Source organism: Binatus soli (SeqCode) (assembly GCF_050015535.1).
Lineage (GTDB): Bacteria > Desulfobacterota > Binatia > Binatales > Binataceae > Binatus > Binatus soli.
Genome location: NZ_JBEKBF010000010.1, coordinates 1 through 56368 on the forward strand (window position 1 = coordinate 1; position 56368 = coordinate 56368).

The 56368-nt window shown below is 62.8% G+C and carries 55 protein-coding genes (1 of these 55 cut by a window edge); 36 read left to right on the forward strand and 19 right to left on the reverse strand.

All coding sequences use genetic code 11. The features are described 5' to 3' along the window. Positions 1 to 183: 183 nt before the first annotated feature. The 3 genes from ABR989_RS09050 to ABR989_RS09060 are packed head-to-tail and all read right to left on the reverse strand — an operon-like array spanning position 184 to position 1862. Positions 184 to 606, reverse strand: coding sequence for a secondary thiamine-phosphate synthase enzyme YjbQ (locus ABR989_RS09050; protein WP_428127956.1), 423 nt, complete (start codon positions 604 to 606; stop codon positions 184 to 186). 57 nt (positions 607 to 663) lie between these two features. Beyond that, the gene (locus tag ABR989_RS09055; protein WP_428127727.1) at positions 664 to 1281 is read right to left on the reverse strand and encodes a hypothetical protein; all 618 of its coding nucleotides are present in this window, start codon (positions 1279 to 1281) and stop codon (positions 664 to 666) included. Beyond that, positions 1278 to 1862 (reverse strand): hypothetical protein, encoded by a 585-nt coding sequence (locus ABR989_RS09060; RefSeq protein WP_428127728.1) that lies wholly within the window; start codon positions 1860 to 1862, stop codon positions 1278 to 1280. Before ABR989_RS09060 ends, ABR989_RS09055 begins: the two co-directional genes overlap by 4 nt. A 57-nt stretch (positions 1863 to 1919) precedes the next feature. Between ABR989_RS09060 and ABR989_RS09065 the strand changes: the two genes are divergently transcribed. From ABR989_RS09065 to gloB, 3 genes are read left to right on the forward strand one after another with little or no spacing between them, the layout of a single operon-like run. Continuing rightward, positions 1920 to 2693 (forward strand): MBL fold metallo-hydrolase, encoded by a 774-nt coding sequence (locus tag ABR989_RS09065; RefSeq protein ID WP_428127729.1) that lies wholly within the window; start codon positions 1920 to 1922, stop codon positions 2691 to 2693. Positions 2694 to 2732: 39 nt separating this feature from the next. Then, positions 2733 to 3506 (forward strand): enoyl-ACP reductase FabI, encoded by a 774-nt coding sequence (locus tag ABR989_RS09070; RefSeq protein WP_428127731.1) that lies wholly within the window; start codon positions 2733 to 2735, stop codon positions 3504 to 3506. A gap of 17 nt (positions 3507 to 3523) precedes the next feature. Continuing rightward, on the forward strand, positions 3524 to 4300 hold the full coding sequence (gene gloB, locus ABR989_RS09075; protein WP_428127732.1) for a hydroxyacylglutathione hydrolase: 777 nt from the start codon (positions 3524 to 3526) through the stop codon (positions 4298 to 4300). A gap of 70 nt (positions 4301 to 4370) precedes the next feature. On the opposite strand, the gene ABR989_RS09080 is transcribed toward gloB, so the two are convergent. Together ABR989_RS09080 and ABR989_RS09085 are read right to left on the reverse strand one after the other, a co-directional pair. Beyond that, positions 4371 to 4799, reverse strand: a complete 429-nt coding sequence (locus ABR989_RS09080; protein ID WP_428127734.1) for a HemJ family protein — start codon at positions 4797 to 4799, stop codon at positions 4371 to 4373. Between the two features lie 17 nt (positions 4800 to 4816). Further along, positions 4817 to 6031, reverse strand: coding sequence for an MFS transporter (locus ABR989_RS09085; RefSeq protein WP_428127736.1), 1215 nt, complete (start codon positions 6029 to 6031; stop codon positions 4817 to 4819). Between the two features lie 84 nt (positions 6032 to 6115). Between ABR989_RS09085 and ABR989_RS09090 the strand changes: the two genes are divergently transcribed. Beyond that, on the forward strand, positions 6116 to 7450 hold the full coding sequence (locus ABR989_RS09090; protein ID WP_428127738.1) for an acetyl-CoA hydrolase/transferase family protein: 1335 nt from the start codon (positions 6116 to 6118) through the stop codon (positions 7448 to 7450). A 14-nt stretch (positions 7451 to 7464) separates the two neighbouring features. Here the strand turns inward: ABR989_RS09090 and ABR989_RS09095 are convergent, their stop codons facing one another. Next, positions 7465 to 7788 (reverse strand): FtsB family cell division protein, encoded by a 324-nt coding sequence (locus ABR989_RS09095; RefSeq protein ID WP_428127740.1) that lies wholly within the window; start codon positions 7786 to 7788, stop codon positions 7465 to 7467. Positions 7789 to 8465: 677 nt separating this feature from the next. Here ABR989_RS09095 and ABR989_RS09100 point away from each other — a divergent pair. The 8 genes from ABR989_RS09100 to ABR989_RS09135 all read left to right on the forward strand — a co-directional run bounded on the left by ABR989_RS09100 (position 8466) and on the right by ABR989_RS09135 (position 17157). After that, entirely contained in the window at positions 8466 to 9296 is an 831-nt protein-coding gene (locus ABR989_RS09100) for an alpha/beta fold hydrolase (RefSeq protein ID WP_428127742.1), read from the forward strand. A gap of 44 nt (positions 9297 to 9340) precedes the next feature. Then, positions 9341 to 10129, forward strand: a complete 789-nt coding sequence (locus ABR989_RS09105; protein WP_428127744.1) for an enoyl-CoA hydratase — start codon at positions 9341 to 9343, stop codon at positions 10127 to 10129. Positions 10130 to 10167: 38 nt separating this feature from the next. Continuing rightward, positions 10168 to 10632: a hypothetical protein gene (locus ABR989_RS09110; RefSeq protein ID WP_428127746.1), complete on the forward strand. Its 465-nt coding sequence runs from the start codon at positions 10168 to 10170 to the stop codon at positions 10630 to 10632. Between the two features lie 158 nt (positions 10633 to 10790). Next, on the forward strand, positions 10791 to 12245 hold the full coding sequence (gene guaB / locus ABR989_RS09115; RefSeq protein ID WP_428127748.1) for an IMP dehydrogenase: 1455 nt from the start codon (positions 10791 to 10793) through the stop codon (positions 12243 to 12245). 359 nt (positions 12246 to 12604) lie between these two features. Next, positions 12605 to 13795: a D-alanine--D-alanine ligase family protein gene (locus ABR989_RS09120; protein WP_428127749.1), complete on the forward strand. Its 1191-nt coding sequence runs from the start codon at positions 12605 to 12607 to the stop codon at positions 13793 to 13795. Between the two features lie 6 nt (positions 13796 to 13801). After that, on the forward strand, positions 13802 to 14440 hold the full coding sequence (locus ABR989_RS09125) for a non-canonical purine NTP pyrophosphatase (protein ID WP_428127751.1): 639 nt from the start codon (positions 13802 to 13804) through the stop codon (positions 14438 to 14440). Continuing rightward, positions 14437 to 15648 carry a glycosyltransferase gene (locus ABR989_RS09130; RefSeq protein ID WP_428127753.1) on the forward strand — a complete coding sequence of 404 codons (1212 nt, stop codon included), beginning with the start codon at positions 14437 to 14439 and terminating at the stop codon, positions 15646 to 15648. Before ABR989_RS09125 ends, ABR989_RS09130 begins: the two co-directional genes overlap by 4 nt. Before the next feature lie 3 nt (positions 15649 to 15651). Next, positions 15652 to 17157, forward strand: coding sequence for a cyclic nucleotide-binding domain-containing protein (locus tag ABR989_RS09135; protein ID WP_428127754.1), 1506 nt, complete (start codon positions 15652 to 15654; stop codon positions 17155 to 17157). Positions 17158 to 17169: 12 nt separating this feature from the next. Here ABR989_RS09135 and ABR989_RS09140 read toward each other — a convergent pair whose 3' ends face one another. From ABR989_RS09140 to thyX, 4 genes are all read right to left on the reverse strand, one after another. Then, positions 17170 to 18435, reverse strand: a complete 1266-nt coding sequence (locus ABR989_RS09140; protein ID WP_428127756.1) for a VWA domain-containing protein — start codon at positions 18433 to 18435, stop codon at positions 17170 to 17172. Positions 18436 to 18452: 17 nt separating this feature from the next. After that, positions 18453 to 19325 carry an AAA family ATPase gene (locus tag ABR989_RS09145; protein ID WP_428127757.1) on the reverse strand — a complete coding sequence of 291 codons (873 nt, stop codon included), beginning with the start codon at positions 19323 to 19325 and terminating at the stop codon, positions 18453 to 18455. A 90-nt stretch (positions 19326 to 19415) separates the two neighbouring features. Continuing rightward, a complete protein-coding gene (locus ABR989_RS09150) occupies positions 19416 to 19823 on the reverse strand; it encodes a DUF309 domain-containing protein (protein ID WP_428127759.1) in 408 nt (135 codons plus the stop codon). Between the two features lie 14 nt (positions 19824 to 19837). After that, complete coding sequence (gene thyX / locus ABR989_RS09155; protein WP_428127761.1) at positions 19838 to 20647, reverse strand: FAD-dependent thymidylate synthase; 810 nt, start codon at positions 20645 to 20647, stop codon at positions 19838 to 19840. A 182-nt stretch (positions 20648 to 20829) separates the two neighbouring features. Between thyX and ABR989_RS09160 the strand changes: the two genes are divergently transcribed. The 4 genes from ABR989_RS09160 (at position 20830) to ABR989_RS09175 (ending at position 24414) form a co-directional block, all read left to right on the forward strand. Then, positions 20830 to 21906 (forward strand): quinone-dependent dihydroorotate dehydrogenase, encoded by a 1077-nt coding sequence (locus tag ABR989_RS09160; RefSeq protein WP_428127762.1) that lies wholly within the window; start codon positions 20830 to 20832, stop codon positions 21904 to 21906. Between the two features lie 22 nt (positions 21907 to 21928). Then, positions 21929 to 22768: a sulfurtransferase gene (locus tag ABR989_RS09165; RefSeq protein WP_428127763.1), complete on the forward strand. Its 840-nt coding sequence runs from the start codon at positions 21929 to 21931 to the stop codon at positions 22766 to 22768. Continuing rightward, positions 22752 to 22928 carry a pyroglutamyl-peptidase I family protein gene (locus ABR989_RS09170; protein ID WP_428127958.1) on the forward strand — a complete coding sequence of 59 codons (177 nt, stop codon included), beginning with the start codon at positions 22752 to 22754 and terminating at the stop codon, positions 22926 to 22928. Before ABR989_RS09165 ends, ABR989_RS09170 begins: the two co-directional genes overlap by 17 nt. A gap of 256 nt (positions 22929 to 23184) precedes the next feature. Continuing rightward, positions 23185 to 24414, forward strand: coding sequence for a lactonase family protein (locus ABR989_RS09175; RefSeq protein WP_428127765.1), 1230 nt, complete (start codon positions 23185 to 23187; stop codon positions 24412 to 24414). A gap of 31 nt (positions 24415 to 24445) precedes the next feature. On the opposite strand, the gene ABR989_RS09180 is transcribed toward ABR989_RS09175, so the two are convergent. The 3 genes from ABR989_RS09180 to ABR989_RS09190 form a co-directional block, all read right to left on the reverse strand. Beyond that, complete coding sequence (locus ABR989_RS09180) at positions 24446 to 25627, reverse strand: ATP-binding response regulator (RefSeq protein ID WP_428127766.1); 1182 nt, start codon at positions 25625 to 25627, stop codon at positions 24446 to 24448. Positions 25628 to 25669: 42 nt separating this feature from the next. After that, the gene (locus ABR989_RS09185; protein ID WP_428127768.1) at positions 25670 to 26086 is read right to left on the reverse strand and encodes a Zn-ribbon domain-containing OB-fold protein; all 417 of its coding nucleotides are present in this window, start codon (positions 26084 to 26086) and stop codon (positions 25670 to 25672) included. 98 nt (positions 26087 to 26184) lie between these two features. Then, complete coding sequence (locus ABR989_RS09190; RefSeq protein WP_428127770.1) at positions 26185 to 27354, reverse strand: thiolase family protein; 1170 nt, start codon at positions 27352 to 27354, stop codon at positions 26185 to 26187. Between the two features lie 217 nt (positions 27355 to 27571). Here ABR989_RS09190 and ABR989_RS09195 point away from each other — a divergent pair, with 217 nt between their 5' ends. The 16 genes from ABR989_RS09195 to ABR989_RS09270 all read left to right on the forward strand — a co-directional run bounded on the left by ABR989_RS09195 (position 27572) and on the right by ABR989_RS09270 (position 45445). After that, complete coding sequence (locus tag ABR989_RS09195; RefSeq protein ID WP_428127772.1) at positions 27572 to 28867, forward strand: vWA domain-containing protein; 1296 nt, start codon at positions 27572 to 27574, stop codon at positions 28865 to 28867. Positions 28868 to 28961: 94 nt separating this feature from the next. Next, entirely contained in the window at positions 28962 to 29612 is a 651-nt protein-coding gene (locus tag ABR989_RS09200) for an FHA domain-containing protein (protein WP_428127773.1), read from the forward strand. Between the two features lie 73 nt (positions 29613 to 29685). Next, a complete protein-coding gene (locus ABR989_RS09205; protein ID WP_428127775.1) occupies positions 29686 to 31416 on the forward strand; it encodes a protein kinase domain-containing protein in 1731 nt (576 codons plus the stop codon). A gap of 6 nt (positions 31417 to 31422) precedes the next feature. Continuing rightward, positions 31423 to 33483: a Stp1/IreP family PP2C-type Ser/Thr phosphatase gene (locus tag ABR989_RS09210; RefSeq protein WP_428127776.1), complete on the forward strand. Its 2061-nt coding sequence runs from the start codon at positions 31423 to 31425 to the stop codon at positions 33481 to 33483. A gap of 27 nt (positions 33484 to 33510) precedes the next feature. Continuing rightward, positions 33511 to 35889, forward strand: coding sequence for a serine/threonine-protein kinase (locus ABR989_RS09215; protein WP_428127778.1), 2379 nt, complete (start codon positions 33511 to 33513; stop codon positions 35887 to 35889). Positions 35890 to 36057: 168 nt separating this feature from the next. Next, positions 36058 to 36927 carry an FHA domain-containing protein gene (locus ABR989_RS09220; protein ID WP_428127780.1) on the forward strand — a complete coding sequence of 290 codons (870 nt, stop codon included), beginning with the start codon at positions 36058 to 36060 and terminating at the stop codon, positions 36925 to 36927. A 16-nt stretch (positions 36928 to 36943) separates the two neighbouring features. Next, positions 36944 to 37699, forward strand: coding sequence for a hypothetical protein (locus tag ABR989_RS09225; RefSeq protein WP_428127782.1), 756 nt, complete (start codon positions 36944 to 36946; stop codon positions 37697 to 37699). 165 nt (positions 37700 to 37864) lie between these two features. Continuing rightward, on the forward strand, positions 37865 to 38770 hold the full coding sequence (gene gnd / locus ABR989_RS09230) for a phosphogluconate dehydrogenase (NAD(+)-dependent, decarboxylating) (protein ID WP_428127783.1): 906 nt from the start codon (positions 37865 to 37867) through the stop codon (positions 38768 to 38770). 24 nt (positions 38771 to 38794) lie between these two features. Beyond that, a complete protein-coding gene (gene zwf / locus ABR989_RS09235) occupies positions 38795 to 40327 on the forward strand; it encodes a glucose-6-phosphate dehydrogenase (RefSeq protein WP_428127785.1) in 1533 nt (510 codons plus the stop codon). A gap of 47 nt (positions 40328 to 40374) precedes the next feature. Then, complete coding sequence (locus tag ABR989_RS09240; protein ID WP_428127787.1) at positions 40375 to 41370, forward strand: class 1 fructose-bisphosphatase; 996 nt, start codon at positions 40375 to 40377, stop codon at positions 41368 to 41370. Between the two features lie 19 nt (positions 41371 to 41389). Beyond that, the gene (glk, locus tag ABR989_RS09245; protein ID WP_428127788.1) at positions 41390 to 42376 is read left to right on the forward strand and encodes a glucokinase; all 987 of its coding nucleotides are present in this window, start codon (positions 41390 to 41392) and stop codon (positions 42374 to 42376) included. A 48-nt stretch (positions 42377 to 42424) separates the two neighbouring features. Next, a complete protein-coding gene (locus tag ABR989_RS09250) occupies positions 42425 to 43339 on the forward strand; it encodes a class I fructose-bisphosphate aldolase (protein WP_428127790.1) in 915 nt (304 codons plus the stop codon). A gap of 38 nt (positions 43340 to 43377) precedes the next feature. Further along, positions 43378 to 44187 carry an enoyl-CoA hydratase/isomerase family protein gene (locus ABR989_RS09255; protein ID WP_428127792.1) on the forward strand — a complete coding sequence of 270 codons (810 nt, stop codon included), beginning with the start codon at positions 43378 to 43380 and terminating at the stop codon, positions 44185 to 44187. A gap of 156 nt (positions 44188 to 44343) precedes the next feature. Further along, positions 44344 to 44670: a hypothetical protein gene (locus ABR989_RS09260; RefSeq protein WP_428127794.1), complete on the forward strand. Its 327-nt coding sequence runs from the start codon at positions 44344 to 44346 to the stop codon at positions 44668 to 44670. 86 nt (positions 44671 to 44756) lie between these two features. Beyond that, complete coding sequence (locus ABR989_RS09265; RefSeq protein ID WP_428127795.1) at positions 44757 to 45050, forward strand: hypothetical protein; 294 nt, start codon at positions 44757 to 44759, stop codon at positions 45048 to 45050. Between the two features lie 194 nt (positions 45051 to 45244). Beyond that, positions 45245 to 45445 carry a cold-shock protein gene (locus tag ABR989_RS09270; RefSeq protein WP_423946992.1) on the forward strand — a complete coding sequence of 67 codons (201 nt, stop codon included), beginning with the start codon at positions 45245 to 45247 and terminating at the stop codon, positions 45443 to 45445. A gap of 130 nt (positions 45446 to 45575) precedes the next feature. On the opposite strand, the gene selD is transcribed toward ABR989_RS09270, so the two are convergent. The 6 genes from selD to ABR989_RS09300 are packed head-to-tail and all read right to left on the reverse strand — an operon-like array spanning position 45576 to position 52072. Further along, positions 45576 to 46649, reverse strand: a complete 1074-nt coding sequence (gene selD / locus ABR989_RS09275) for a selenide, water dikinase SelD (RefSeq protein ID WP_428127797.1) — start codon at positions 46647 to 46649, stop codon at positions 45576 to 45578. 50 nt (positions 46650 to 46699) lie between these two features. Further along, positions 46700 to 48637, reverse strand: a complete 1938-nt coding sequence (gene selB / locus ABR989_RS09280) for a selenocysteine-specific translation elongation factor (RefSeq protein WP_428127798.1) — start codon at positions 48635 to 48637, stop codon at positions 46700 to 46702. A 20-nt stretch (positions 48638 to 48657) separates the two neighbouring features. Next, entirely contained in the window at positions 48658 to 49032 is a 375-nt protein-coding gene (locus ABR989_RS09285) for a limonene-1,2-epoxide hydrolase family protein (RefSeq protein WP_428127799.1), read from the reverse strand. Between the two features lie 26 nt (positions 49033 to 49058). Then, a complete protein-coding gene (locus ABR989_RS09290; protein ID WP_428127800.1) occupies positions 49059 to 49547 on the reverse strand; it encodes an AAA-associated domain-containing protein in 489 nt (162 codons plus the stop codon). Continuing rightward, complete coding sequence (locus ABR989_RS09295; protein ID WP_428127802.1) at positions 49547 to 50305, reverse strand: ABC transporter ATP-binding protein; 759 nt, start codon at positions 50303 to 50305, stop codon at positions 49547 to 49549. The genes ABR989_RS09290 and ABR989_RS09295 overlap by 1 nt, the downstream gene beginning before the upstream one ends. A gap of 39 nt (positions 50306 to 50344) precedes the next feature. Next, positions 50345 to 52072 carry an ABC transporter permease subunit gene (locus ABR989_RS09300; RefSeq protein WP_428127803.1) on the reverse strand — a complete coding sequence of 576 codons (1728 nt, stop codon included), beginning with the start codon at positions 52070 to 52072 and terminating at the stop codon, positions 50345 to 50347. Between the two features lie 147 nt (positions 52073 to 52219). Here ABR989_RS09300 and ABR989_RS09305 point away from each other — a divergent pair, with 147 nt between their 5' ends. From ABR989_RS09305 to ABR989_RS09320, 4 genes are all read left to right on the forward strand, one after another. Then, positions 52220 to 53932, forward strand: a complete 1713-nt coding sequence (locus ABR989_RS09305) for a hypothetical protein (protein ID WP_428127804.1) — start codon at positions 52220 to 52222, stop codon at positions 53930 to 53932. 198 nt (positions 53933 to 54130) lie between these two features. Further along, the gene (locus tag ABR989_RS09310; protein ID WP_428127806.1) at positions 54131 to 54823 is read left to right on the forward strand and encodes a DUF2231 domain-containing protein; all 693 of its coding nucleotides are present in this window, start codon (positions 54131 to 54133) and stop codon (positions 54821 to 54823) included. 28 nt (positions 54824 to 54851) lie between these two features. Next, positions 54852 to 55697 (forward strand): MOSC domain-containing protein, encoded by an 846-nt coding sequence (locus tag ABR989_RS09315; RefSeq protein ID WP_428127808.1) that lies wholly within the window; start codon positions 54852 to 54854, stop codon positions 55695 to 55697. A 114-nt stretch (positions 55698 to 55811) separates the two neighbouring features. Then, on the forward strand, positions 55812 to 56368 hold the 5' portion of the coding sequence (locus tag ABR989_RS09320) for a PD-(D/E)XK nuclease family protein (protein ID WP_428127810.1). Its footprint extends 2719 nt past the window's final position; 557 of the gene's 3276 nt are visible here — the first part of the coding sequence; the start codon lies at positions 55812 to 55814; the stop codon falls past the right edge of the window.

Below are 56368 nucleotides of genomic sequence, written 5' to 3' on the forward strand. Positions count from 1 at the left end.
CCCGGCCTCGTGCTCGCGCAGCACCCCGATGATCTGCTCCTCGCTGAAGCGACTCCCTTTCATCGTCCGTCTCCTTTTCAGGCGACGGACTCTACCTCATTTCGGCTGAGTTTTCGGGGTGCAGGCCGGCAGAGCTGCTGCAGACCGCGACGTTGCAGGAGTCAGAATGAGTCTTAACGGAAACTACTCGCCGAGCACTTTGATCAGGATGCGCTTGGGGCGGCGGCCGTCGAACTCGCCGTAGAAGATCTGTTCCCACGGGCCGAAGTCGAGCTTGCCGGCAGTTATCGCGACTACCACCTCGCGGCCCATCACCTGGCGCTTATGATGCGCGTCGCCGTTGTCCTCGCCGGTGCGATTGTGATGATAGCGCTCGGGACTTGGGTCGTACGGCGCCAGCCATTCAAGCCATCGCTTGTAATCTTCGTGAAGGCCGGGCTCGTCGTCATTGATGAAGACCGAGGCGGTTATGTGCATCGCATTAACGAGGCAGAGACCCTCGCGCACGCGGCTTTCATTCACCGCCTCTTCAACTTCGCCCGTGATGTTCACGAAACCCATCCGATTGGGCACCTTCATGGTGAGATATTTCGTATGCGACAGCATGCGATAGTCCTCCGATGATTCGATCGATGCCACTGGCATCGTAGCAATTTTGCCGCGTCATTTGGCGGCGACGAACTTGGCGTAGCCGGTCAGGTCCTGGTCCGCGGTCGTATGCATCGGCATCGAGACTTCGCGGAGCACCGGGACCTTCTCGGTGATCGTTCCGGTCGCGGGCGCGTCCTTTGGCACCGTGATGACGCGCGTGCCGACGAAGCGGATCACCGTCGGCAGCATCCCGCCGGTATCGAGGTAGCGCGTCCGCGTCGCCTCGAAGACAGTATCGCTCTTGAACAGTTTCGAGCCCGCGCGAATCAGGTACTCGTTACCGGAGAGCGCGCGGACCAGCGTCGGTTGGCTCATCACATATAGATGTCCGACAGTCGGGCGCAGAAATCCGGGGTAGAGCGGATTGACGCCGAGCCAGTATGGCACGATGATGCGCCGGCCGGGCTTCCAATCGGTGAGACTGATGTGCGCCTCGTGATCGTTGTTGGCGAGAATGAAGTCCCGTCCGGCGAAATCGCGCATGATGTCGCGGCTCAACCGATCCTCGGGCGGCGTGGTTATCTCGCCGGTCGGTCCGAAGTCGAGCGCCTTATCGGGCGTGCATCCCGCGACGACCGCCGTGAGCGCAAACGCGAGCGCTACGACGATCGCCCTGCGCCAGAGAATCATGTCCGGTATCTCGCGTAGCTTGCCGGTATTGCGCCGCCGAGCGTCCATTTCATAGGCAATGAGACCTCGCGCAGCACGGGAATATTCACGGTCTTGCCGTCGGGGCGTTTGAATTCGCGCTTGCCGATATACTGAACGATGGTGGGCAAAATTTTTCCGGGCGCCAGATATCGCGTGCGCGTCGTGACGAACACGGTCTCCTGCTTTACCAGCGAGCTGCCCGCTTCGATCATCCATTCGCCGGGCGTGTCCAAAGGCTTTTCCAGCGCGGCCTCGCTGATGACGTAGAAATCGCCTTCTTTGGGCGCCATGACTCCGGGCACCAGGACGTTGACGCCGAACCAGAACGGCAGCTTGAGGAACTTATCCCTGGGCCAATCCGGCGGGCGCACTTCGGCGATTTGATTGTTGCCGCCGAGCACAAACGTACGGCCGCGAAAGTTGAGCTCGACTTCCTCGGCGCTGGCGAAGATGCGCGGCGGCGCCTTTAAGGGGGGCGCGGATTTTCCGCATCCTGCAATGGTGGCGACAATGACAGCGGCAGCGAACGCGAGAGCGCCTGCGGTCTTCACTTGTTTCATCGGCGGCGCTCCCTGGTTTGCGCGCATCCGCCGATGATATTAGCATAGGGCGCCGCAATGAATCCGAATCGCACGGCATCGAACGGTGCGCCGGTGACCGTGACTCTGTTGGGCACCGGAGATGCGTTCGCGAGTTTCGGCCGTTGCCAAGCAGGCTACCTGATCGATGCGCCTGGCGGGCGGATCCTGATGGAAGCGGGGCCCGGCCTGATGCCGGCGCTCAAGAGCCATGGCGTCGCGCCCGACAGCTTCGACCTGCTGCTCATCAGCCATCTGCACGGCGATCATTTCGGCGGCCTGCCGTTTCTGATCCTCGACTACATATGGGAGACGCCGCGCAAGAAGGTGCTGACCATTGCGGGTCCGGCCAGGCTCGAGCAGCGGACGTGGCTGCTGATGCGCACGATGTTCCCGCATTTCGAACTCGACAAAGTCAAGCACAAGCTGAAGTTCGTGGTGCTCGAGCCGGGCAGCTCGACGCGGCTGGGCAAGTTCAAGGTGAGCGCGATCCGCAGTCCGCACACCAAGCCCGAAATCTCGCTGTCGCTACGAATCGACGGCGGCGGGAAGTCGATAGTTTTTTCGGGCGACAGCGGCTGGAACGATGAGCTGGTGGAGCTGAGCGCCGGCGCCGATCTGTTCCTGTGCGAATGCACGTACTACGAGAGCGCTCATCTGAAGTTTCATCTCAACTACCCGCTGCTGGCGGCCAATCGCGACAAGTTCAAGGTGCGCCGAATGGTGCTGACGCATCTCGGGCGCGAAGTGCTGAGCCGCGAGGATGAGATCGATCTTGAAATGGGCTATGACGGGATGAAGATCGAAATCTGAGCCCGTGCGCGCGAATCGTCGCAGAGAAGGATACTCGCGATGGGTATAGTACAGGGCAAGCGGGCGTTGATCGTCGGCGTCGCAAACGACAAAAGCCTGGCATGGTCGATAGCGCAGACGCTGGCTGCGGAGGGCGCCGAGATCGCGCTGACCTACCAGGGCGAGATCCTGGAAAAGCGGGTCCGTCCGCTGGCGGCGCAAATCCAGGCGGACGTGATCGGCGAACTCGATGTGAACGACGACGCGCAAATCGCGTCCGTGTTCGCGGCGCTCAAGGAAAAATGGAACGGGCTGGACCTGCTGGTGCATGCGGTCGCGTTCGCCGAGCGCGAAGACCTGCGCGATCGATTTCTGACGGTCAGCCGCGCCAATTTTGCGAAGTCGATGGAAATCAGCGCCTACTCGCTGGTCGCGCTTGCCCGCGCCGCGGAACCGCTGATGGAAGCGCGCGGAGGCGGATCGATCCTGACGCTCAGCTACCTCGGCGCGGTCCGTGCGATCCCCAATTACAACGTGATGGGTGTGGCGAAGGCGGCTCTGGAAGCCTGCGTGCGCTATCTGTCGGTCGATCTGGGGGGCAAGAATATCCGCGTCAACGCGCTCAGCGCCGGGCCCGCGCGCACGCTCTCGTCGTCGGCGATTCGCGACTACCATTCGATGGCGCATGAGGTCGAGGCGCGCTCGCCGCTGCGGCGCGGGATGAAGATCGAGGAAGTCGGCAAGATGGCGGCGGCGGTGCTGAGCGATTTTTCGAGCGGCGTCACGGGCCAGACGCTTTACGTGGACGTGGGCTACAATATCGTCGGCGTCTAACCGCAAGGAGTATCGCGATGCCAATCGTCACCGTTGCGCAGCTATCGGACAACTACGCGTACCTGGTGATCGACGACGGCAGCAAGGAATGCGCGGTGGTCGATTGCGCCGAGGCCGACAAGGTGATCGCGGCGGCGAAATCGCACGGCGCGAAAATCGTCGCGGTGCTCACCACGCACTGGCACGGCGATCATTCCGGCGGCAACAACGACATGGCGTCCAGGCTGCCGGGAATCAAAGTGTACGGCGCGAGCGCGGAAGGCGGAAAGATTCCTGCGTTGAGCAATCCGGTGGCGGACGGCGACCAAGTCCGAATCGGCGCGCTCGAAGGCCGCGTGATCGGAATCCCGGCGCATACCAACGGACACGTCGCCTACTATTTTCCAACGCTCAGCGCGGTGTTTACGGGAGACACGATGTTTGTGGGCGGATGCGGGCGCGTGTTCGAGGGGAAAGCATCGACGATGGTCGCGTCGCTGAAAAAACTCGCGTCGCTGCCCGACTCGACCCAGGTCTATTGCGGGCACGAGTACACCGAAAAAAATCTACGCTTCGCGCTCACCCTGGAGCCCGGGAACGAGGCTCTGAAAAAGAAGCACCAGTGGTGCCTGAAGACGCGCGCGGAGAACAAGTTCACGATGCCGTCCACCATCGGCGACGAGAAGAAGACCAATCCATTTCTGCGCACCGAGAGCTCCGAGCTGCGCGCGAATCTGAAAAAGCGCGATCCGTCGGTGGGCGACGATCCGATCGCGATTTTTGCCAAGGTCCGTGAACTCAAGGACCATTTTTAGCAGGGGCCAGCCCCGGCACCCTTGCCCGGAACAAAAGAGCGACGACGAGAGCTGAAACTTCGGTTTGCGGCTAGAAGGGTTTGAGCACGACGAGCAGCAGGATCGCGATCAACAGCAGGCTCACCATCCCGTGGATGACGCGATACTCGCGACGCGATGACTGGCTCGGGTGATCCTCGAGGAACATGATCCGGCGATAAAACCGCACGTGATAAAAGAGCAGCACCGCGACCAGCAGCAGCTTCGCGTGGAACCATCCCTGCCGCAGCACCGCCGGCTCCATCAGGATCAGCAGAAGTCCAAGAACGATCGTGATTGCGGCTCCGAGGTTGGTCGCGGTCTCGAACAATCCGCGCGCCGCGCCGAGGAAGCGTTCCTTGGGCAGTCCGACTTCTTCGGGCACGCGTGCGAGCAGGCTGGCGACCATCAGCAGCCCGCCCATCCAGTAGATGACGCCGAAGATATGAAATGCGAGAATGAAGCCGCGAAGCGCGTGCATCGTGTTTCCCCGTTGCGTCAGGTCGCGCGGACATCGATTGCGCTGGTGGTCGCGAGCGCGAGCATAACGACTGCGCCGCCACCGATATAGGGCGCCGCGGGTCCCAGCAGTTGATACGCGAGTCCGCCCGCGATCGGGCCGCAGATGCGCGCGAGCGACATGGCAGACTGATTCACGCCCATCACTTCACCCTGCAAATCGCGGTCGGTGTTGCGCGAGATGAGGCTGGCGATCGACGGGCTTGCGAAACCGTAACCCAGGGAGACCGCCGCCAGCATCGCGAGCAACGCGCCGTGCGATGAAATCGAGCCCATCGGCGCCAACCCGACGATCATCGCGAGCAGTCCGATTTTCAGCAGCCGCACCTCGCCGATTCGGCCCACGATTTTGCCCAGCAGATAGCCCTGCGCCAGCGCCTGCATCAGGCCGGCGAAGGCGAGCAATACGCCGATGCCGAACGCGCCGTAACCGTAAACCGCGGGCACCATCAGCGCAAACGTCGCTTCGAGCGCGGACAACGAGAACGTCAGCAGAAATGCAATCGCGAACATCCGCGCCAGCCGATGGCGGATCAACTCGCGCGGGATTGCCAGCAGCGGCGCGATGAACTGGGCGAGGTCAAGCGGCGTGGAGCGATCGGCATGATGCGACTCGGGCAGTCTGGCCGCGGCGAAGATGAAATTGGCGAACGTCAGCGCACTGGCAAAGAACACCGGCACCCGCAAACTCGAATGGCCCATGATTCCGCCGAGCGCCGGTCCCAGCACGAAGCCGAGTCCGAACGCAGCACCGATGAGTCCCATTCCCTTGGCGCGATGCTCGTCATCGGTGGTGTCGGCGATGTAGGCCTGCGCGGTCGAAATCGTTGCGGCGCATGCGCCGTGCATCGCGCGCGACGCGAGCAGCCAGAAAAACGTTCCGGCAAATCCGTAAATCAAGTAGCCGATCGACGAGCCGAGCAATCCCAGCAGAAGGATCGGCCGTCGTCCGACGCGATCGGAAATCCGGCCGAGGATCGGCGCAAACACGAACTGCGTCAGCGAATATATCGAGAGCAGCAACCCCACTCCGACCGCGCCGACGCCCATTTTATGCGCGAACATCGGCAGGAACGGGATGACGATGCCGAAGCCGAGCAGGTCGATGAAGACGGTCAGAAAAAGTATCAGCCGCGAGGCCGCGGCAGGCTCGGCGCCGGTGGGCGCTTGCTTGACTGGTTCGATGCTTGGCATTGATTGAAGTACGCCGGTTGAAGAGAATCCTACGCCAGCCGCGCAGTCAAGCAAATCGACCGGAATCAATACGAGGGCTTACCGATGGCGACTTCCTACAAAGGAGAACTCAAGCGCAAAAAAATCAGCGCCGATGAGGCGGCGGCGCGGGTCAAATCCGGCGATTGGGTCGAGTACGGATTCGGACTCGGGCAGCCGGACTTGTTCGATCACGCGCTGGCCCGGCGAGTGCGAAAGCTCGAGCGCGTAAAGATCCGCGGATGCCTCGCGATGCGCCCGCGCGCGGCGGCCGAGGCGGATCCCGAACAACGTCATCTCGTTTACCTGTCGTGGTATTTTTCGGGGCTGGAAAGAAAGATGTACGATCGCGGCCTGGCGCATCATACGCCGATGAACTTCGGCGAGGCGCCCGACACCTATCGCCGCTTGATCGACGTGGACGTCGCGGTGTTGAAGACGGCGCCGATGGACGAGCACGGATTTTTCAACTTCGGCCCGTCGGTCACGTATCACAAGGCGATCAGCGAAAAAGCCAGGACCATGATTGTCGAGACTGACGCGAGCGTGCCGTACGTTTTCGGAATCGAAAACGCGGTGCATATAGATGATGTCGAGTTCGTGCTGGACGCGGGCGCATCCGAGATGCCGGAGCTGAAGTATCCCGCCGCGAGCGCGGTCGATCGGAAAGTCGCGGAACTAATCGCGCCGGAAATTGCCAGCGGCGCCTGCATCCAGATTGGGATCGGCGCGATGCCCAACGCGGTCTGCGAGCTGCTCGCGGTGGCTCCGATCAAGGATCTCGGCGTTCACACCGAAATGTTCGTCGATTCGCTGGTCTCGCTTTACCAGGCCGGCAAGGTGACCGGCGCGCACAAAGCGACCAACCGCTACCAGATGGCGTACACGTTCGCGGCGGGTTCGAAACGGATGTACGACTTTCTCGATCGCAACGCCGCATGCTTTGCGGGATCGGTCGATTACACCAACTTGCCGCATCGCATAATGCTCAACGACCGCGTGATCTCGATCTGCAACGCGGCGCAAATCGATCTCACCGGACAGGCGTGCTCCGAGTCGGCGGGAATCCGGCAGATAAGCGGCGCCGGAGGACAACTGCAATTCGTGCGCGGCGCGTACGACTCGCGCGAGGGCAAGTCATTTCTATGCCTCGCCTCGACCTACGAGCGCGACGGGCGGCGCGCCAGCCGAATCGTCGCGCGAATCGACGACTGCAACATCGTGACGACGCCGCGCACCGACGTGATGTACGTGGTGACGGAGTATGGGATGGTCAATCTGAAAGGCAAATCGGTTCCGGAGCGCGCACGCGCGCTGATCTCGATCGCGCATCCTGATTTCCGCGAAGAGCTGGAACGCCGGGCTCGCGAGTACCGGCTGGTCGCGCGCGCGGTTTTCTGATGTTCGCGAACAGTTCAGCGCGACGGCGTTTCGTGCTCGTCCTGGTCGGCGAACTTGTACACCAGTTCATCGGGGCGCGCGTAGCCAAGCTCGCGGCGAATGATGCGTTCGATATAGCGGTCGTCGGAACGAAGTTTCGCAATGCGAGTTCTGAACGCGGCGTTGTCCGTTGCCAGTTGATTGCGGCGCTTCTCCAATGCGGCGCGATGGCTCTGGAGGGCGACCAGGTCGCGGGGCCCCTGCTTGCCGAGCAGGGCGCTTAATAGCAGCATCACGAGAACCGCGCCGAAGATTAGGCTGAGCCACTCGCGTCGCAGTAGAAAGCTTAACCGCGTCATCCGGCCAATCGTAATTCAAGCGCCAGCCTGAGTTCAAGAGGTCTAATTTTTGAACGACATTCTAAACACCCGAAACAGACCGGTTCGGTTGCACTCTTTCGACTTTAAAATTTGTTTATAAATCGCCTCGCGGCTCTTGATTTCAGAATAACATGTTTCTATAATCGGCCCGAATCGATGAGGGATGAGCCCTCATCTATAAGAAAGGGTGCTTATCCAGCAGCAGCCTAGGAAGAGGAGGTACCTATGCCAGAGAGGAAGAAACGGGCCAAAAAGGCCACCAAGTCCAAACCGATGCGGAAGAGAAATATGGCTAAGAAGAAACCGGCCAAAAAGACCAAAAAGAAGTAACCATTTAACGAGTTTACCTTCGGGCCAATACCCCGAAGGCTGGCTAAGGCTGCCAGGATTGCTGCTGGATTAAGCCGAGGCTGAAAGGCCTCGCAACACGGGAGAGCCCCCTTGAAAGAGGGGGCTCTTTCCTTGTCTGGCGCTTGCTTGCGGGCGCGCACGTTCAACATGATAGGGTTCGATCGCCCCGAAGTTTCGCGAGCCTCATGTCCGAGCCGGCAAAAGATTTTGACGCGATAATTGTTGGCGCGCGCGCCGCCTTTCCGTCGTTCGGATTCACGCGCCTGATGGCGGCAGCGGCGCGGGCCGCATAATTCGGCAGACCAGTGGACGACGTCGAACTGGGCCGCTTCCCCGCGCAATGCGAGCGCCCCGAGCCGGTCAAGTTTGCATGGCCCATCGTGCTGCTGCCCGAACTTTTCACCACGCCGCGGCATCTTGCGCTGGTGTTCGGTTATCTCGCGTCGATCGGATGGGAAGTGTTCGTTCCGGATCTGCGCGCTGCGGTTGGCAAAGGCTCGACGCCTCCGCTCGAGAAACTTCGCTTCAATGACTTGGCCGCGTTGGCCGGCGAAGCGATCGACGGGATTGGCCGCGATGCAGTCGTGGTCGGTCACGGCGTCGGGGGATTGGTCGCGCTCAAACTCAGCGAGCATCGTCGAGTGAAGGCCGCGGTCGCATACGCGCCGCTGGCGCCGGGCTTTCGCACGCCGCTGGTGGGCGGAATCGCGAATCGGCTCGCGATGCGGTGGCGGCTGCCGATCAAGCCGCCGCGCGGCAGAATATTGTTCGAGTTGATCGCCGATTCCGATCCTTTCACTCGCGACGGTTTAATAAATGGGATGGCGCCCGATTCGGGCGCGATCGCCGCCGACGTAATGGCCGGCGCGATCGAGTTTGCGCCGCCGGACAAAGCCGCCCCGCGCCTGGTTGTAGCGGGCGACTCGGACATCTTCGCGCCGCTTGCGCGGACCTCAAAATTTGCAGAGTCGATCGGCGCGAAGTTGGCGACGATCGCCGGCCGCGGGCATTGGCTGATTGGCGGACGCGCGCTCGAACGCGCGATCAACGAGACGCAGCGATTCCTGGTGCGCGCGCTCGGCCAGGATTTGCTGCTGCTCTATCCCGAAGAATGGAAAAACGATCCGGGCGATTAGCAGGCGGTTTGAAAAGTAAGAGAATGGAAAGCAGGTGAAACGCGATGGCAAATGAAACTGCGCAGAAGAATCTGATCGTCGAGGAAGAAGCCGGGCTGGTCACGCTTACGATGAATCGTCCCGAGAAGCGCAACGCGCTCTCGACTGCGATGATGACGGAACTGACAGCCGAGCTTCGCGCGATCGGCAAACGGGTCGATGCGCGCGCCGTGATAATCGCGGGCAACGGCCCCGCATTCTCGGCCGGTCACGACCTGGGCGAACTGAAGGGGCGCGACCTTGCATTCTACCGATATGAATTCGATCTGTGCGCGCAACTGATGCAAACGATTCAGGCAATTCCGCAGCCGGTGATCGCGCGCGTGCATGCGATCGCCATCGCCGCGGGATGCCAGCTTGCGGCGACGTGCGATCTCGTCGTCGCCGGCGAGAGCGCGAGTTTCGCGACGCCGGGCGTGAGGATTGGACTGTTCTGCTCGACGCCGATGGTTGCGCTGACGCGCGCAGTCGGACGAAAGCATGCGATGGAAATGCTGCTGACGGGGCAATCCGTCAATGCGCGCACGGCGGCCGATTGGGGACTCGTGAACAGGGTGGCGGCCGACGCGGAGTTGGTCGCCGAGACGCGCAAGCTCGCGATGCAGATCGTCGAGGCAAGCCCGCTCATCATTGGGATCGGCAAGCAGGCGTTCTACGCGCAGATCGATCTCGATACGGCCAACGCGTACGATTACACGAAGGAAGTGATGAGCCAGAATGCGATGGCGGCGGACGCGCAGGAAGGCATCGCCGCATTCCTCGAAAAGCGCAAACCCGTGTGGTGCGGAAGGTGAATACGAACAAGCTTAACTTACGGGAGGGTCACAAAAGTATGGAGTTGCGACGAATCCTTGGGATAATTGCGGGAGCAATTGGGATACTTCTGGTCTGCTGCTTGCCGGCGTCGGCAAACGACCTTTGCTTTACCCTTGGCTCGAATGTGTACTTTACCAGCGTGTCGATCCCGTCGAAGAATCAGTGTGAAACGTTCTCCTTGGCTGCCAAGGCCCCCTCTTTCCCTGGTTATCTTGCAACCGGCTCGATGTGCTTGAGTTCCAACGGGACGACGGTGCTTCTTAACCTGTCCGACGGCTACTTCAATGGGACGGAATCGATACAGGGAACGTTCAACAAGAACACCGGCGCCGGGACCGTTAGTGATTGCACTGCGCCGGAAGGTAATCCCAACAAATGCTCGACGGCCGATGTCACTGTCAAGACATGCGCTACCCAGTCGATACCGGCCGCCGAGTTTGACCCGGCCCCGAAACTGGTGAATTCGTCTGTGGGCGACTGACGCAGCCACCCCCGTATTGATCGGGGGCGCGACGCTTGTTAATGTCGCATATGGCGCATCTGAATAAACGGACTGCGTATAAAAACTGAAGGCAGAAATGAGCCCGCGGGAAATCCGCGGGCTCTTTCTTTTTTTACCGCCCAAGGAGGGTCAATCAAATGGCGCATCAGGAGCTCCGCGAAGCACTTACCTACGACGACGTTCTATTGCTGCCGCAGTCGTCCGACCTGCTGCCGGCGAATTGCGACGTCTCGACCGCGCTGACGCCCAAAATCCGCCTGCGCATCCCGCTCGTATCGAGCCCGATGGACACCGTCACCGAATCGCGCACCGCGATCGCAATCGCGCAAATGGGCGGGATCGGCTTTGTGCATCGCAATCTTTCGATCGAAGAGCAGGCCGTCGAGATCGAGACCGTCAAGAAATATGAAAGCGGAATGATCGTCGATCCGATCACCGTCAGTCCAGAGCAGAAAATCGGCGAGGCGGTGGCCGTGATGGAACGCTACCGGATTTCCGGGCTGCCGGTCGTCTCGGACGGCCGCCTGGTCGGAATTCTGACCAATCGCGATCTGCGCTTCGAACGGCGCCTGGACAAGCAGGTGCGCGACGTGATGACGAGCAAAGTGATCACGGCGCGTCCCGGTATCGACCTCGAACACGCCAAGGAACTCCTGCAAGCGCATCGGATCGAGAAGCTGCCGCTGGTTGACGACCAGAATCGGCTGCGCGGGCTGATCACCGTCAAGGACATGGACAAGGCGATTCGGCATCCCCACGCGAGCAAGGATCAGATGGGGCGGCTGCGGGTCGGCGCTGCGGTCGGAGTCGGTCCGGAGCGCGAGGCGCGGGTGGCCGCGCTGCGCCGTGCGGGCGTCGATGTCATCTGTATCGATACGGCGCATGGGCATACCCGCAACGTGATCGACGCGATCAAGGCGACCAAGCTCGAATGGCCCGAGGTCGAAGTCGTGGCCGGAAACGTCGCGACCAGCGAGGGCGCCAAGGCGCTGTGCGACGCCGGCGCCGACGCGCTCCGGGTCGGGATGGGTCCCGGATCGATTTGCACGACGCGGGTGGTGTCGGGAGTCGGCGTGCCGCAGATCACGGCTATCATGGACACGATCGCGATTGCCGAGCCGCGCAACATTCCGGTGATTGCGGACGGCGGAATCCGGTTCTCGGGCGATATCACCAAGGCCCTGGCGGCCGGCGCAAACAGCGTGATGATCGGCTCGCTGTTCGCGGGCACCGAGGAGAGCCCCGGCGAGACGATTCTCTACCAGGGGCGCACTTACAAACTTTATCGCGGGATGGGATCGATTGCCGCGATGAATGAGCGCACCGGAGATCGTTACGGGCAGCTCGCCGTGACCGACGGCAAGCACGTGCCGGAAGGAATCGAGGGCCGCGTACCGCATCGCGGCTCGCTGGCCTCGAATATCGAGCAGCTGGTGGGCGGGTTGCAATCCGGGATGGGCTACGTGGGCGCGGCGAACCTGGCAGAGCTGCGCAAGCGGGCGCGCTTCGTCAAGGTCAGCGACGCCGGAGTGCGCGAGAGCCACGTGCACGACGTCTTTATCACCAAGGAAGCGCCGAACTACCGGCAATAGCAGGGGTGAGCAGGGCTGAGCCCTGCACCCAGTATTAAGGCCGCCCGCCGTTGTCCCGAGGTGGCCGGCTTGCGCCGGCATGAAGGAAGAATCACCTGCGCGGTGGGCGGCAGGGGCTGCGGCCCCTGCACCCGCAGTGAGAAGACGCGAAAATCTGCGCAGCGCATCTTTTCGCGACTATGCGATGTAAGAGCCCGCGGGCGCGCGGCCAGGGGTCAGCCCTGCACCCGACGGTAAGATAAAGATGCCGGCCTCGCCCTGTTGGAAGTTTTTTGGGTGTCCTGAGCGGCCTTGATACTCGAACCTGCGGTCGCGCCATGTCAGAATCTTCGCCATCAAGCGGGCGGCGATCCGGCACGATGGCAAAAAAAAAGCGACTCAGGGTGGGCGTCCTGTTTGGAGGACGCTCGAGCGAGCATGAAATTTCGCTGCGCTCCGCGCTGACCGTGATGTCGGCGATGGATCCGGCGCGGTACGAGATTGTTCCGATTGGGATTGGCCGCGACGGGCGCTGGTATCTCGAGCACAATGCGCTCAAGCTGCTCGCCGAAAAGACGCCGCATCTTGCGGCGCTCGGCGCCGGCGGCACGCAGGTGACGCTGCTGCCGCATCCGGAAGGACAATCGCTGGTCGCGACGCCGGCAGACGGCGCGCGCGGCGAAATGACACGCACACCAGATGCGATTTCAGGCGCGCTCGACGTGGTGTTCCCGGTGTTGCACGGCACTTACGGCGAGGACGGCACCGTGCAGGGGCTGCTCGAGTTGGCGGGAATCGCATACGTGGGAGCGGGCGTGCTTGGCTCGGCGATCGGGATGGACAAGGACGCGCAGAAGCGCCTCCTGCGCGACGCCGGCGTCGCAGTGGTCCGATATTTCGCGATCGATCGGGCCGACTACCGCGACACTCCGGAGCTGGGGGCGCGGCTGGCGCGCAAACTTGGCTATCCCGTGTTTGTCAAACCCAACGCGCTGGGATCATCGATCGGAATCAGCAAGGTGAAGCGCGCCGCCGATCTCAACGCCGCTCTCGACGACGCTTTCCAATACGATCGCAAGGCGCTTATCGAGGCCTCGTGCGAAGGCCGCGAGTTCGAGTGCTCGGTGCTTGGCAACGATCGTCCCGAAGCGTCGGTTCCCGGCGAAGTCCTGGTCAAGGGTGCGCATGAGTTTTACGACTACGAGTCGAAGTACGTCGATCCCGACGGCTCCGCGACAAAAATTCCTGCCGAGGTGCCGCCCGCCAAGGCGAAGAAGTTGCGCGCGATGGCGGTGTCGGCGTTCAAGGCGTTGTCGATCCGCGGGATGGCGCGTGTCGATTTTCTCGCGAGCCGCGATTTGCGCGAGATCTACGTGAACGAGGTGAATACCATCCCCGGCTTCACAGCCATCAGCATGTATCCGAAGCTGTGGGAGGCGTCGGGCTTGCCATTGCCCGAGCTTATCGATCGGTTGATTGAGCTGGCGCTCGACGAGCATCGCGAGCGCGCCTCGCTCAAGATTACGTACCATCCAAAGTCGCCTGCAAAGCCCGACGACTCGGCCGATTAGATGGCGATGCGGCGGCTACTGATTGCAACTGCGAACCGGGCGAAACTTGCTGAGTACCGGTTGATCCTGCGCGGCATCGATCTCGAACTGGTGTCGCTCGCCGAGCTCGGAATTTCAGAGAGTCCCGAGGAGACGGGAGCGACTTTCACCGAGAACGCGTTGATCAAGGCGCGTTTCTACTTCCAGCGCGCGCGGATTGCGACGCTGGCTGACGATGGCGGACTCGAGATCGACGCGCTCGGCGGGGAGCCTGGCGTCCGGTCGCATCGATGGCTCGGTTCGGGTGGCGATGATTCGGATCAGGCGCTGGTCAACGAAGTTATCCGCCGGATGAAGGGCGTCGAGGCCGGGCGGCGGGCAGCGCGAATTCGCGCCACGATCGCGTTGATATACGAGGAGGGCGGCGCGATCCGCGAGAAGACGGCCGAGGGCGCCATCGAAGGTGCGATCGCCGAGCGCGCGTACCGGGAAATTCGCGCGGGATTTCCGTATCGCGCGGTACTGGTCATTCCCGGGCGCAACTGTTATCTGGGCGAACTCGGCGATGAGCAAGAGGCCCAAATCAGCCAGCGGCGGATTGCGGTGTCCAAGTTGCGGGACGAGCTCGAGCGGATAGCCGCAGGCCGCGGAGCCCAACTATCATGATCGAGGAGCGCGGGGTTAAGATCGCCACGCAAAAGGTGCAGCGCAAGCGCAAGGGCAAAGTCGTGGTGCTGCATCTGGCAGCGCGGTACCCGTTCGCGGGGGTGATTTGGCAATTGGTTCATCACTTGCTGGGACTGAGCCAGCTTGGTCTCGACGTTTACTACATCGAGGATCATCGCGCTTACGTGTACGATCCGACGATCGAAACCACCACCACGGATCCGTCGCGCAACCTGAAGGTCCTGGGTCGCGTGCTCGAGCGCTTCGGCTTCGGCGAGCGGTGGGCTTTCCTGGACTCGGTGAAAGAGCAATACGTCGGGATGTCGCGCGAACGATGCATGGATCTGTTTCGCGACGCCGACGCGATAATCAATCTGTGCGGTGCTACCGAGCCGCGTCAGGAGCACGAGCGCAGCCGCTGCCTGGTGTACCTCGAGACCGACCCGGGGGTGATGCAGCTCGAGCTCATGCGCAAGATTCCGACCACCACGGCGTTTGCCAAATCGCACAAATTGTTTTTCACGTATTGCTACAATATCGGCGCGCCCGATTGCCTGCTGCCCACGGCCGGCCTCGATTGGCATCCGACCCGTCCGCCGGTGAATCTCGAACAGTGGCATCCGGGCGTCGGAGCGGCCGAGCCGCCTGCGTTCACGACCGTCGGCACGTGGCAGAATAGCGGCAGCGACATGGAAATCGCGGGCGAGACCTACCACTGGTCCAAACATCTGAATTTTCGCAAGGCGCTCGAGGTCGCGGCGCGCGCGAATCAGCCCATCGAGATCGCCACCAACCTGACCGGCGGCGCCGACTACGAACGCGCGATCGCCGGGGGATTCAGCATCACGCCGGCGGTGCCGATGTCGCTCGATGTCGATGCTTATCGCGAGTACATCAGCCGGTCGCGCGGTGAGTTCACGGTCGCGAAGGACATCTACGTGAGGACGCGCACCGGATGGTTCAGCGATCGCACAGTTTGCTATCTGGCGGCCGGGCGTCCGGTGGTCACGCAGCGCACCGGGTTTGAAAAGTTCATTCCCACCGGCGCGGGACTGCTCGGGTTCGACACGCCGGACGAAGCGGTCGATGCGATCGGGGAAATCAACGCCGACTATGCGCGCCATGCGCGGGCCGCGCGCGAGATAGCAATCGAGTATTTCGACGCGGTGAAACTGCTCGACGAAGTCGCGGTGGCCGCGGGGATCTGAACGATGGCTCCGACACCCCTCCAGACGATGCTGGGATTGACCGTGCTGCACCGCGATTTGCGCGGCTTTGTCGAAAGCGTGCTGGTCCTGATCGGCCTGCTGGGCGCCTTCGCCGTGCGCCGGCGCAAGCGCGCCTTGACGCAGACGACGTTCCTGCTGCTGTCGGGCAGCGTTCTGATCGACGCAGGTTCGCGCTTCATCCCGAACGACACCGTCGCCGAGAAGGTCGCCGCCGCGGCCTTCGTACTGTTCCTGTTCGGCGCGATCCGGCTGGTGCTCGAAGCCGTCGACGCGATGACGCGCCGCCGCAGGGTCCACTTCTCGACCATCGGCAAGGACGTGCTGATGCTCGTGCTGTGGTTCGTGGTTCTGATGGCGGTGCTGTACACCGACTTTGGCGTGCAGCCGCTCTCGATTCTGACCACCACGACTGTGTTCGCGGCCGTGCTCGGTTTCGCGCTGCAGGAGACCCTGGGCAACATCTTCAGCGGCCTGTCGCTCTCGATGGGGCACCCTTTCGAGCCGGGCGACTGGATCCGCAGCGGCCAGTATGTCGGGCGCGTCAAGGGAATCGCATGGCGTGCGACGACGATCGTAACGCGCGCCAACGAGCGGCTCGAGGTTCCCAACTCCGTGATTGCCAAGGACGTGCTGTTCAACTATGCCACCGGCGCCGTGCGTGACGAAATTACAGTCGGAATCAGCTACGACGTAGCGCCCAATCATGTGCGCGAAGTCGTGGTCACTCTGCTGCGCGACGTGCCGCAAGTGATGCGCGAGCCGCCGCCCGAAGTTCTGGCGTGGGACTATGGCGATTTCTCGGTTCAATACCGGATCAGATACTGGATCGAGGACTACGGCGTGCAGGAACACGTGCGCGATCGCGTCGCCTCGAGCCTCTGGTACGCGCTCAGACGCCATTCGATCGAGATTCCGTTCCCGACCCGCACCGTCCATGTGCGCGACGCGCGCCAGGACGAAGAAGACAGAGCCGACGCAGACTTCGAGCGGGAACTGATGGCCGACCTGCGCCATGTCGATTTCCTGCGCGGGCTGAACGACGACGAGCTTCGATTGCTGGCGGCGACCGTAGCGGTGCGCCAGTTCGGCGCGGGCGAGATGCTGATGCGCGCCGGCGAACAAGGTGACTCGATGTTCATCGTGCGCAGCGGAACGGCCGAAGTTTTCGCCAACAGCGCCGACGGTCAAACGCGCCACATTGCCAATTATGCCCGCGGCGATTTCACCGGCGAGATGGCGCTGATGACGGGCGAACCGCGCAGCGCAAGCGTGCGCGCGATCACCGACCTGGAAGTAATCGAGATGGGCCGCGAGGGATTGACGCGCCTGTTCAAGGAGCATCCCGACGCGGCGGCCGGCATCGGCGATATTGTTGCTGCACGAAACCGGGTCCGGCTGGAAAAGCTCTCATCCGGCGCGACGCTGGACGGCAAGGGCGGCACGCATCGATGGTTGCTCGCCAAAATGCGCGAGCTGTTCGACTTCTGATCATCCCAGGCGCTAGGCGATTGCGGCCAGCGCGACTTGAAGCTCGCGGAGATTTCGCGACGGCACTATCGCGTTCACTTCGCGCGCGTATTGTTTAATCGCACTGTCTCCCGTGCCCCAGCGCGCAGGATCTTCCGGATTCAGCCACACCACGGCGCGGCAAGCCCGCACGATCTCGCGGACCAGGTCGGCGCGCGCGGGCAGCCGGTTGTTGCGGCCGTCGCCCATTATCACGACGATCGTGCCGCGAGTCAGCAATCCGGTTCGGCGCTCCCAAAGCTCGCCGAGCACGCGGCCGAAATCCGAGCGCGCGTAAAGGTCCAGCGCGGGCGTCATTACCAGGTGTCCATCCTCGAAGTCCGCCTCGGCCAGATGGTCCACGTACACGAAACTGCTGACGCGGCGGAAGCATCCGCGCGCGCCCGCCATCAATTCGAGCATCAACTGCGCCGCGTAGCGGACGGAACCCGAGATGTCGGCCAGGATTACGAGATCGACATGGCGTGGACGCCGCGCGCGGAAGTTGAGATCGATTAGCGCGCCGCCGCGCTGTAGCGCCGCGCGAATCGTGCGCCGGAAGTCGATTCTGCCGGTCCGCGCGAGTCGCAGCCGCCGTCCCAGCCGAATCCGGAAGCGGCGAATCAGCGGCGCGAGCGCGTCGCGCGCCTCGTCGTAGTCGAGGTCGGAGAATTTGTCGAACGGCATCCGCTCGATCGCGCGGATTCGCGCAACGCGCGTCGCGTCGATGCCGGGCGTCGGCGATTCCTCGGGCGTATCCGCCGCGCGATGCTCCTGGCGGCCGCGCATCCGATCGGAATGGCGCTGGCCGTCTTTGCTTTCTTCGGCGTCTTTTCCCTTTTCAGTGTCTTGGCGCCGCGCCGCCGCTGCTTTCTTTGCAGGCTTCGCTTCTGACGCCAGCGAAAGCGATTTCTCATCGCGAGGGTTCGCGAGCGCATCGTCGCGCGGCAACGCAAACGGCTCCTCGCCGGGACGGTCGCGGCCCGCGCCAGCCGAGACCTGCTCGCCGCGTTGCTCGGGATGCTCGCCGCGATTTGCCCGTGGCGCTGCGAAAAAACGGTTGAACGATTCGTCGAAGGTCGCGCGGTCGGCTTCGTCCTTGATCAATGCCGCCGCCAGCGCCTCGTGCATCCGCGCGCGCTCGAGCCCGACGGCCGCGACCGCGTTCATCGCATCGATCGATTCCGCAACCGAGATTCTGACGCCGGCGGCTCGCAGCGCGGCGATGAAGCGGACGAGCTGATCGCGAAGCCGGGCCATCTAGCAACGTCGCGGATTCATCGCGTACGCGGCGCGAGCGCCGAGGCTTTCGACTCGACCTTGGCGCGATCGTCCTCGTGCTTGAGCAGCACGCCCAGCGCCGTGCGCACCGCGTCGGTATCCAGTTCGCGCACGCCCAGGCGCACCAGCGCGTGCGCCCAGTCCAGGGTCTCCGCAATCGACGGGGGCTTGCGAAGTCCGAGTTTGCGGATCGCGCTGACAAAACGCGCCGCCTCGGCCGCCAGCTTCGCGTCGAGCTCGGGCACCTTGAGCTCGATGATTTTTCGCTCCTGCTCGGCGCCCGGAAAATCGATGAACAAATGCAGGCATCGGCGGCGCAGCGCCTCCGACAGTTCGCGCGCGCGATTCGATGTCAAAATCACCGCCGGCCGTTCGTGGGCCTTCAACGTTCCCAGTTCGGAAACAGTTATCTGGAAGTCGGAAAGCAATTCCAGCAGAAAGGCCTCGAACTCCTCGTCGGCTTTGTCGATCTCGTCGATCAACAACACGACCCGGCTCGGCGCGGTGATCGCCTTGAGCAGCGGACGCTCGAGCAGGTAGTCGCGCGAGAAGATGTGCTCGCTCAGTTCCTCCCATCGCAGCCCCTGCTGCTCGCCGGCCTGCATGCGCAAAAGTTGTTTCTGATAGTTCCATTCGTACAGCGCGCGCGCCTCGTCGAGTCCTTCGTAACATTGGAGCCGGATGAGCTCGGTGTGGAGGATTTCCGCGATCACCTTGGCGACTTCGGTCTTGCCCGCGCCGGCGGGACCCTCTATCAGGAGCGGCTTTTCGAGCGCGAGCGCCAGGAAGATCGCCGTCTCGACGCGCTCGTTGGTGACGTAGCGGGCGCGCTTGAGGCCGTCGGAGATCTGTTCGCGCGTCAGCATCATCTTCAATTTCCCTCGACTCCGCGTCCGCTCCGCCTCGGGGCGCCTACGACGCTGCGCTCGGAAGCGCCCACTTCGTGTCTTCGCCTGCCTTCAGCGGCGATTGATCTTCGGGGCGCGGCGGCGCTCCAGAAAAATCCGCGCGCGATGCTTGAGGCCGTCGCGCTCGTCGCGCGGAGTCGCACGCACCTCTTCGGTGTAGGCCGCCAGCTCCACGCACAGCCGCTCGACGTCAACTCCGCCGCGCGCGGGCTTCATGTCGTCGAGCGCGAGCATCGCCTGCGACATCAAATTGATCGACGCCTGCCGTCCGCCGCGTTCGAAGCGCAGATGGAGCGCCGCGGCGATCTGATTGAAAGCGACGATGAGCGCCTGCAGATCGTTGTCGTTGCCGGCCGCGTGCGACGCCGTCTCGAACATCTCGGCCGCCTCGAAATACGCACCCCGATTGAATGCCGCGATCGCATCGCCTAACGATGCCGGTGGGGAATAGTCACTCACTGGAACCTGGAAAACTACAACTGCTCTTTTTCCTCGACCGCGCGATACTCGGCCTCGCCCAGCGCCTGCGCCTTGCGCGAGCCGTAACGCTCGTAAAGATCGAACAGGCTCGATTTATGCGGCCGCACCTTGCCCAGCGGGCACTTCTGCCATTCGTCGAGCGACTCGTCGCAATAGCCCATGCGATTCTCGCCGCACTTGGGCTGCAGGAATACGCCGATTTCCGGCAGCACGCGCTTGATTTCTGCGCGCATCATCGCGACCATCCGGCGGATTTCCCACTGCGCGCGCACGCACAGGCGCAGATCGCAAATGTGCAGCATCTCGGCGAAATTTACCATCACGTGAAAATTCGTCGGCGCGGCGTTGGGCAGCACGAAGCGCGCATCCTCGGCTGGAATCCCGGCTTTCAGCGCCTTCGTGTAGAGTTCGGACGTCTTGGAAAGCAAATCGGAGAATTCACTCTCCAGCCCCGCGCGCGACCACGAATCCGGCAGCACGAAGGCGAGCTTGTCCCGCTTGAATTTCACATAGCGCTGACTCTGCTGCTCGAAGCTGATTCCGATCCGATGGCGGACGAACTGATGCGACAGCGAGCGCGAGACGTTCGCGATTCCGAACCAGAAAACGATTTGTTCCAGCGGAGAAGCGTGGCCGGTCTTCAGCCGCTCGATGATGAACTCGCGAATCTTCTGGTGGGTAATTTTCTCGGATTTGATCTTGTCCCAGACTTCGATTGGCGTGTCGGAGGAATAGCAGGTGCGAAACGCCGCGTAGAGTTTTTCGAGCGGCTGCTGGGCGTAGTCGATCAACTTGACTTGCATTTTTGCCTGATTTTCCACGCGATCCCCTTCCCTCAAATGGCCGGGCGCTTGACGCCACCACTCCTTTCTAATCTTATTCCACGTCGCGGTGCGACTGCATCAGGCGCTTTTGCTCTTAATCCACAACACGTTTCGATTGCGCTAGTCGCGCCAAACTGCGAGATTGCCTGTTTAAAGCCGCCATGTCCGCCGTTTCGATAATCGACGCCATCTATCGGCACTTCCTGAAGCGATACCTGTTTGCCCGCGATGCCGAGCGTGCGCATCGGATGACACTGCGGATGCTTGCGGCGTTGCCGGCTCTTCAGGCGCCGCGGGACAGGCCCGAGCTCGGAACCAAGCTGTGGGGAATCGATTTCCCAAACCCGATTGGGCTGGCGGCCGGGATGGACAAGGACGCCGTCGCGGTCCACGGGTGGGTGACGCTCGGATTCGGCTTTGCAGAGTTGGGAACGATTACGCCGCGCCCGCAGGCGGGAAATGAAATACCGCGGCTATGGCGCGTGCCCGCACGCCGCGCGCTTATCAACCGGCTCGGGTTTCCCAGCGAAGGGATGGAGGCGGTCGCACCGCGAATCGAGCGGATTCGCAAGGCCGGGATTTTGATTCCTCTCGCGCTCAACTTCGGGCCGAACAGCGACACGCCGCCCGAGGGGATTGCCGCTGACTACACTGCCCTGATGGAACGGCTCGGGCCGCTGGCCGATTTCATCGTTATCAACTTGAGCTCGCCGAATACGCCCGGGCTGCGCAACTGGCAATCGCCGAGGAAGATGAGCGAGCTTTTCGCGGCGATACGCGAGCATACCGGCAAGTTGCCACACCCGCCGCCCGTGCTGGTGAAAATCTCGCCCGACCTGGAACGCAATGAGCTGTTTCGAATTTGCGAAACCGCGCTCGCGCTGGGCGTGGACGGAATCGTCGCGGGCAACACTACCGTCGCTCGCGAGGCCGTCGGCGTCTCGTCGCCGCACCCGGGCGGACTCAGCGGCCGTCCGATCCTGATTCGCGCGCGCGAGGTGATCCGCGACATCTATACGCACACCAACGGGAAAATCCCGATCATCGGCGTCGGAGGAATCGCCCGCGCCGAGGATGCGTGGTTGCACATCCGCGCCGGCGCCTCGCTCGTCGAGCTTTACACCGCGCTCGTCTATGAGGGCCCCGGCCTGGTCATCAGAATGAAATCGGGACTGGCGGGCTTGCTCCGTCGGGGCGGATTTCGTTCTATTAGCGAAGCGGTCGGAATCGACAGATAGGTCCCTGTGTGGCGGAGGCGATTTGAACCAGGAAAAAACTGCCAGCGCCGAGGACAAAACAGAGTTGATCGTCGATGCGCGATGGCTGCGCGAGCATCGCGATGACACCAGTCTGATCCTTGTCGATACGCGACCCGTCAAGGATTTTCACGCCGGACATCTAAGCGGCGCGCGACACTTCGATCCTTTCCCGTTTCATCATACTGATACGTCCGAGCGCGGCATCGCGGAGTTCGGCGCGCAGCTCCAGTGGATATTTTCGGCGCTCGGAATCACCGGCCGCAAGACCGTCGTGTTTTACGAGAATGAATCCGGAATGCGCGCGGCGCGAGGCCAGTGGGCGCTCGAATACGCGGGACATCCAAAGGCCCGGATGCTCGACGGCGGACTCAAGGCGGCGGCCGGTGAAACGTTGACAACCAAGGTTGACAAGTTCGCCGCCACGGACTTCGGGCCGAGTCCGCGGGCGGAAATTCTCGCGACATATACCCATCTGCTTGACCGAATCGGGCGTCCCGACGTGCAAATCTTCGACGTTCGCAGCGATGAGGAATACTTCGGCGAACGCGTGCGTGCGAAACATGGCGGCGCGATTCCGGGCGCGTTCCATCAGGACTGGAGCGCCGCGCTCGCGGCCGATGGAACCGTGAAATCGCCCGCCGAGCTGCGCGCGCAGTTCGAAGCCATCGGCCTCGATCCCGCTGCCGAGGTAGTGACGTACTGCCAGGGCGGATACCGCGCCGCGCATGCCTACATCGCGCTCAAGATTGCGGGCTACACGAAGGTGAGAAATTATCTCGGGTCGTGGGCGGAATGGGGAAACCGCGACGACCTGCCGATAGAGCATCCGCGGCGCAAATAGCGGGACGCGGCGCAAGCCCGATCTCCCGGTGGGATTCATCCATCTGCCGTATGAGGCGCGCCAGGCCGGGCGGCATCGGAGCCTGCCCAGCATGGCGCTTGCGACGATGGAGAATGCGGTGCGCATCGCGATCGCCGCGACCGCGCGCTCGGCAAGGTGACTCGCGGCTGCGCGCTTACTTGATTGCGACCGCGTTGGGGGGGCGAGGCGATGCCGCCCTCCAGATTCATCGGCACCGACACGAGCATGAATTCGTAACGCTTGACGGCGGTGCGCTGCCTCGGGCGAGTCAAAAATCAGAAGGACAAGGATGGCGAGGTTTGCAGGGGCCGAAACCTTTCGATTCGATGCGGCGTATTATTTATGATAATTAACACGCGGTAAGATTTGGACCGGACCGCCGGGAAGGGGCTCGAATGGCGACAGAGCAAGGCATCGGACTATCGTTCTCCAGGCGAACTGCGCTCAAGAACGTCGTTCGGCTGATTCCCGCCGTTATGATTATCGCGGTGACGCTTAATGCGTTGTCATGCGGAGGCTCAGGACTGCTGTCGTCGGCCGGTTCCGGTTCCGGCTCTCCGACTGCCACTCCGACGACTGGTACGGGAACGTTTGCGTTCGTGACCAACTTCGGTGTCGGCGAGGTGTCGGCGTTCACCCGCGACACCACGACCGGCGTGCTCACGTCGAACGGGAAGCCGGTGTCTGCGGGCGCGCCTCGCGGGCCGCGAGGCGTGGTCGCGTCGCCCGACGGCAGCTATCTGTACGTCGCGAATATCAACGACGACAATATCTACGAGTACTCGATCAATTCTGACGGGACGCTGACGAAGCTGGCGTCCGGGAGCAACGGCACTGGGACCCAACCCGATGAACTTGCGATCAATTCCGACGGATCGTTGCTGTGGGTGACGGGCAAGGCAGGGACGATTAAGAGCTACCAGGTTAACACTTCGGGAGACCTTTCGGGACAGATCATTTTCCCGGCGACCAGCACGACCTCAGGCGGAGGATTGCAAACTCCCTTCGGTATCGCGGTGCATCCGACGCTGAATGTGCTGTACGTGTCGGATTCGGCGACTGGGAATGTCTACGCGTTCAATTATGACACCACCACGACACCACCCACCGGGGTGCTCTCGCAGAACTCTGCGCCGCAGCATAGTTTGGACACTACCGCGAATGCGGCTTTCGGGATCGCAATCGATTCGGGGGGCGATGCACTGTTCATCGCGGATCAGGGGAACGGCGACGTATCGTCGTTTTCGATCGCCCCGACGGGCGCGGCGGTTCCGGGCGCACTTACACCCTATGCCTACTTCCCGAACAGCAGCGCAACCGACGGGCCGGTGGGAATCGGAATCGGGGGAGGGTACCTGTTCACGGCCAACTCCAGCGGTGACTCGATCTCGTCGTTCATTGTCACCGACTTAACCCTGACCACGCCGCCGGCCCTGGTGACGGGCTACAGCGGGGCCACGGGGTTGGTGGTGGATCCGCTGAACATGTTCGTTTACACCACGAACTTTTCGAACAACACCGTCGGGCAGGCAATTATTGAAGGCAGCACGTGCACGATCCAGCTATGCGCGGGTAAGTCGATATCGACCGCCAGCGGTCCGTTTGGGATCACGCTCGCGCAGTGACGCGCCAGGGATCCCGGTTCCGAGGTAAAGATCAGGATTGTGGGATGGGCTTGGGGGCCGGCGCGGATTCGGCGGCGGCTTTGGCAGCTATCGCCGCGGCTTTTGCTTCCGCCTTCTCCTGAGCCGCCTTCTGGCGCAACTGCGTGAGCATCGCGCGCAACATGCCGGGATTGACCGGCTTCTTGAACAGCGCGCCCTCGAGACCGCGCAGGCGCGAGCGCTTCAGGATGTGATCCTTGTCGTAGTAGTAGGCGGTCATGAGGATTACCGGCAACTGCGGCATCTCTTCCTTGACCTTGAGATAGAAATCGTAGCCGTCCATCTCGGGCATCACGACGTCGGAGATAACCGCGTCGAGCTTGACGTTGCGCAGGATTCCAAAGGCGGCCGACGGACGCGTGGCGCAATGGACGATACATTTTTCGGCGCGCAGCAGGTCGGCGAGCGAATTGACGACGGCGCTATCGTCGTCGAGCACCAGCACCGACATCCCTCTCAAGGGAGATTGTTCGGTCAGATGCGGCGCGTCATCGGGGCGCGCCTGCACGTTTGCATCTTCGCGCGGGGCAAGATCGGCCATCCGCTTTCCGGCCAGGTAGTCGCGCGTCTCGTACTCGCCCTTGCGGGCCACCTCGTCGAGGCGGCGCACGATGGCCTGCACGCGCTCGATGGAATTTCGAATTGAGTTGAGGCGTTCGTTCTCGACAACTTTTTCGGGTTCGCTGAGCCGCGTCTCGAAGCGTTGCGAGAGCAGTTCGATATTGTTGGTGATCGATTCGAGCGGATTGTTGATCTCGTGGGCGAGGCTGACCGCGATTTCGCCGGCGGTTGCGAGTTGCTGCGCACGGCGCATGCGCCGGATGTCGCGGGCGAAGCCGATCGTTCCGACTTCGAGGCCCTCGGCGTTGTAGATGAGCGCGCCGGAGATCATGACCGGGATGAGTTCGCCGGCCTTGTTGCGGAACTCGGTCTCGAAGCCGGCGATTCGGCCCGTCTCGGTCGACTCGCGCAGCGCTTTCATCACGCGGCGCGCTTCTTCGATCGACGGATAGATGTGGGTGCAGTTCTGGCCGATGATCTCCTGCGAGCTGTAGCCGAGGCTGGTTCGCGCGCCGTCGTTGTAATAGGTGACAATGCCGCTTTTATCGACGGCAATTATGATGTCCGGCGAGCTCTCGATGAGACGCTGGAAATATTTTTGATCGAGCGGCAATGTCGTTAATCCTGATTCCTTGATGAATTCAGTCGAGCCGGATTATTTCGCGGCGCGGAGCCGGAATTTAGGCATCGATACTTCATCGCTGAGCTTTTCGAACGTCACCTCGACCGGCATCCCGCACTTGATGTCATGCGGCTCGACGCCGAGCAGGTTCGACACGAATTTGCATCCCTCCTCGAGCTCGACGACGACGACGGCGTAGGGAACCTTGCCGGCGAAGCCCGGGTGATAGACCTGATGCATGATATTGAAGCTGAAGATTTCACCGCGTCCGCTGACCGGGACCCATCGCGAGGCAGTCGAGTTGCACTTGGAGCAAAGATCCTCGGCGGGGAACCGGAGCTTCCCGCAACCGTCGCATTTTTGGACCATCAGGCGTCCGGCGCGCGCGCCGTCGAAAAACTCGCGCATCTCGGGGGTGATGGCGGGGATGGGTTTGCTGAATTCTGGCATCGCAATTCTACTTATCGGTTTAGACGAATTGGCGGCTGGAATGATTGAAACACGCTACATCACACCACAAGCAATGACAGCGCGCTCCGCGGCTATTCTTATGGCTGCGATCCCAATACGAGGGTGGAATGAGTAGCAAGGATACCGCCGTTGCCGGAAACAAGTCCAACGTCGTGTTTTGGCGCCTGGCGCCGCCCCCCATCACCACGTATCTGCACGATTGCCTCTGCGACCGGAGTCATCCCCCACATATAGAAGGAACTGAGCTGACCGCCGCCGGTATTGACGGGGAGCGAGCCGCCAGGACCGATAGCGCCGCCGGCAACGAACGGGCCGCTTTCGCCTTTTTTGCAAAAGCCGTAATCCTCGAGCGTGACGAGCACCGTAAAAGTATAGCAGTCGTAGAGTTCGCAGAAATTGACGTCGGCGACCTTGATTCCCGCCATCTTGAAGGCGGTATCCCTGGCGATCGGCGCGCCGGAGAGCAGCGTTTCGAGCGGATCGCGACCGGGATGACCCTGCCCCATCCCTAATATATAGACGGGCGGGCGCTTCAAATTCTTCGCGCGCTCGGCCGAGGTTACGATAACCGCCAGACCGCCGTTGGAAACCAGGCAGCAATCGTACAGATGGAACGGCTCAACCACCCATCGCGAGGCATGATAATCGGCCATCGACATGGGAGTGTCGTGAAACTGAGCGGCGGGATTCAGGTTGGCCCAATTGCGCTCGGACACCGCGACCGCGCCGAGATGATCGTTGGTGGTCCCGTAGCGATACATATGGCGCTGGGCGACGAAGGCATAATGGGCGTTGACGCCGAACAGGCCGTAGTGCGCGTCGAGACCCTGGGCGAAGCCGTAGAAAGCGGCCGAGCCGCCATCGCTGCCCTTGTTGGGCGAGGGCGGACGCAGGGGAGCGTCGGCGAATACGCACGCGACGACCTCGGCCATGCCGGCGTCAATAGCCTGCGCGGCATGCATGATCATCGCGGCGGCGGTCGCGCCGCCGAGGTTCATCGTCGCGGTCAGGCGCAAATCGCGCAGGCCCATCGCATGCTGGAGCGACGACGAAGCCATCGGATTGTTCAACCAGGTGATTCCGGGGTTGACGAGCAGGCCGTCGACGTCGGCGCGCTGGAGGCCGGCGTCGTCGAGGGCGAGATTGACGGCCTCGGCGGCGAAGCCGATCGGTCCGGGATGGTCGAAGTTTTTACCCATCCGGGTCTGGCCGAGCCCGGCGATAGCGCATTTAGCTCTTAAAGACATGGCGCCTACTCTTACGCTTTTTCGAGGGCGGCATCCAGCGCGCGGGGCGCGGGCCGTGCACCTGAGAACATTGTATCGGTATTAACCGGGCAACGTCCTAACAATTACGGCATCGCGGCCGAGGGGGGTTGGTTTATCAGCACCGGGTTCGTATTCTAATAGGTCGGTTGCGAAGGCTCGCAGCTTGAATCTACAATTAAACTCGGGAGATTGACGAATGGCCGATCCGCTTAGCTTCGAGGCGCTGGCGAGCAGCGAGCATGTGCTGTCCAGCGCGGAAAACTTTGTTCTCTACGTGCTGCTCGAGGCGGTGGCCCGGGGCGCGGGCGGCGGCGGGCGAGTACCGCTCAACCTTGGCGTGGTAATAGATCGCTCGGGCTCGATGTACGACGAGCGGCGGCTGGAATTCGTCGTCGAGGCGGTCAAGTTCCTGGCCGACAACCTGACCGCCGACGACAAGGTCTCGATAGTCGCGTTCGCCGACAAGGCGAAGGTGATCATCACGCCCGAGGCGGCGCGGGATCAGAGCGCGATCAAACGCGCGATCGACGATATCGATCTGCTCGAAATCGGCGGCGGCACGCAGATGGCGCTCGGGATGCGCGCGGCGATCGACGAGGTCAAGAAAAATCTGAGCGGCGATTGCCTCAATCGCGTGCTGGTGCTGACCGACGGCCAGACCTACGAAGAGACCGCATGCATCGATCTGGTCGAGAAAAACCGCGACCAGATTTCGTTCTCGACGATGGGTGTGGGCGTCGAGTTCAACGAGAAACTTTTGCAGCGCCTGTCGCAGGACTCCAACGGCAAATATCATTTCATCGGCGACCCGGCTGAGATTCCCGGTATCTTCGAAGACGAGCTGCAGGGACTGCGCTCGGTGAGTTTGCGCAACGGGCGAATCGAGGTGACGCTGTCGCAGGGCGTGCAGGTGCGCGAGGCTTTTCGCGCCTCGCCGGAGATTTACGTGCTCGGCACTCCGCTGGTCGGCGAGGATCGCAAAATCGGCTACGAGATAGGCGACTTGCAGGCGGGCGTGCCCGGTTCCGTGCTGCTGACGCTGGTGCTGCCGCCGCGCAAGCCGGGGCAGGTCAGAATTTTGCAGAGCACGTTCCATTACGAAGTGCCGGGCGGCGCCGAATCCACCGTCGCCTGCGATCTCGCCGTCGATTACACGCTCGATCGCACGCTAACCAGCAAGCGCAACGGCCGCGTGATGAACCTGGTGGACCAGGTTTCGATTGCGAAGCTGCAGGCGAAGGCCGAAGAGGAGTTGAAGGCGGGCAACGTCGATCGCGCGACTCGCCTGCTCGGCAACGCGCTGCAAGGCACGCAGCGGATGGGCAACGTCAAGGCGACGCAGGCGCTCGCGGGCTTGCTGGATCAGATCAAGAAGACCCAGACGCTGCAGACCAAGGCGGCCAAGACCACCCTGCTGCAAGCGCAGGCGGTGGTGCGCAAGACCCAGATGCTCGATCCGGAAGCGTTGAAGGATTTTCAGAAGTCCGATTAGTGTATCGAGTGAAAGTCAAGAAAGTGAAAAAGTGAATTTTTTTGGTGAACGGCACAGGACGGATACTTCGAACTCACCTGCGAGGGCTTAGACCATGATCAAATGCGGCGAATGCGGCTACGAAAACATGGACGGACTTGATTACTGTGACGGATGCGGCGCGAAGCTCGCCGCCGCCGCTGCGGCTGCTCCTGCTGCAGCTCCTGCCGCTGCGGCTCCTGAAGCAGCTCCCGCCGCAGCCCCTGCTGAAAGTAGCGACGCGAACGCGGCGCCTGCGGCCGCGGCCGGGGTGGAGGCTCCGACTGCCGAAGTGCCCAAGTCGGAAGCGCCCACCGGTGAGATCAAGCCGGAGGCCGCGCCCGAGAGCGCGTCGCCAGCTCCAACCGCGGCTGCCGCAGGCGCGCCGTTCAAGGCGAAGCTGTCGTTGGTTCGCGGTGGACGCAAGGGCCAGGAATTTCCGCTCGAAGAGGGCAACAACCTGGTGGGCAGATGGGATCCCGAGACGGGATCATTTCCGGAAGTGGATCTCGACGCCGACGATCCCGAAGCCAAGATCTCGCGCAAGCATGCGTTGATTCGAATCGACGGCGGCAAGATCACGATCGAGGACATCGGCAGTCTCAACGGCACCTACGTGAATCGTCAGCCGCGCCTCTCGCCGGGCAGTCCGGTCGAGCTCAAGTCGGGCGACGAGGTGATCATCGGGAAAACGTTCCTCAAGCTGGTGGTAGAAACGATATCTTGACCGCCATCCCCTCCAGTCGCGCCCGGACGTACGCCAAGTGCGCGGAAGTTGAAGAGGGTCATAGACAATCGCCATGAATGCGGGCGAGGCACTCACCGAGGGCCATCTTCTCGACGGTCGTTATCGCGTCAAGAAGGTGCTCGGCGTCGGCGGGATGGGACGCGTGTACCTGTCCAACGACACGCGCCTGGCGAACCGGCCGGTCGCGGTCAAGGAGATGGTCGTCGGCGACGGTATCCAGGAGAAAAAAGCGATCGAGGACTTCACGCGCGAGGCCAATGTGCTCGCGCGGCTGTCGCATCCGGGCATCCCAACGTTGATCGATCATTTCGCCGAGAACTCGCGCCATTACCTGGTGATGGAATTCGTCGCGGGCGGCGATTTGCAGCACGTGCTCGACAAGCTGGGGCCCAAGGGCAAAGTCGCCGAGGACAAGGTGCTGAGGTGGGCGCGCCAGATGCTCGACGTGCTCGATTTTCTGCACGGGCAGAAGCCGCCGATAATTTATCGCGATCTGAAGCCGGGCAATATCATGATCGACAAGGATGGCCGCGCGATGCTGATCGATTTCGGAATCGCGCGCTTCCTGCCACCGGGCGGACGCGGCACGCAAATCGGCTCGGTCGGCTACGCGCCGCCCGAGCAGTACATGGGCAAGGTCGAGCCGCGCTCGGATATCTACTCGCTGGCCGCCACGATGCATCATCTGCTGACTGGCCGCGATCCGCAGCTCGAGCCGCCGTTCAGCTTTCCGCCGCTGCGCGCGCTGGCGCCTGAAATTTCGGTCAAGACCGCAGACGCCGTGATGCGTGCGCTCGAGCAGGACATGACCAAGCGGCCCGCGTCGGCAAAGGAGATGCGGCGCGAGCTGCCCGAGCCGCTACCCGAGAGCCGGTCGGGGCGATTGGATGCCAGCGGGGGACCGGCGGGCGCGCCGAGCCCGAGTTCCCAGCTATCAACCGTTGTGCTGAACAATTCAGATTCGAATGCGCCGGCGTCGCCACCCGCGCGGGCGCCCGCGCGGTCGCGCTCGACACCGTGGAAGTCGGCGGTATCAAGGCCGGCTGCGCCGGCGTCCACGATGCCGACGATCGTGCTGAACGAGCCGGTCGGAGAAAATACCAAGATCGGCGCCGCCGCGGGCATCGGCACGGCGGCAAAGATCGTCGCGCCGCAAATCAGAAAAGCGATCGAACTCACCGGCAAGGCGCGCAGCCTGATCGAGCGGCGGCTCAAGGCGCGGCTGTCCGCGATGGCGCCGAGCGCTGCGCCGAGCCCGTCATCGACGGCCAAGACCAGAGAACTGAAACCGTCTGCGGCCGCGTCGTCGTACGCGCCGCGGAGAGAAGCGACGAGCGAATCGGAGCCGGCTGACACGAAATCGCGGACCGGGTCGCGCAATTATTCGCCGCCAATTTCGACCGGCCCAGGTTCCGGCGGATTGTTCGGAGACCATAATGCCAACGGCGCCGATGTATCCGCCGCGCCGGCGCGGCTGGTCTCGCGCAGCGAAGAAATCGAGTTCGGCATTTTTGGGATGCGCACTTTGATCGGGCGATCGCAGGACGCCGCCGACAAACTCGACATCGATCTGAAGAAGCTCGCGCACGGAGGGGATCGCGTCTCGCGGCGCCATGCCGAGATAGTCCTGCGCGGGGCAGACTACTTCATCCGCGATCTCGGCAGCCTTAACGGCACGTACATCGCGGGGCGCGGCCGGTTGGGGCGCGACCAGCTCTACAAGTTAAAAGATCGCGACCAGGTGGTGCTTGGTAGTGCTATACTGCAGTTTCGGAGGGGCTAGCTGCGCATGATCACCTGTCCCGAATGCGGCCAAGAGGCATTGGACGGCGCCAAGTTCTGCGATCGATGCGGCCAAGGGCTGTCCAAGGCGGCCGCATCCGCATCGCAGTCGCCGACGCGGCCGACGCCGCTGACGGCGGGAACGTCTTTGAAGGGCGGGATCGAGATAGTCGGGTTAACGGGTCAGACGTCGATCGAAAATCGCTATCGCGCAAAACGCATCCGGGACGGCAAAACGGAATCGATCGCATTGCGCGAGCGCCTCGGCCCGCAACCGTCGGCAGAATCGGCAGAAGTTGTCGATGAAGCTCCGCATCCGGCGGCGCCGCCCGCGCCGCGTCCCGAGGATCCCAATGCCCCGAGCGCCAAAACCGCGGAACTCAGACCGGCGGTTGCGCAAGCCAACGGGACCGCGCCGCCGCCGCAGCTGCACGCCTCGAGTTCGCGGGCGGGAGAGTCGGCGAGCGCGAACGCGTCGGGGGAAGGCGTCCAGTCGGCGGCCGATTTCAGCGCCGATCCAAGTCCCGCTTCCACCGTGATGGCCGGGGGCGCGGCGAATTCATCCGCGGATGAAGCGACCGAAGCAGCGATCGCGGCAATCGCAACCGAAGCTCAACCCAATCCCGAGAGCGACGACGGGGCGCACGAGGATGCGGCGGCGGCGAGCGGCGAGGATCTCGGTGAAGTCTTCGGACGCGTGCTCGCCTTGTCACAGACGATCAACCATCCCGCCTTTCAGCGCGCGACCGAAGGGTTTGCTGAAAAGGGCCGCGTGTACCTGGTTTACGCCGACGAGGAACTCAAGGGGCTTCTGCGCGGTTGCGGGAAAATGACCGAGACGGAGGCGATCGCGGCAGCCATCCAGGTCTGCCAGGCGATTTCGTTTGTGCATCGCCGGGCTCTGCGGCTGAACGACATCTGCCCGGAATCGGTTTCCGTTGCCCCCGACGGCCGGCTCAAGCTCACGGGCCTGGACTACGTCAGCAACGACAATGAGCTTCAGGGTGAGCCAATTTTCAACGACGGCTACACGGCGCCGGAGATCTATCGCGGCAAAAAGGTGGACAAGCGCGCGGATATTTTTTCCGCCGGCGCGATCCTCTACACGTGGCTCACGGGCGCAAGGATTCCGAGCGAGAGCTGGCGCGAAGAGGCGGGTCAGGTTCAGTTCTATCCGCCGCATGTCGTTACACCGCGGCTGGAGAATGCGATCCGCCGCGCGATCGCTTTCAGTCCCGCCGACCGCTGGCCCACCATCGACGAGTTCAAGGCCGAGCTGATCGCGCTGGGTGGCGCGATCCGGCTGCGCGCGGCCGCGATGACCGATGTAGGCCGCGTGCGCGAGCATAACGAAGACTCGGTGCTGGCGGTCGAGTATACGCGCGAGTCGATGATCGATCCGGCGCAGAGCCATTTGTATGTCGTTGCCGACGGGATGGGCGGCGCGGAGGCGGGCGAAGTCGCTTCTGCAATTGCCGTCCAAACGATCCGGAGTTACATTGAATCCCGGCTCGAGGGCGCAGGTGGCGATGCTACCAACGGTGCGGAGCTGCTGACAGCCGCGCTCGAGGAAGCAAATTCCAGGATTATCGAATATGTGGCCAGCCATCCGGAGTCTCGCGGAATGGGTTCCACGGGCGTGTGCGCGTTGGTCGCGCCACCGGATGCGGCCGTGGCCTGGGTCGGGGACAGCCGCGGATATCTGATGGAAGGCGCGACGCTTCGCCAGGTCACAAAGGATCACTCACTGGTGCAGCGGCTGGTCGAAATCGGGCAGATAACTGCCGAGGAAGCGCACACGCACGAGCACAAGAACGTGATCACGCGCTCGCTCGGTGCGCGCCAGAGCGGACCGGCGGGGGCGGAGGCGGTCTCGCTCAGGCTGAAACGCGGGGACAAGCTGATGCTCTGCAGCGACGGGTTGACGGCGCACGTCGATGACCGTCAGATCCATGACATTCTGGGGCGCAATTCCGATCCCTTCGACGCGGCGCGCGAATTGATCGTCGCGGCAAACGCCGGCGGGGGTACCGACAACATTTCCGTGATCGTAGTCTATGCAAGCTAGGTGCGAACGACGCGCCGGCGATTAACGATGTCCACCTCGCCAAAAGATTCATCGCAGCCGCTGCCCGGACCGCTCGAGCCCGGCACCGTGCTGCAGGGCCGCTACGCAATCGAGCGACTGCTCGGCGGCGGCGGGATGGGGATGGTCTATCTGGCGCACGACCAGCGCCTGGCGAACCGCCCATGCGCGATCAAGGAGATGGTCGATCACTTTATCGATCAGGCGCAGCGGATCGAGGCCAACGAATATTTCGCGCGCGAAGCCGACACGCTCGCGCAACTGAAACATCAGGCGATTCCCGCGATCACCGACCGCTTCGAACTCGCCAACCGCCATTACCTGGTGATGGAGTACGTCGAGGGACGCAACCTCGAGGAGGAACTCGCTGCGCGGGGCGAGCCGCTGCCCGAGGGGCTGGTGATCGATATCGCGCGCCAGTTGTGCGACGTGCTCGCGTATCTGCACGGGCTGGCGCCGCCGATAATCTACCGCGACATGAAGCCGTCCAACGTGATGATCCATCCGAAAGGGCGGGTCGTGTTGGTGGACTTTGGAATCGCGCGGCTGTTCAAGGCGGCGCGCAAGGGCACCATGATCGGCACGCTCGGCTTCGCACCGCCGGAGCAGTACCAGGGCCTGGTCGATCCCCGCAGCGACATCTACTCGCTGGGCGCAACGTTGCATTACGTGCTGACCGGCCGCGATCCTGAAAAGTTTCCGCCCTTCAGTTTCCCGCCGGTTCACGAGCTGCGCCCGGCCGTGTCGAGCAACCTGGCCGGCGCCATCGACGCGGCGCTTGCATACGAAGTAAACGGGCGGCCCGGGCGCGTCCAGGAATTTCGCGACATGATGCTCTACGGGCGCGGACTTCCGCTCGACAGCGGTAGCCTGAGCTCGACGAGCGGAACCGGCGACCTGTCGCAGGTCCAGCGGCTCGGTTACGAGGATGAACCGATCGTTTATCGCAAGCCGCGCAGCCGGTTGAGCCGCTCGATCGGTCTGGCGATTTTTCTGATGGTGCTGGCGGGAGCGGCGTTCGGCGGGACGTACATTTATTCAAGCCCGGAACTCCAGCTGCGGCTCGGACTCAAGCCTCTTTTCGACGGACTGCCGTGGAAGCATGAGGAGTTGCTGGCCAAGGCCCGCGAGCATCCGCTCGAATTCTCGCAGATGACGCTCGCGCTCTCGACGCGCGAGGGCGCCGCGCTGGCGCCGCCGCAGGCGCAGTTCAACGACACCGATCTGACCAACGCGCGCTACCTGAAGTGGACCGCAACCTTCAAGAACCTGCTCGCGGGGCTTGAAGGGCGCGACGAAAAAGTCGAGGCGCGCTTTTACGATCCCAGCGGACTTCAGATCGCGTCCAGCGACACCAATATTTTTGTCGGGCCCGCTCAGAAAACCGCCGACTTCACCGGCGTGGCGTTGATGCCGACGATGACCGACAAGGCGCCCGGCACTTACAAAGTGGCGCTCTATTCGGACGACAAGATGCTCGCGCAGGAAGCCTTCATCGTTAACCAGGACGTGAGCGCGAGGAACGCGGCGGCCGCGAGCGAGGCGGCGGCTGCGGCGGCGGCGAAAGAAGAGGAGCGCAAGCGCGACGAAGAAGCGCGCAAGCTCGCGATGATCGATGAGCGCCGCGCCAAGCCCTTGCAGCTTCGCAGCATCGACTTTCTCAACACCACCAAGACCGGTACCGCGCTCTCGGGCGCGACCGAATCTTTCGCCGTGTCGAAGGTGCTGTTCGTCGGCTGGGAGGCCAAGTTCGACAACCGGCTCTACAAGCTGGAGCCCGGCCAGTACCGCGTCGATGCGGCGTACATCGGGCCGGACGGCCGCACGCTGGGCAGCGTCAATGATTTTCAGCCCGTCTCGCCCAGTATGAAGACGGTGACGTTCAGCGGACGCGTCGGCAACTCGCGCGGCGGCGCGTTTCTGCCGGGTATCTACACGGTTAATTTTTATTTGAACGGCCAATATTTCGGCGCGAAAAAATTCGAAGTGCTCGCCGACGCCGCCGGACCATACGCGACGTATCCGGGCGGCAACGGCGCGATCGGCAGCTCGATGGGTGGCAGTTCGGCGTCCTCGGGCAGCATGCTCGGGCCGACGATCGCCACCGGCACCATCAGCGGTCTTCGCAGCGGCGGCAATCCCGAGATGGAGCTTAGACTGCGTCCGCAGCCCAACAACTTCCTGCACGGCGAGCTCGTAATTCATCAGTCACGCTTTGGAATGGCGCCGATCGATGGATACGTCCGCGGGACCCTTTTGAGTTTTTCGGTCGAATACGGCATCGAGACGTATTACTTCGAAGGGCAGCGCCGGAGCGATCAGATCAGCGGCCATTTCGAATCGACGCCGTCGGGAGAGCGCGGCACCTGGACCGCCCAGGCGAACTGAGCAGGGGTGACCCCTGCACCGCAGGGCTGAGCCCTGCACCCAGTATTAAGGCCGCCCGCCGTTGGCGGGCGCGGCCTTGTTAGAACTGGTCGCACATCACGATCGACATCGCTTTGACGGATTTGCGCTTGAACCTGCCCCCAGCACGCGCAATGCTGGGAGTACATCATGGCGAGTAATGTTTCCCGCGAAAAACTTCTCTTCTATGCGGCCGCCGGCGCGCTTGGCGGCTTGGCCGCCTGGGGGCTGTCAGAGCCAATTCTCGGCATCCGCTGGGTTTATGGCCGCGATATCCTGTTCGGTGCGCTGATCGGCGCACTAATCAGCGCGTTTCTCGCCTCGATCGAAACGCTCAGCGTAGGCCAGTTGCGCCAGGCGGCGCGCAGATTCGTGATCGGCGGAGCTATCGGTGCGGCGGGCGGAGCGCTGGGATTGATCGTCGGCGAATTTGCCTTCGACATCCTGGGCGGTCTCAATGGCCGAATTCTGGGATGGGGCGTGCTCGGAATCGCGGTCGGACTCGGCGTCGGATCGGCGTCGGGATCCGCGGCGCGGCGGCGAAATGGCGCTATAGGCGGTCTGCTCGGCGGAGCGCTCGGCGGATTTTTTTACCAGAGCCTGACGAGCACGTTTCCGCAAGCGTTCGGACGAGCGATCGCGATCATCATCCTCGGCGCGCTGATCGGATTCTTCATCGGACTGGTCACCGAGCTGCTCAAGCGCGGCTGGCTGATGGTCGTGCGCAGCCAGAGCCGCAACGCGCGCGAGGGCCGCGAATATCCCCTGCTCAAGGGCGTGACGATTATCGGCCGCGCCGAGGAGAGCGACATCGGACTGTTCGGCGATCAAACAGTGCTCGGCAATCATGCGATCATCCGGCGCGAGGGCAAGAATTTCATCATCAGTCCGACCGGCGGCCAGATATTCGTGAATCGACATCCCGTGGCGGGCCGTTATGCACTCAAGAGCGGCGACCGGCTAGAGGTGGGCGGCACGCTGTTTCTCTTCCGCGAGCGGGCCCAGGCGGCGAATCGATAAGAGGCGAAGCCTGATCGTGGGGAGCCTGCACACCTGCCGAATCGCGCTCCTCGTCACGATCGTTTCGACCGTCACCTCGATGCTCCCGGGATGTGCGACCGTCGGCGGCGGTGCGCCCGCTACGACCTCGGTCCAGACGCTCGAGTACTACCCGTACCAAGTCAAGGGATACCAAAACAGCTATCCCAGAAAGACCATCCTGATCCTGATGCCGGCCGATGCGCGCGATGCGACCGCCGACAGCGCGCCGCTCAATGGCAATCCGGCGATAGGAGTAATCACCGATCAATCCGGCAACATTACGGAACGCCTGTACAGCCCGCCGCTCGGCCCGATCCTGCAGCAAGCGATCGGGCGCTCGGCCGATGAGGCGGGTTTGAACGCTTCGTCGTCCACTGATGTCGCCTACAAGCCTGGCGTCAAGAACACCGCCGAGTATGTGCTCGAGAGCAAGCTTCGGCGATGCTGGGTAAAAAAGCACCGCGCCGCCAACGGCCGGTACGGCCCTGTCTGGCGGACTACAGCCGATTTTGCTCTCGACGTCTCGATCTACAAGCCGCCGTTCAGCGTCCCGTTCTGGACCGGGAGCGCTAACGATACCTACTACGATCCGCCGGTGGGGTCGTTCGGTCTCGGTCCCGAGGATGAAGCCGGTATCTACGACGAGCCGGGGCAGGTATCGTCGGTCGCACTGACGCGCTCGGTGGCGGCGATCTTCCAGCGCCAGGACTTGCGCAATCTGATGCTCGAAGACGACATCAAATCCCGTTAGCCGCGCGGTTCGAGGCGCGGTCTTTGAACAATCGCCGGGGTTGGAATAGCTTAGGTCGAGCGCCGGATAATCAAATGCCGAGGCGTGCGCGGGGAAATCCTTTCCCGGTTCCCGCCGCCTGACCGCAAATCCGGATCGCGTCGTCATCTGCCAAGAGGAAGCACGATGGAAATCGGATTCGTTGGTCTCGGCAAAATGGGCATGAACATGGTCGAGCGGCTGCGGCGCGACAACCACCAGATTGTCGCCTTCGATCTCGACGATGCGAAACTCAAAGAAGTTTCAACGTTCGGCGCCGACGGCGTCAATTCGCTCAAAGATCTGGTCGCCAGACTCGCGCCGCCGCGGGGCGTGTGGGTGATGGTGCCGGCGGGCGATCCCACCGACAGCACGATTAACCAACTGGCCGAATTGCTCGAGCCTGGCGACGCGATCATCGACGGCGGCAACACCAACTTCCACGATGACGTCCGCCGCGCTGCCGTACTCGCCGGCATGAAGCTGCATCTGGTGGATGCCGGCACCAGCGGCGGCATCTGGGGACTCAAGCTTGGCTACTGCCTGATGATCGGCGGCGAGGTGGACATCTTCAGGCGCTACGAGCCGATTTTCAAAACGCTCGCTCCTCCCGGCGGCTACGACCACGTCGGCGGCCACGGCGCAGGCCATTACGTGAAGATGGTCCACAACGGCATCGAGTACGGGCTGATGCAGGCGTATGCGGAGGGTTTCGAGGCGATGCACAAGTCGGAGTACAAGCTCGACTTGCCGAAGATCGCAAACCTGTGGGGACAGGGCAGCGTCGTGCGATCATGGCTCCTGGAGCTTACGGCCGACGCGCTGGAAAAGGATCCGGGCCTCAAGCAAATCAGGGGCTACGTCGAGGATTCGGGCGAGGGCCGCTGGGCGGTGCAGGACGCAATCGATAAGAACATCTCGATGCCGATAATCACCATGGCGCTGTTCACGCGCTTCCGCTCGCGCGCTGACAAGGGCGAAGGCACCTTCGGCGAGAAATTGCTCGCCGCGTTGCGCGAAGAGTTCGGCGGCCACGGCGTCATCAAGGAATAGCAGCGCGAGAGGGGTAAGCTATTTATGGCCGCGCCCGCAAACAGGACCGTCGATCTCAATCACCCGGTCAAGGAACGCCATCACTACGATCCATGCATCGTGGTGATCTTCGGCGGCGCCGGCGACTTGAGCCATCGCAAGCTGATTCCCGCGCTGTACAATCTCTCGCTCGACGGCGAATTGCCCGACAAGTTCGCGATCCTCGGTTTCTCGATGGAGGATCTCGACGACGAGAAGTATCGCGCGTTCGCGCTCAGCGGCATCGAACAGTTCTCGCGCCGCCCGGTCGAGAAGGAACACTGGGCGAAGCTCGCCCCCTTGCTCCATTTCAATCGTGGCTCGTTCACCGAGGCCGCCGACTATCAGAACCTGCGCAAGCGATGCGAGGCGCTCGACGCCGAGTGCGGTACCGAAGGCAATCGTGTCTTCTACTTTGCGATTCCGCCGGCCTTCATCGACACCTGCTCGGAGGGATTGACCGCCGCGAGAATGATTCATCGGCATGAGAAGGGGCATCCGTTTACACGCATCGTGGTCGAAAAACCGATCGGTTCCGATCTCGCCAGCGCCTCCGAGATCAACGCCAAGCTCGCGCGCCATTTCGACGAAAGCCAGATTTTTAGAATCGACCATTACCTCGGCAAGGAAACCGTCGAGAACCTGATGGTGCTGCGCTTCGCCAACGCGATCTTCGAACCTATTTGGACGGCGCGATTCGTTGACCATGTCCAGATTACCGTCGCCGAGGCCGAGGGCGTCGGCACGCGCGCCGCCTACTACGATCACGCCGGGGCGCTGCGCGACATGGTGCAGAGCCATCTGCTGCAAACGCTTTGCATGATCGCGACCGAGCCGCCCAACACCACCGGCGCCGAGTCGGTGCGCGACGCGAAGCTCGACGTGCTGCGCGCGTTGCGCCCGCTCGGCGACGAGGACATCGAAAAATGGGTCGTGCGCGGCCAGTACGGCGAGGGCCTCATCGGCGGCGTGCCGGTCAAGGCCTACCGCGCCGAGGAGCAGATCGCGCCGGATTCGCAAGTCGAGACCTTTGTCGCGCTGCGATGCTGGATCGATAACTGGCGATGGGCCGGCGTGCCGTTCTACCTGCGCACCGGCAAACGGCTGCCCAAGCGCTCGAGCGAAATCGCGATTTACTTCAACAGCGTGCCCCGAATCCTGTATAACTCGAACCCACGCGCTCCCTTGGCGCCCAATATGCTGACCATCAGGATTCAACCCGACGAAGGCCTCGCGCTCCATATCATGTCGAAGATGCCCGGTTCGCAGACCCGCCTCCAGCAGGTCAAAGTTGATTTTCACTACGTGACTTCCACGCCGGAAGCGTACGAGACCCTGCTCAACGACGTGATCGTTGGCGACCAGACGCTCTTCATGCGGCGTGATACGGTCAAACAAGCGTGGACGTTCGTGCAACCGATCCTGGATGCCTGGGGACAGTCGCCCATGGATCCCCCCATCTATGCTGCGGGCTCGTGGGGACCGCTCGAGGCCGCCCTGATGATCGCGGCTGACGGGTGCACCTGGCGAACTCTCTAGCAGGAGAACCCCATGAACGTGTGCAATTTGTCGGGAAGGGATTGCAGATGAGCGGCGGCATTACTCTCGCGCGTCATATCATGACCAAAAGCGCGACTGCGCTGCCGGTCGCGGACCTCGCTCTCATAATGGAGCGCATCGAGCTCATCGCCACGCGCATCACGCGGGAGTTGGCGCTCGCGGGTCTCGACGGGCTCGGCTACACCGGCGAAACCAACGTGCAGGGCGAAAAGGTCAAGAAGCTCGACCAGTGGGGCAACAAGGTTTTCCTCGACGCATTCGAGCATGGATACCCGGTGTGCAGTCTCATATCCGAGGAAATGGATGAGCCGCACCATTACTCATCCAATTGCCGCGACAATAGCTACTGCATACTCTACGATCCCATCGATGGGTCATCTAATACCGACGTAAACGGTTCGCTCGGCACCATTTTCGCCGTCAAGAAACGCGCGCCCAGGCACGGGAGCGGGATCGACGACATCCTCGTCCCGGGAACGAAGCAGGTCATCGCGGGATACATCCTGTACGGGCCGGCCGCGCAGCTGGTGTATAGCGCCGGCGCCGGCGTCGATATCTTCACGCTCGATCGAATTCTCGGTGAGTTCATTCTCTGGAAAGAGAACGTGAAGATGCCGCCGCACGGGTCTACTTATGCGGTCAATCAGGGCAACGCGGGCAAGTGGCACGACGGAGCGCGCAAGTTCGTCGCGCATATTACCAGTCGCAAAGACAAACGCACTAGCTACTCACTTCGATACTGTGGTGCATTCGCCGCCGATTTCCATCGATGCCTGCTCGAGGGCGGAATATTTATGTATCCCGCCGAGGTTGCCGAAGGCGGCAAGCCCAAGGGAAAACTGCGCCTGATGTACGAGCTCGCGCCGCTCTCGATGCTCGCGGAACAGGCCGGCGGCCGCGGCTCGACCGGCAAAGAGCGGATTCTCGAGCTGGCTGCCACCGCGATCCACGAGCGGCATCCGATTTATATCGGCAGCGCCGAGGAAGTCGCGCTCGCCGAGTCGTTCAACGTCGAAGGCTAGAACCGGATCGGGGTTCGCAATGGATGGGCTCATTCTGGCCGGCGATGTCGGTGGAACCAAAACCCAGCTCGGGCTCTTCAACCAATCCGCAGGCACACTCGAAATCGTGCGCGAGCGCCGCTACGCGACCTCGCAGTTCGACAGCCTCGAGGCGGCGTGCGCGGATTTCCTCGGCGCAACCGCGGCGGTGAGCGCCGCCTGCCTCGGCGTGCCGGGTCCAATAATCGACGGCCACGCCCACGCCACCAACATTGCATGGCAACTCAGCAGCGTCTCACTGTCGCGCGCGCTAAACGGCGTCCCGGTTCGCTTGATTAACGATCTGACGGCGATGGCCTACGGCATGGTTCATCTGAAGCCCGCCGAGTTTGCGGTTCTGCATCGCGCGGAAAATCCGCCCGAACATGGCAACATCGCGGTGCTCGCCGCGGGCACCGGTCTGGGCGAATCAGCGCTGGTCTGGGAGGGCGACAAATACTATGCAGTCGCCTCCGAAGGCGGGCACAGCGATTTCGCACCGCACGGCGCGGAACAGATCGAGCTGCTCCGGTTCGTCGCGGGCGAATTTGGACACGCCAGCTACGAGCGCGTCCTCTCGGGTCCGGGACTCTGGAATATCTATCGTTTCCTGAGGCGCGAGAGCCGGGCCGAAGAGCCCGCCTGGCTGACCGGGCAAATCGCCGCGGGCGATCCTTCCGCTGCGGTAAGCGAGGCGGCGCTTAAGGGACGCGATCCGGTTTGCGTTCACGCGCTCACCATGTTTTGCGATATTTACGGTTCCGAGGCCGCCAACTTGGCGCTCAAAGTGCTGGCGCTGGGCGGTGTCTTTCTGGGCGGAGGAATCGCGCCGAAAATTTTGCCGATACTCACCGATGGAGCGTTCGTGCGGGGATTCTTGTCCAAGGGCCGGCTGAACGGGATCCTGAAACGGATCGAAGTCCGCGTCTCGCTCAATCCAGCCGCCGGACTGATTGGCGCGGCCCACTACGCGGCCGCGATGCTGTGATATAGGAATGCAAACTGCAATGACAATCCCGACGGGAGACAGAGGTATATGACCAAGCGAGTTCGAGAGATTCTTGGCTATTACGATTCCGAAAACGCCGGCGTGCGCAGCAACCTGGCGCGGATGCTTAACCATGGCAAGCTCGCGGGCACAGGCAAATTCGTAATCCTGCCCGTGGACCAGGGCTTCGAGCATGGCCCGGCGCGAAGCTTCGCGGTCAATCCGCCCGCCTATGACCCGCGCTATCACTTTCAGCTCGCCATCGATGCGGGATGCAACGCATACGCGGCGCCGCTCGGATTTCTCGAGGCGGGCGTGGCCGAGTACGCCGGCGAGATTCCGCTCATCCTGAAGGCCAACAATCACGACGTTCTCAACGAGGAAAAAGATCCCGCGCTCGCCGTGACCGCCGGCGTGAAGGACGCTCTGCGGCTCGGATGCGCGGCGATTGGACTCACGATCTACCCGGGCTCGACGCAGGAGAAGTCGATGTACCAGGAGGCGCGCGAAATCGGCGAAGAGGCCAAGGTCAATGGACTGCCGCTGGTCCTCTGGTCGTACCCGCGCGGCTCCGGCGTCAGCAAGCAGGGCGAAACCGCGCTCGACGTGGTCGCGTACGCGGCGCAAATCGCGGCGCAACTCGGTGCGAATATGATCAAGGTCAAGCCGCCCACCGCTTTTATCGAACAGGCCGAGGCCAAAAAAGCGTACGACGCCAACAAGGTTCCGCTCGAGCCATTTTCGGCGCGCATCAAGCACGTCATACAGTCGGCGTTCGACGGCCGGCGCATCGTGATTTTCTCGGGCGGCCCCAAGGAAACCGACGACTCGTTGCTGAATACCGTCCGCGGGATCCACGCCGGCGGCGGTTACGGCTCGATCATCGGCCGCAACAGCTTTCAGCGTCCGAAGCCCGAAGCGATCGCACTGCTCGGCAAGGTCATCGACATTTACAAAAGCTGACGGAGCATTCCGCGGCGTACGGTGGTGCAATTGAAAGGATGAAATACAGCGACTACCAGCATCTTCTGTTCGAGCGCAACGACGACGGCATCCTGCTCATCACGATCAATCGTCCCGAGGTTCTCAACGCCACCAACAGCCGCCTCCATTGGGAGTTGAGCCGCGTGTGGCTCGACGTTGCCGACGACGACGAAACCAATGTCGTGGTGGTTACCGGCGCCGGGCGCGCGTTTTCAGCGGGCGGCGACCTCGACATGATTCAGCAGATGGCGGCGAGCGCGGCCAACGTCGGCAAGGCGTGGAAGGAAGCCGGCGACATCGTTTACAACATGATCAATCTCGACAAGCCGATCATCTCCGCGATCAACGGCGTCGCCGTCGGCGCGGGATTGGCGGTCGCGTTCATGGCGGATATCAGCATCGCGTCGGAGGCGATGCGCATCACCGACGGGCATTTGCGCCTTGGCGTCGCGGCCGGAGATCACGCGGTGATCGTCTGGCCGCTGCTGTGCGGCATGGCCAAGGCGAAGTATTACCTGATGACGGCGGATTTCATCGACGGCAAGGAGGCCGAACGCATCGGGCTGGTGAGCCTGTGCGTTCCCGCCGACAAGCTGATGGACAAGGCGATGGAAGTCGCGCGCAAGCTCGCGCGCGGTCCGCAACAGGCGGTGAGATTCACTAAACGCTCGCTCAACAATTGGCTGCGCGTCGCCGGCCCTGCGTTCGACGCATCGCTGGCGCTCGAGATGATGGGATTTTTCAGCGCCGATTTGACCGAGGGTGTCGCCGCCTTGCAGGAAAGACGCCAACCATCCTTTCCGGGATTCGCCAAGCCCAAGCGCTAGGCGGCGCCAAACCCTGGGGGCCGTTTATCCCGCCCCCCTGGCCCGCGAAGGCGCCCCCTGGGAAGAGGATTCGGCGCCTCTGTTGATGTGACGCGGATTTTGAAATAATCTGCGGCGTTTGAAACAACTCTAACCTGAGCGGGGAAGAAAATGCTGATGAAAAAGTTTGCGCTTGCGGCGGCCTCGGCGATGCTCGCGACAACCGTCGCGTTTGCGGCCAGTGCGCGGCCCGCCTACGCCGCCAACAAGGTCGATTGCGACGCCGTGATGAACGAGGTCAACAGCGGCAAGCATGCCAAGGATATCGCCGCAGACCTCAAAATCTCGACGTCGAGCGTCTATCGCTGCAAGAGGAAGGCGAAGGCCGCGGCCAAGGCCGCCACCAAGACGTCAATGCAGGTCAAGCGCGGCAAAGAGGCGCCGGCGGCCCCTGCGATGGCAGCCCCATCGCCCGCGGCGGCAGCTTCTCCAACGACGAAGTAGGAATTTGCGCCTCGATGCGTCGCGGGCCGTCACGGCTCGCGACGCGTCGGTTGCATACTCCGCGCGAATCGACGACGGCTTAGTCGATGCCGAAATGCGAACTGTGCGAGCTGCGTGATTACACGCAGCGCTACGCCGACTTCGTTCACCCCTTCAAATTTACGATCCTTGATTGCGATTCGTGCGACACTCCCATGGCCGTCCTGGGAGACCATCGCGCCGTGCCCACCGACCAGGAGCGCGAATTCATGATCGAGGCGCTGTCACTGATCGCGCGCGCGAAGTACGGCGCCGACAAATTCGGCATCGACGGCGTAATGCGCCAGATTCCCGATCACTGCCACATGCATGCCCGCCCAATTCGCCGCTGGCAACATTAGCTGCTGCACCGCCCCGTTCTCGATCCCCAAACATATTACGGCGAGATTTCGTGTGTGTTGCCTATTTGGTAAGCGCCGCATCTTGTGCTATATGCGCGCCGTTACGGCGTGTTGCTCGGGGAAGCGCGTCGGCGGCGGGAGAAGGCCCCTGAGGGGGCGCTCCGGCTGGTTCCCTTCAGGAGGTATGGGGGAAAATGGCTAACGGGACTGTTAAGTGGTTCAGCCCGAAGAAGGGCTACGGCTTCATCACGATGGAGGACGGGCAGGAAGTGTTCGTTCACTATAGTGCCATCGATGGAGCAGGTTTCCGCTCGCTCGAGCAGGGGGAGCGCGTTGAGTTCGAGGTCGCGCAAGGGCCCAAGGGATTGCAGGCCTCAAACGTCAACCGCGGATAGGGCGCGCGCGGGGAGATCTCAGGAGAAAGGGGGGGACGGTTCGACTGCCGATGACCCGGCGCACGACGCGTGCGAGCCGTTGCGGCGTGCGACCGAGGCGATCCAGCTGATAAAGCGGGCTGGCCCCTGCTCAGACTAGCTCGATCGGGTGTTCGCGGCGAACCGTGACGTGGCCGACGATCGCGGCGTCGCGATGCCCGCAATTCTGAAGCTCCGCGAGCAAGGCAAGCGACTGCTTGTCGGGGATCGCGATCAGCAATCCGCCGGAGGTCTGCGGATCGAAGGCAATCGCCGCAATCTCGTCGGAAACTTCGTCGGAGATGCGCACGCTCGGCGCATAGTACTCGCGATTGCGTTCGCCGCCGCCGGGAATCATTCCGGCGCGGCATTGCTCGATCACTCCGGGCAGCAGCGGCAAATCGGATTCCTCGAACACGATCGTAACGGCGCTGCCCTCGGCCATCTTCAGCGCATGACCGACGAGACCGAATCCCGTGATGTCGGTGGCGGCGTGAACGTCGTACTTGAGCATCGCGGAGGCGGCCGCGGCGTTGAGCTGCGTCATCGAGCGGACCGCCGCCTGGTATGGCTCGTCGGCCAGCTTGTCGCGCTTGAATGCGGTCATCAGGATTCCCGTGCCGAGCGCCTTGGTGAGCACGAGCGCGTCGCCAACTTGCGCGCCGACGTTGCGCACGATTCGGCGCGGATCGATCACTCCCGTGATAGCCATCCCGAATTTCACTTCTTCGTCGGCGACGGTGTGACCGCCAACGACTACGACGCCGGCCTCGCGCGCTTTCTCTGCCGCGCCGCGCAGGATTTCGGCGAGCATGGCCCCGGGCAATCCGGTTTGCGGCCAGCATACGATGTTGAGCGCGGTGCGCGGCACTCCGCCCATCGCATAGACGTCCGAGAGCGCGTTGGCGGCGGAGATCTGTCCGTAGGTGAAAGGATCGTCCACCACCGGCGTGAAAAAATCGACGGTGTTCACGATTGCGAGATCGTCGGAAAGACGGAACACTCCGGCGTCGTCGCCCGTGGAGATTCCGACGAGCAAATCAGGGTGGCTCGGCAAATCGAGCCGCGCGAGGACTGCGGAGAGGTCCGCCGGACCGAGCTTACCGGCTCAACCCGCAGCCTTGCACCGCGCAGTCAGGCGAATGAGGTCGCCCCGCGAGGGATTGTTGTCCTTCGGTTTGGACATCGCGCCTATTGTCGCGCATCGCGGCCTCGAAGTCAGCCGCGCCCGCGCAATTACGGCTGATTTCTGCTACGCAGCCGGCGGGCGTCGCCGACGCGCGTGGTCACGCCGATGTGGTCGAAGTGATCGAGGATCGCGATTGCGAATTTGCGCGATGCGCCTAGTAGATCGCGGAACGTCGCGGCTGTGATTTTGGGATTAGTATTAAGATATTCGACCAGGCGATTGCGGGCGCTGTCGGCGGCGGCGCGGCTGAAGTAGAGATCGGTGGCTATTTTGACGACCCGGCCCTCGCGTTCCATCGCGAGCATCACGGCTCTGAGATGCGCGAGTTGGCCGGCGGGAATTTTCAAAGCGTCGGCCAATTGCTTGAGCTCGGGCGGCTGGAACTCGGCGCGCGTGAGCGCGGCTTCGATACTCGCGCCGAGCGTTTCTGCCTCGCCGCCGAGTTGCACGCGATGGCTCTTCAGGCGGAGCACACTTTCCTCGCGCACGATTTCAGATTCACGACTGAGGTGATCGACGATCGGACGGAACGCGCGCGCGCCGATTTCATAGGGGATGCGCGAGCGTAGCGCTTCCATCTCGAGGCCCGGCGACAGCGGCTCGGCCTGGTGATGCGTCGCCAGCGCATCGAGGGCGAAGCGTTTGAGGGCGTCCCACCTGGTCCGCGTGGTGAAGCCTTCTTCGTCGCCTATCGACAGCCTGACAAAGCGCGGCGCTTCGCCAAGCGCATCTTCGGCCTCGGCGATCGGAATGTTCATGAGGGTTGAAATCCTGATCGCGCCGAGCGCGAAGCCTTCCTGCAAATTAATCAACGCCTCGAGCGCATCCCCACCGGACGCATCCTTGAGCAAGCGGAGATTGGCGCGATAGGCCTCGACCGGTTTGCGGACGCGGCGGCCGAACGGGTTCAACACGACGCCGCCGCCGAGAGTGCGCGAATTGGTTTCGTCCCGGATCACGAAGCGGTCGCCCGAGAGCGCGACGACCGGGTCCTCGGTCACGAGCTGCGCGAAGCCGGCGGCTTTGGGCGCGATCACGCCTGCGTCGTCGAGAACGATCACGCGGGCGATGGTTTCGGCGGTGCCGATGAACAGCCGCACGCGGGTGTTGCTCTTGAGCGCGCGTTTGGCGGCGGGACGAATTTCCATCCACGCGTCGAAACGCGCGGTCGCGGAGTCCAGCCGCTCGTCGGCGAGCACGTCGCCGCGGGCGAGGCCGAGCTTTTCGGCGCCGGTGAGATTCAGCGCGACGCGCTGGCATAGGCCGGCGCTCTCGACGGAATCTGAATGCACCTGGATCGAGCGCACGCGGACCTCGTTTCCCGACGGCAGCACGCGCAGCTTATCCCCGACCCTGACCTCGGCGCCCATCGCAGTGCCGGTAACGACGATGCCGTGTCCCTTGATGACAAACGCGCGATCGAGAGGAAGCCGGAAGACCCCGGTGGCGCGGCGCGCCTGAAAGCCGTCGAGCTGGCGGACGATCTCGGCGCGCAATTTATCCAGGCCAAGCCCGGTGGTCGACGAGACTTCGATTATCGGTGCGCCGGCGAGCGTGCTGCCGTCGGCGAGCAGCTCGATCTCGTCGCGCACTTCGCGAAGGCGCGGCGAGTCGGCCAGGTCGGCCTTGGTGATCACGAAGATGCCGCGGCGGGTGCCGAGCAGATGGAGGATGTCGAGATGCTCCTCCGTTTGGGGCATCACGCCGTCGTCGGCCGCCACGGTGAACAGCACGAGATCGATGCCGTGGGCGCCGGCGAGCATGTTGCGGATGAAGCGCTCATGGCCGGGGACGTCGACGATGCCGGCGCGAGAGCCGTCGGGCAGCGTGAAGTAGGCGAAGCCGAGATCGATCGAAATCCCGCGCTCTTTTTCCTCCTTCAGCCGATCGGTATCCTGGCCGGTGAGCGCCTTGATGAGCGCGGTCTTGCCGTGATCGATGTGGCCGGCGGTGCCGATGATGGCGTGAGTGACGGGCGAGGCCATCGTGCGCGAATCTTACACTGCTAGGACATCTGCTTGGTGTACATCGCCATGTCGAAGTAGTCGCGCCATGCGCTGATCTTCGAGCCGGTGATTTCGAACACGCCTGCGACAGGCAGCGAAATCGTTTTGCCGCCGCCCAGGTCGAAGACGTCGACGCGCTCGTTGAAGACGACGTTGCCGGCGCTGGCGCTCTTCAGCACTTTGAAATGAAGCGACTTGGCCATCGGCAGAAAGGTGTTGATGACGGCGCGGATGGCGTCCTTGCCGCGCGCCGGTTCGAACGGGATGTTGTGATAGACGGCGTCGTCGGTGAAGAAGCCGAGCAGTTCGTCGATATTCTTGCGCGGCCATGCGTTGCAGAATTCGGTCACGACTTTTTCAGCATCGGTAGCCATAGCGATTTCTCCCGTGGCGCAAACGCCTATTCGTGGTCGAGATAAAAGCGGTCCTCGTCCTTGTTATAGCCGAACAGCTCGGCGAAACGCCCCCAGTTCACCATCGTGGAAAACTGGCGCTCGGGCTTTTCGCTCGGCAGGAGCATCGCGAGGTGGCTGAGCACGACTTCCCGGCTAAGAGACTTATCCTCCTGGCCATGAAGGAGGCGGATTAAGTAGCTGAAGAGGCTGTGTTTCTTCAACTGCCCGCGCACGAGCAGCTTGCGTTCGTTGATCTTCGCGTCGAGAAATTGCTTCCCGAGCGGCTCGAGCACCGCGTCGCCGGCCGGAGTTGAGACGAAGCCCAGGATTTCCGCGGCCTTCATGACCTTGAGCAAATCGCCGAAATTGAAATTGAGATCGCGCGCGATCTTGTAACCGTCCTCGCGCCCGCCGCGATCTTCGAGCAATTCGAGCAAGCCGAAGACAAGCGTCAGCGCGCAATCGGGAAGCGGGTATATGGACGCAGGAGCCATCAGCCGCGCTCCTCGATCAGCGAGAAGACCTTGTCGGAGAGGGCGTTGAAAGTTTCAGTGCGGCGGTCGCGCGGTCTTGGCAATTCGACTTTGAGATCCTTGACGATACGTCCGGGGCTCGAGGCCATCACGATGACGCGGTCGGCGAGTTCGATTGCCTCTTCGATGATGTGGGTAACGAGCACGATAGTTTTTACCGGCATGTCGGGCGACTGCCAGATGTCGAGCATTTCCTCGCGCAGCGTGATCGCGGTCAGTGCATCCAGCGCGGAGAACGGCTCGTCCATCAGGAGCACCTTGGGCTCGACCGCCAGCGCGCGGGCGAAACCGACGCGCTGCTTCATTCCGCCCGAGAGCTCGCGCGGGTAGGCCTCTTCGAAGCCGTCGAGTCCCACCTTGTCGATATAGATTCCGGCGCGCTTTTCGCGCTCAGCCAGCGGCAATCCCTGCGCTTCGAGGCCGAGTTCGACGTTGGCTTTGACCGACAGCCATGGCAGCAGCGCAAATGATTGGAACACCAGTGCGCATTCGAGATTAATCCCATCGACCTGGCGGCCGCGGTACAGCACCTGTCCGGAAGTCATCGGCACAATGCCGTTGACGATGCGCAGGAGGGTTGACTTGCCGCATCCCGACGGGCCGACGATCGCGACGAACTCGCCCTCATCCACGTCGAAACTGATGTCGTCGAGCACCTGCAACGTGCCCTTGGCGTGCGCGAAAGTTTTCGAGACGTGTTTGAGCTCGAGGAGGGCCATGGGTCAGATGAGTCCGAATCGCACATAGTCAGGGACGCGTCAGTAGTCCAGCCTGTATCGCTCCGTGGTCAGGTTGTACAAGGGCCGCCACATCAGCCGGTTCAACAGTAGCACCACCAGTATCATTGATAGCAGGCTCAGCAGGATCATCACGCCGTTGCCGGTCTTGTAGGTGGCAGCGTCCAGCAGCGAGCCGATCCCGATTACCTGGTAGGTCTGATTTTTGTACACGAAGTACTCAGACAGGATGAGCGCGTTCCATCCTCCCCCCCACGCGGTGATGCTGCCGGTGATCAGCGACGGCATCACGGCGGGAAGAATCAGCTTTCGCCATCGCGCGTAGCGGGAGAGCCCGAACGCTCGCACTGCTTCCTTCAAGTCCTCGGGCACCTGGTTTACCCCCGCCAGCAGGTTGAAGAGCAGATACCATTGCATCCCGGTCAGGATCAGCAGGACCGAGGCGAGATTCATCCCGCCGGTGACCTGAATGACGAAGATAACGATGACCGGGAACAGCGCCGTCGCGGGCATCGAGCCGACTATTTCCGCGATCGGAGAGAGGACCCGGTTGAAGCGCGGACTCTCGCTGGCGGCCAGCGCGCACGGCACCGTCCATGCCAGCGAGATCGCGTAGGCGATCGTCATGCGAATTGTGGAGGCGAGGATTGCAGCCGGAATCTGCTTCGCGTCCGACGGCCACGGCTGCGAGAGCGTTCTGATCAACGCGACAAAGCCCCGGGCCAACGCCCACGCGGTGAAGATCGCGATCGAGCTGATCACCAGCGTCCGCACGATCCGGCCGGCGCGCCTGCTTTGTTCCGGCGAGAGCTGCGGACCGCGCGGCATCGCGTTCAGCGCGCGCGCAATCAGGTTTATGGGAGGCAGCAGGATCGAGCGCAGCGCACGCGTTACTGCCGGGCCCACGCCCGCGAGCGCGTCGAACATCCCCAACGATTGCGCGGCGCCCGACGACGCCGCAAATTCGTAGCGAAACTTCTCGGCCCACGCGGACAGCGGCTGCCACACGATCATGTCCATCAACACGATGATCGCGAGCAAGGTCAGAAGTCCCGCGGCGAGATCGGAATTGCGTCCATTTTCGGCGGCCTCCCACAGGAAACTGCCCAGGCCCGGCAGCCGGTAGCTGGCGGCGCCGACCGTGATGATTTCGCACGCGATCAGGAAGTACCATCCCGCGACCCAGGACAGGATCGAGTTGTACACGAGCTTCGGCACGCTGGCGGGCATCAGCAGACGCTTGAACTTGAGCCATCCGCGCGCGCCGAACGACTCGAGCGCGTCCCGCGAGTCGTCGGGAATCGTTTTGACCGCTTCGTAAACGCCCAGCGCCATGTTCCACGCCTGGCTGGTGAAGATGAGAAAGACGGCAGCCATCTCGACGCCGAGCCGGCTGCCGTGCGCGAGCGCGACGAAGAAATAAACCGCGGCGGGAAAAAAGCCGACCACCGGCACCGACTGCGCGATGTCGATGGCGGGAATCAGGATGCGCTCGTAATGCCGGCCGCGCGCCGCCGCCATTCCGTAGATGATCGAGAAAAGCAGCGCGATGATGTACGCGGCGAGCATCCGGTAAAACGAGCAGAACGCGTAATATGGAAGATGGGCGATCGAGACGGGGACGTTGTGCGCAATGAGATGTTGGGCGTGGCTGCGATAAGCGAAGAACAGGGCGATAATCGCCGCAAGCGCGAGGAACGAGAGCGAGCTGTTAACCAGGCGCCGCGGATTTATTTTAATGCCGAACATTTTCGCGTGACCAGAAACTCTCAGCATAGCCGCGCCGGCGCTTCACTCAAGCGCAAAACTGCATTTCGGACCTATTAATTTTCGGCGCGCCGGCGTTGACAACGCGCAATCCAGGCAATAGCGAAATCGCAAGAGTGGAAAATAATAATGGCGGGCGCGGATAGAATTCCAGATGACGAGTGGCGGCTGGACGATAAATCCAGCGAGCGCGCCGGGCATGAGCCTCGGCTCGTGCCGCTGACGACGGAGACCGCCGTCAACCTGAGCCACGAACGGCTCACGCGAGCGGTTTACGTCGTCACGGCGGAGCATTTTGGATGGTACCTGATCGCCGTCTATGTGCTCGTCACGCGCGCGATCGCTCTGGGAGCACGTCCTCTAGACGCGCCGGATGCACGCGATGCGCTTGCGGCGCTCGCGATGGCGACGCACGGGAGCGCCGCGCTCGCGTCGGGCGCCGGCCTTCACGCTTCGTGGGTCGCGATACTCCAGAGCTGGATCTTCGCGGCGGCCGGCGCGACGGACGCCACCTCGCGAATTGTGGTGATGCTGTGCGGTCTGCTGATGGTCGCGAGCGGATTTGCGATGCGTCCGTTCCTGGGGCGCGCGGGAGCGCTTGCCTTCGCCGCCTTGATCGCGATTTCGCCGAGCGTGACTTATTTTTCGCGCGGCGGTTCGACGGCGATAGCCTCGCTGGCGTTCATGATGATCGCGATCGCAATCGCGGAGAGCATGCGCCGGCAACCGGGTCTGGCGCGCGCGGCGGGATTGGGCGCCGCGATATCGCTGTGGCTCTCGGCGGACCCGATCGGCTACGCGACGGCCGCCGCGGTGATCGTATCTCTGATTCTCGCCGGTGCGGGCGACGCTGTGCGGATCGATCATCGGCGCTTGCGCTTGCGCGTATGGTGGGATCGGCGTCGCGCGCTCGTGATCGTCTGCGCGATCGTCGCGGCCGGCCTGTGGAGCTTGCTGACGACGGCTTTTTTCACCCGGTCTCTCGCGACAGTAGTCGGATACGACTTGCGCGCCGCGTTTGCCTGGCCGCCGATTGCCTTCGGCCACGGACTTCACAGGTCGATCGCGATTTTGGTGATTTACGAATTCATTATCCTGATTCTCGCGATCTCCGGTGCAATCGCGATCGTCTCACGACGTAGCGGCGACCGCGTCGCGGTGTGGTCGATGGTGTGGGCGATCGTCAGCCTGATGACGCTTGCGACGGTGGGAGCAAATCGATCCGACGCGGTGCTCGCGATTCTATTGCCATTGACCATCCTCGCTGCCTACGCAGTCGATTGGATGCATCGGTCGGAGCGATGGAACTCGATTCGTTATGCGATTGCGGCGGCGGTCGTGTTCACGCTCTACGTTCAGTTCGCCGCCAATTTCGTCCATCCGGCGCCCGACACGAGTGAGGCGCCGTGGCGCCGGCACGCGCTGTTGTTCTGGTCCGAACCGACGACCTCGATTCAGACGGTCAGGGAATGTAAGCGGGCGAGAAATGCGGTTTCGCCGGCTGGCGCTGCCGCGATGATCCCTGACGACAACGAAACGCCGCAGGTGCGATGGTATCTGCGCGATTTTGCGCTGACGGATTCGCCCGCGGCCGCGAACATCGTCGTGACAATCGGCAAGACGCAAAGCGGCGCGCTCGCAGGCAACCCTGACGCACCGCAGTTTGGATTCGAGGAGTGGTGGACGCCGGATTTCGGCACACTGACGATGGCCGGCGCGATCCGCTATTTGCTCACGCAAACCGCGTGGAGCGACGTCGAGATACGCGACCTCGAGATTGCGATACCGCGGCCCGACCGCACGCCGTCAGCGACAACCAGAGGCGAGATCGAGGACAAATGAACTTTTGATTCGCACCGGAGGCGCGCCCTACTGCTGACTTCGTGAATTCTTCGCCCCGTCGATTTCCGCGCGCGGATGCCGCAGATTTGCGCGCGGACCGAAGCTTTGCGATAAACTGCACAGACCGCGCATCGCGCCACGCAATTTCCCGGGTCAATTGCCCGCGCTGCTCGGACCCGTCCTATTCAAGGAGCACCGATGGACTCTGTGGTGAAATTCCTCCAACCCTGGCAGCTGCATCCTGTCGTCGATCATTTCACGATCGGCTTGCTGATCGTCGCGGTCCTGATCGATCTCGTCGCGAGCGCCGCTCCGACTCGCATCTGGCTTCGCTACACCGCCCTGACGCTGACGATCCTCGGCGCGCTCGCGGCCGGAGGCTCGTACTTCACCGGCGGTATGGAGGCCGACCGCATCTGGAACGCGCTGGGCCCGCCGGCCAGGGATGTCCTGAAGACGCACGCGCAGCTGGGCGAGTATCTCGCGATTACCTTCGGCATCCTCGCGCTGTGGCGAATCCTGATTCAGGGGTTCGGCTTCATGGCGGGATCGCGCGCGATCTATCTCATCGTCGCCGTCGTGGCGATTGTGACGCTGGGTTACTCGGGTCATCTCGGCGGCGTGCTCGTGTACGATTACGGCGCAGGCACGGCGTTGATGGCGGCCGCTCCAGTTCCGTCGCAAGCCGCCAGTCCTTCGCCGGCGCCCAGTCCCTCGGGAGCGCTTCCGACCGTGTCCGTGCCGACCCCGCTGCCGACATCGACCGCGCCGCCGGCGATTCCCGCGCCGTCAGCATCCAAACCGACGGATTCGCCAATGCCGCGCAACACGCCGACCTCGAGTCCGACCGCCGAGCCCTCGGCCACGCCGAGCGCCGGAGTCAGCATGTGATGGAATCGAAGCAAGCAGGAGGCCCGAGATGGCGCGGCGAATGATCGGCAAGGTCAGCGCGCTCGCGCGCTACCCGGTCAAGTCGATGCTCGGTGAGCAGCTCGACGAGCTCGATTTCACCGAGCGCGGCGCGGTCGGTGATCGCGCGTACGCGCTCAGAGAGATGGTGACGCGCCAGATCGCCAGCGCGAAGAAGTTCCCGCGGCTTTTCGAATTTCGGGCGGCCTACGATTCCGAACCCGCGTCGGGACGCGTGGCGCCCGTGACAATCGAGTTGCCCGGCGGCCGCAAGATTCACGCCGAGGACGCAGACGCATCCGAACTGATTTCCGCGGCGCTCGGACGCAAAGTAAGCCTCGAGCGCGCCGCGACCGCGCGCGGCGAGCTCGCCGGAATCGACCCGGCGACCCTTTTCGCCGACGTGCCGGTCGAGAAAGTTATTCCCGGGCTTACCGCCGCGATGCTGCCCGAGTACGTCGCACTCGAGAAGGAAAGTTTTTTCGACAGCGCGGTAATGCACGTGGTCGCCAGTGGCACGCTGCGGTATATGGCGAAACTCGCCGCGCCCGGTCCGGTTTTCGACCCGCGCCGCTTCCGTCCGACGATTTTCGTCGACACCGGCCAGCGCGACGACGCGTTCATCGAGGACGAGTGGATAGGCGGTACGCTCGAAGTCGGCGACAGCCTGAGGATTGTCGCGATGCAGCCTGCGCTGCGCTGCGTGATGACGACGCATCCGCAGGATGATCTCCCGCGCGACTACACGATCCTGCGCACGGCCGCGTTTCATCATCGCGCGTACGTCGGCGTATTCGCGTCGATCGGTGCGGCGGGCCGGGTTCGCCTGGGCGATCCGGTTTGCCTGGATCAATAATTCCCCTGACAACCGTTGTCGCGTTGTGGAAACAAGGCTGCGCGGCCTCTTGCGGGATCCGATCGGCGGGGAAGACTATCGTGTTGTGGCGCGGCGTCGAGTCGTGCCGCGTCGATGCCGGCTGCTCGTGAAATCATAATCTCGGAGCGCGCCGCCGCCCGAATCGCCGCCGCCCGCGCGTGGTTGGAGTCGCAGCCGTCTGCCCGCGAAGTCCTGGTGATCGCGTCGGTCAAGGAGGCCGCCGACGACCTGGTGCGCGCGTTCGCGGTTTCGCGCGGCGCGATGCTCGGGGTGCATCGCTTGACACTGAACCGGCTGGTCGGGTTGCTCGCCGCCGAGGAGCTGGCGGATGCCGATCTCGCGCCCGCGGACGGACTCGCGGCCGAGGCGGTGGCGGCGCGCGCGGTCTTCCGGCTGGCGCCGTCGGGAGCGCTTGCGTATTTCGAGCCGGTGTTGAATCGTCCCGGCTTTTCACGCGCGTTGGCGCGCACGCTGATCGAGCTTCGATGGAACGACATCGCCGTTGACGCGTTGCGGGCGCTCGGCGGCGCGGGTGAGGCGATTGCCGCGACGCTGGCGCAATTCGACGCCGAGTTGGCCGATGCCAAACTGATCGATCGCGCCGGGATGCTGAAAGTCGCGATTCGCGCCGTGCTCGCGAGTCAGCCGCC

What these genes read in the sequence shown, in the direction of transcription:
- ABR989_RS09125 (WP_428127751.1), top strand. Translation starts at nt 13,802, where the DNA reads ATGCGGCGGCTACTGATTGCAACTGCGAACCGGGCGAAACTTGCTGAG.
- ABR989_RS09085 (WP_428127736.1), bottom strand. Translation starts at nt 6,031, where the DNA reads ATGCCAAGCATCGAACCAGTCAAGCAAGCGCCCACCGGCGCCGAGCCT.
- ABR989_RS09315 (WP_428127808.1), top strand. Translation starts at nt 54,852, where the DNA reads ATGGCGCGGCGAATGATCGGCAAGGTCAGCGCGCTCGCGCGCTACCCG.
- ABR989_RS09310 (WP_428127806.1), top strand. Translation starts at nt 54,131, where the DNA reads ATGGACTCTGTGGTGAAATTCCTCCAACCCTGGCAGCTGCATCCTGTC.
- ABR989_RS09175 (WP_428127765.1), top strand. Translation starts at nt 23,185, where the DNA reads ATGGCGACAGAGCAAGGCATCGGACTATCGTTCTCCAGGCGAACTGCG.
- ABR989_RS09140 (WP_428127756.1), bottom strand. Translation starts at nt 18,435, where the DNA reads ATGGCCCGGCTTCGCGATCAGCTCGTCCGCTTCATCGCCGCGCTGCGA.
- gloB (WP_428127732.1), top strand. Translation starts at nt 3,524, where the DNA reads ATGCCAATCGTCACCGTTGCGCAGCTATCGGACAACTACGCGTACCTG.
- ABR989_RS09270 (WP_423946992.1), top strand. Translation starts at nt 45,245, where the DNA reads ATGGCTAACGGGACTGTTAAGTGGTTCAGCCCGAAGAAGGGCTACGGC.
- thyX (WP_428127761.1), bottom strand. Translation starts at nt 20,647, where the DNA reads ATGCAAGTCAAGTTGATCGACTACGCCCAGCAGCCGCTCGAAAAACTC.
- ABR989_RS09050 (WP_428127956.1), bottom strand. Translation starts at nt 606, where the DNA reads ATGCTGTCGCATACGAAATATCTCACCATGAAGGTGCCCAATCGGATG.
- ABR989_RS09055 (WP_428127727.1), bottom strand. Translation starts at nt 1,281, where the DNA reads ATGATTCTCTGGCGCAGGGCGATCGTCGTAGCGCTCGCGTTTGCGCTC.
- ABR989_RS09260 (WP_428127794.1), top strand. Translation starts at nt 44,344, where the DNA reads ATGAAAAAGTTTGCGCTTGCGGCGGCCTCGGCGATGCTCGCGACAACC.
- ABR989_RS09240 (WP_428127787.1), top strand. Translation starts at nt 40,375, where the DNA reads ATGAGCGGCGGCATTACTCTCGCGCGTCATATCATGACCAAAAGCGCG.
- ABR989_RS09120 (WP_428127749.1), top strand. Translation starts at nt 12,605, where the DNA reads ATGGCAAAAAAAAAGCGACTCAGGGTGGGCGTCCTGTTTGGAGGACGC.
- guaB (WP_428127748.1), top strand. Translation starts at nt 10,791, where the DNA reads ATGGCGCATCAGGAGCTCCGCGAAGCACTTACCTACGACGACGTTCTA.
- ABR989_RS09110 (WP_428127746.1), top strand. Translation starts at nt 10,168, where the DNA reads ATGGAGTTGCGACGAATCCTTGGGATAATTGCGGGAGCAATTGGGATA.
- ABR989_RS09285 (WP_428127799.1), bottom strand. Translation starts at nt 49,032, where the DNA reads ATGGCTACCGATGCTGAAAAAGTCGTGACCGAATTCTGCAACGCATGG.
- ABR989_RS09190 (WP_428127770.1), bottom strand. Translation starts at nt 27,354, where the DNA reads ATGTCTTTAAGAGCTAAATGCGCTATCGCCGGGCTCGGCCAGACCCGG.
- ABR989_RS09105 (WP_428127744.1), top strand. Translation starts at nt 9,341, where the DNA reads ATGGCAAATGAAACTGCGCAGAAGAATCTGATCGTCGAGGAAGAAGCC.
- ABR989_RS09200 (WP_428127773.1), top strand. Translation starts at nt 28,962, where the DNA reads ATGATCAAATGCGGCGAATGCGGCTACGAAAACATGGACGGACTTGAT.
- ABR989_RS09080 (WP_428127734.1), bottom strand. Translation starts at nt 4,799, where the DNA reads ATGCACGCGCTTCGCGGCTTCATTCTCGCATTTCATATCTTCGGCGTC.
- zwf (WP_428127785.1), top strand. Translation starts at nt 38,795, where the DNA reads ATGGCCGCGCCCGCAAACAGGACCGTCGATCTCAATCACCCGGTCAAG.
- ABR989_RS09300 (WP_428127803.1), bottom strand. Translation starts at nt 52,072, where the DNA reads ATGTTCGGCATTAAAATAAATCCGCGGCGCCTGGTTAACAGCTCGCTC.
- glk (WP_428127788.1), top strand. Translation starts at nt 41,390, where the DNA reads ATGGATGGGCTCATTCTGGCCGGCGATGTCGGTGGAACCAAAACCCAG.
- ABR989_RS09195 (WP_428127772.1), top strand. Translation starts at nt 27,572, where the DNA reads ATGGCCGATCCGCTTAGCTTCGAGGCGCTGGCGAGCAGCGAGCATGTG.
- ABR989_RS09090 (WP_428127738.1), top strand. Translation starts at nt 6,116, where the DNA reads ATGGCGACTTCCTACAAAGGAGAACTCAAGCGCAAAAAAATCAGCGCC.
- ABR989_RS09065 (WP_428127729.1), top strand. Translation starts at nt 1,920, where the DNA reads ATGAATCCGAATCGCACGGCATCGAACGGTGCGCCGGTGACCGTGACT.
- ABR989_RS09265 (WP_428127795.1), top strand. Translation starts at nt 44,757, where the DNA reads ATGCCGAAATGCGAACTGTGCGAGCTGCGTGATTACACGCAGCGCTAC.
- selB (WP_428127798.1), bottom strand. Translation starts at nt 48,637, where the DNA reads ATGGCCTCGCCCGTCACTCACGCCATCATCGGCACCGCCGGCCACATC.
- ABR989_RS09185 (WP_428127768.1), bottom strand. Translation starts at nt 26,086, where the DNA reads ATGCCAGAATTCAGCAAACCCATCCCCGCCATCACCCCCGAGATGCGC.
- ABR989_RS09305 (WP_428127804.1), top strand. Translation starts at nt 52,220, where the DNA reads ATGGCGGGCGCGGATAGAATTCCAGATGACGAGTGGCGGCTGGACGAT.
- ABR989_RS09255 (WP_428127792.1), top strand. Translation starts at nt 43,378, where the DNA reads ATGAAATACAGCGACTACCAGCATCTTCTGTTCGAGCGCAACGACGAC.
- ABR989_RS09290 (WP_428127800.1), bottom strand. Translation starts at nt 49,547, where the DNA reads ATGGCTCCTGCGTCCATATACCCGCTTCCCGATTGCGCGCTGACGCTT.
- ABR989_RS09220 (WP_428127780.1), top strand. Translation starts at nt 36,058, where the DNA reads ATGGCGAGTAATGTTTCCCGCGAAAAACTTCTCTTCTATGCGGCCGCC.
- ABR989_RS09215 (WP_428127778.1), top strand. Translation starts at nt 33,511, where the DNA reads ATGTCCACCTCGCCAAAAGATTCATCGCAGCCGCTGCCCGGACCGCTC.
- ABR989_RS09295 (WP_428127802.1), bottom strand. Translation starts at nt 50,305, where the DNA reads ATGGCCCTCCTCGAGCTCAAACACGTCTCGAAAACTTTCGCGCACGCC.
- ABR989_RS09130 (WP_428127753.1), top strand. Translation starts at nt 14,437, where the DNA reads ATGATCGAGGAGCGCGGGGTTAAGATCGCCACGCAAAAGGTGCAGCGC.
- gnd (WP_428127783.1), top strand. Translation starts at nt 37,865, where the DNA reads ATGGAAATCGGATTCGTTGGTCTCGGCAAAATGGGCATGAACATGGTC.
- ABR989_RS09135 (WP_428127754.1), top strand. Translation starts at nt 15,652, where the DNA reads ATGGCTCCGACACCCCTCCAGACGATGCTGGGATTGACCGTGCTGCAC.
- ABR989_RS09160 (WP_428127762.1), top strand. Translation starts at nt 20,830, where the DNA reads ATGTCCGCCGTTTCGATAATCGACGCCATCTATCGGCACTTCCTGAAG.
- ABR989_RS09145 (WP_428127757.1), bottom strand. Translation starts at nt 19,325, where the DNA reads ATGATGCTGACGCGCGAACAGATCTCCGACGGCCTCAAGCGCGCCCGC.
- ABR989_RS09095 (WP_428127740.1), bottom strand. Translation starts at nt 7,788, where the DNA reads ATGACGCGGTTAAGCTTTCTACTGCGACGCGAGTGGCTCAGCCTAATC.
- ABR989_RS09070 (WP_428127731.1), top strand. Translation starts at nt 2,733, where the DNA reads ATGGGTATAGTACAGGGCAAGCGGGCGTTGATCGTCGGCGTCGCAAAC.
- ABR989_RS09210 (WP_428127776.1), top strand. Translation starts at nt 31,423, where the DNA reads ATGATCACCTGTCCCGAATGCGGCCAAGAGGCATTGGACGGCGCCAAG.
- ABR989_RS09250 (WP_428127790.1), top strand. Translation starts at nt 42,425, where the DNA reads ATGACCAAGCGAGTTCGAGAGATTCTTGGCTATTACGATTCCGAAAAC.
- ABR989_RS09205 (WP_428127775.1), top strand. Translation starts at nt 29,686, where the DNA reads ATGAATGCGGGCGAGGCACTCACCGAGGGCCATCTTCTCGACGGTCGT.
- ABR989_RS09060 (WP_428127728.1), bottom strand. Translation starts at nt 1,862, where the DNA reads ATGAAACAAGTGAAGACCGCAGGCGCTCTCGCGTTCGCTGCCGCTGTC.